The following is a 48509-nucleotide window of genomic DNA, read 5'->3' on the forward strand; positions in this document are numbered from 1 at the left end:
ATTGGCCGCACCGAGATCGACATGGCCATCGATGCCATTGGCCGGGCACTGGCCGAAACCGGTCTTGCCGTCTGACTTTCCTTTTCCTCCATGGACACGATCATGCCGCACACCCCCGACGCCTATCGCTATACCCGCCAGTATCACGGTCCGCTCCAGGCCGTCATCTTTGACTGGGCCGGTACCCTGGTCGACTTTGGTTCCTTTGCGCCGACCCAGGTGCTGATCGACGCTTTTGCCGGCTTCGGCATCGACATCACGCTGGCCGAGGCGCGGGTGCCGATGGGGCTGGCCAAGTGGGACCATATCCATGCACTGGGCCGGCTGACTGCCGTCGAGGCGCGCTGGCGGACACGCTTCGGTCGCGGCATGAGCCGGGAAGACGTCGATGCGCTGTACGCGGCGTTCATGCCGCTGCAGATCGAGCGGGTCGGTGAGTACTCGGACCCGATTCCCGGTGCCCAGGCGGTGCTGGACGGATTGCGCGAACGCCACATCCGCATCGGTTCCTGCTCCGGCTACCCGCGCGTGGTGATGGACCGGCTGCTGCCGCACGCCGCCGCACAGGGCGTGCACGTCGATCATGCCGTGGCAGCCGACGACCTGCGGCCGGGCGGGCGTCCCGGCCCGTGGATGGCGCTGGCCAATGTGATCGAACTCGGCGTGACCGAGCTGGCTGCCTGCGTCAAGGTCGACGACACCGTGCCCGGCATTGCCGAAGGCCTGTCTGCCGGCATGTGGACGGTGGGGCTGTCGCTGTCAGGCAACGAAGTCGGCCTGACCCGGGCCGAACTGGCCGCACTGGATACCGATGACCGGGAGCGCCGCCGCCTGTTCGCCGTCGACCGGCTGTCGCGCGCCGGCGCCCACTATGTGATCGACAGCATTGCCGACCTGCCGGTGATTCTGGATGCGATCGAAGTGCGGCTGGCCCGGGGTGAACGGCCATGAGTGGCACGCCGGTGCTGGCCAAACGGGCCAGCACTGCCCAAGATGCCGTTGTTTCCCTTCTGACCGGTGACCCGATGACCGATGCTCCCGTGACCCGCCGCACCGGCACACCAGTCTGGCGCCAGATCGAAGCCACGCTGGCGGCCGAGATTCTGGCCGGCCGGCTGACCGGCCGACTGGCCAATGAAACCGGACTGGCCGAGCGCTTCGGCGTGAACCGGCATACCGTTCGCCAGGCGACCAGGGCACTGGCCGAGCGCGGGCTGGTCGAGGTGCTGCATGGCCGTGGCACCTTCGTGCGCGAAGACATGATCGATTACGAGGTTGGCCGTCGCACCCGCTTTGCCCACAGCGTGGCCAAGGCGCGCCGGGTCGGCCGCAGCCGGATCACCGGTTATTGCGACATGGCACCCGATGCCACCGTGGTCGAGATGCTGTCGCTGGCCGACGGGACCCGTGTGGTCCGGGTCGACTCGCTGGACGTGGTCGACGACAAGGTCATCGGTGTCTGCGTCCAGTATTTTCCGCTGCCGCGCTTCCATGGCATTGCGGAAATCTATTGCGAGACCGGCAAGACGCATCTGGCGCTGGCCCGCTTCGGGGTCGACGAGTTTCATCGCCGTGTCAGCCGGGTGACGGCCCGTTTGCCGGACAAGGACGTGGCACGGCAACTGAACCAGTCGGTCTCGATGCCGATCCTGTGTGTCGAGACCGTTTATGAAGACGCGTCGGGCTGCCCGATCGAATACGGCATTTCCCACTTCGGCAGCACGACGGTCCAGGTCGTGATCGAGCCGTAGCACGGACCACCGGCACCGGCGCCACGGCTGCCGTCGGTGCCGTCTTGCCGGGGCTCAGGGTCGGGCTGCGTGCCAGACGCCGTACATGCCGTCGCCGAGCGTGTCGCCGGGCTTCTTGTCCATCGACCAGCGATACAGCGGCCGTCCCTTGTACGCCCACTGCTTCTGGCCCGCATCACGGGTCAGGGTGCTCCATGGGGAGCTGGCCTTGTCGTACGAATCCACCATGGCGGCCGGCCATTTGCTGGCACAGGCGTCCATGCAGGCGCTTTTTCCCGGCGAGTCCTTGTCGAACACGTACAGCGTCATGCCGTGCTCGTCGACCACCCGGTCATTCATGATTTTCGGCGGCTCGGCCTGCACGCCTGCGGACAGGCTGCCGGCTACGGCCAGCCAGATCAGTGCAAATCTCATCGATCGACTCCTTCTGCTGTTGCTTGACGATCACGGTCATGGACAGACGGGACCAGACAGCAGAACCGGCACCCCCACCGGTTGAATCGACGGCCCAGTCTCGTTATAGCGAGACGGGGCGAAACAAGGGGGGCAATCCCTTGTTTCTGCGAGAGAACGTGACCGGTTTGCTGACCAGTGGCGAGCCGGCTTTCCCTGACGCCCTGCCGGCCTGTTGCCTCATCGACGAGATGCAGCTTGCTGCGTGCGTACCGCATGCCCATTTTCACTCCCTGCCAGATGTCAGGTCAGTGTGCTGGGGGACACTTCCCTGAACTGACAGGTTTGGGCTGCGGTCTGCCCGATGGCCCCGGTGCGTGGAGGGCGCTCGCCTGCGGCTCAACAATCAGCCAGGCGAGCGGGTCTGCTGGCCGGCATGGTCGTGCAGGAAGCGGGCAATCTGCGCCTTGAGCTCGGCGGCATCGCTGGCCTGGTCGCGGACCGCATACTGGAACAGTGCGCGCTGCACGGCGGTCGGCAGTTCGCGCCATAGGCCGACCACGGCGACACCAAGGCATTCAAGAAGACGGCGTTCGTTTTGTGCCAGCCCCTCGGCGTCGTAGCCCGCGGTCTGTGCCAGGAACTGTGCGCCGCCCTCGTCGTTCCAGCAGTCAAGGGCTTCGTTCATCTCTTGTCTTGCCATGGGGCTCTCCCGGGCAGGGTTGGGCTTTCAGCCTAGCCCATCGCCGGCGCCGGGGCAGGGCGCACCCTCACCCGGTTTGCATAAGCGCGCCGGCGCACCGACACCTGCTTCCGGGATGTTCATATTCGTCCATACCGGCAGTTCGCAATTTCGCGGGTGACGGAATTCACGCAGAGGCCATCATGGAAAAGTCCAGCAATCAAAGCACGAACAACGGTATCGACAAAACCGCAGCCCCGGCCCACAAGCCGGGCACCCAGCCCTTCACCAAGCCGGGCCAGAGCGCCAGCCCGCAAACCGGAAACGGTCATGCCCCGACCCCGGTGACGCCGGTCAGCCCGACGCCGGCACCGGCTCCGGTCAAGGAAGCCGGCTCCCCGCCGCACGCTGCAGCCAAGGACGGTAATGTTGCCGCAACGCCGGAGCGCAAATCCACATGAGCCAACCCTATGCCGGCGATATCAAGAGCAAGTGGGAGCAACATGTCGGCACCGCCCGGACGACCTGGGACAAGCTGACCGAAGACGAGTTGCGGAAGTCCGACGGCCACGAGCAGAAGCTGGTGGGCCTGGTGCAGGAACGTTACGCGATCTCGCGTGACGAGGCAGACAAGCAGGTCAAGGGTTTTCTGGAAAAGTGCAAGGCCTGATCAGGCTTGATAACCCCCGACATTTCTGAGTTCTGACAAATGGCGGGCGACCCGGGCATAACCCGGGTCAAATTTTGCCTGCGAAGTCAGTTCGCGGGACGTACCGGCACGTACGGCAGCAGGCGATCGGTTTCCTTCTTGACCACGGCATAGCATTCACAGCACAGCTGTTCGATGCCGGGCCGGTCCAGTACCGTGATCCGCCCGCGGCTGTATTCGATCAGGCCGAGCTTCTGCAGCTTGCCGGCCGCCTCGGTCACGCCTTCGCGGCGGACGCCAAGCATGTTGGCGATCAGCTCCTGGGTCATGACCAGCTCATTGCCCTGCAGCCGGTCAAGTGACAGCAGCAGCCAGCGGCACAATTGCTGGTCGATCGAATGATGGCGGTTGCACACGGCCGTCTGCGCCATCTGCGTGATCAGCGACTGGGTATAGCGCAGCATCAGCAGCAGCATTTCACCATGACGGTTGAACTCGTCCTTGAGTCGCTGCCCCGGCAGCCGGAACGCATGGCCGGCGCTCTGCACGATGGCGCGGCTCGGCGTGCTCTCGCCGCCCATGAATACGGCCACGCCGATCAGCCCTTCGTTGCCGACTACCGAGATTTCGGCCGACGCGCCACTTTCCATTACATACAGCAGCGACACGATGGCATTGGTCGGAAAATACACATGGCGCAGGGTATCTCCGGATTCGTACAGCACCTTGCCCAGCGGCATCGGCATCGGCTCGAGATAGGGGAACAGGCGCTCGCGGACTTCGGCTGGCAGGGCAGCCAGCAGGTGATTCTGCAGGGGTGATGGCGTATCGGGCATGCCAGACGCCTTTCCTTTGATGGCTGAGCCCCGGAACGGGGCGGAAACCGCGCGCATACTATGACACAGTGCCGGCACGGCGGGGGCAGGGCACGCTTACGGCTTGTCGCCCTTGCGCATGAACTCGGCATGCATCTCGACCGTCAGTGTCTCTATGCGTTCTGTCAGCTGCTTGGTCAGAGTGGTCAACCGGGTGTTCTGCTCCAGCAGGGCCATCAGCTGCGCTGCATTCTGTGCGGCGATCGCCAGGCGCTGTTCATTGGCCACCGCCAGCGCCTCGCGGTGCTGGGCATCGGCTTCGGCATGCGCCTTGTCCCGTGCCGCCTGCCGGGTCTGCGCCAGCAGGATCAGCGGCGCGGCATAGGCGGCCTGCAGGCTGAATGCCAGGTTCAGCAGAATGAACGGGTAGACGTCGAAACGGGTCAGACCGGCGGCATTGATGCCGATCCAGATTGCAACCACCAGGGTCTGTCCGAACAGAAAGGCTGGCGTACCGAAGAAGCGGGCGAAGGCTTCCGCCCGGAGGGCGAAACGGTCGTTGCCGAAGGTCGGAGCGAGATGCGCGTGGGGGCGATGGAAACGCAGGTGGTCGACCGGTGGGTGATCGGCGGTTGCCGGTGGCGGGGTGGTGCTGGCGGGGGGCATCATGCCATTCCTGAAGGGGCTGTCATGCGTCAGCCTAGACCATGGCAGCGACAGGATGCCCGCCGACGGGTAGCATGTCGGCCCCCGACGGCACTGGCCCGGCGGTCGTCACACAAAGGAGGCTGGACATGGTTGCCCTGATCGAACCCGAAACAGCGCGGCTGAAGCTGCGTCAGTGGCGAGCGACCGACCGTGGGCCATTCGCCGCGCTGAATGCGGACCCCCGGGTGATGGAATGTTTCCCCGCACCGCTGGTGCGTGCGGCCAGCGATGCGATGGCCGATCGCTGCCAGACACTGATCGCCGAACGTGGATGGGGGTTCTGGGCCGTGGAGGAACGGGCCGGCGGGCGCTTTATCGGCTTTGTCGGCCTGAATATCCCGTCTGCCGACCTGCCGTTTTCGCCCTGCGTGGAAATTGGCTGGCGGCTGGCCCGGCCATTCTGGGGCCAGGGCCTGGCCACCGAGGCCGCCACCGCCGCGCTGCATGTCGGCTTCGAACATCTGGACCTGACCGGGATCGTGGCGTTTACCGCCATTGGCAACACCCGCTCGCGTGCGGTCATGACGCGTCTTGGCATGGAACCGTCGGCCGACACCTTCCTCCACCCGGCCGTGCCTGCCGACAGCCCGCTGCGCGAGCATTGCCTGTACCGGCTGTCGCGCGAGTCATGGCGCGCCGCCCCCCCCGTTACCCGTTAGGAGTTTTCATGCGCGCCAAGCCGCATCCTGCCGCGCCGGCCAGCCCGGTCGCCCGCCTGCACCCGCGCAACCGGCACCAGGGCCGTTATGACTTCCCGGCGCTGGTGGCGTCCAGTCCCGAACTGGCGGCTTTTGTCTCGCGCAATGCCCATGGCGACGAGTCGATCGACTTTGCCGATCCGGTTGCGGTCAAGGCACTGAATCGCGCCTTGCTGAAGCAGGTTTACGGGATCGGCAACTGGGATATCCCGCCCGGCTACCTGTGTCCGCCCATCCCCGGCCGCGCCGACTACCTGCACTGTCTGGCTGATCTGCTGGCGACCGACAACGGGGGGGAGATTCCGCGCGGACCGGCGGTGCGTGCGCTGGATATCGGCGTGGGAGCGAATTGCGTCTACCCGCTGATCGGCCATGCCGAGTATGGCTGGCGTTTTGTCGGCACGGATGTCGACCGGAGGGCGCTGACCTGTGCCCAGGCGATCATCGATGCCAATCCCGGGCTGGCGCAGGCGATCACACTGCGCCGCCAGCCGGCGGACGATGCCATGTTCGAGCATGTCGTGCAGGCCGGCGAGCGATTCGGACTGACGCTGTGCAATCCGCCATTCCATGCCTCCGAAGCCGACGCCAGCGCCGGTTCGCGGCGGAAATGGCAGAACCTCGGCAAGGCCGCACGGGGCGGGCGGGCGCCGACGCTGAATTTCGGCGGGCAGCAGGCCGAGTTGTGGTATCCCGGCGGCGAGGAAGCCTTTGTCGGCCGCATGATCGCCGAGAGTGCGCATATCCCCGGGCACTGCCTGTGGTTCAGCAGTCTGATTTCCCGCTCGGCCAGCCTGCCCGCGGTGTATCGCGCTCTCAGGCAGGCCGGCGTGTACGACAGCCGCACCATCACCATGGCACAGGGGCAGAAGCAGAGCCGGCTGGTGGCGTGGACCTATCTCGACCCGGCGCAGCGGGCCGCGTGGTGGCGACGCGGGTAAGCATCCGTCAGCGCACCACCAGCAACTCATCCCAGCGTGTCGTATAGCGTGGCGAGCGCCACTGCTGGCGCATGTGCCACTGCTCGCTGGCCTGTTCGGCGGCCAGCCGCAGCGTGTCGCGGCCGAACTGGCGGTTGACGGCATCCAGTGCCGCCATCAGCCGGGCGCGGCGCGGGTCCGGCGGGGCGAGCAGCAGGTCCTGCTGCTGTACCGTGCGCGGGCCGAGGTCCATCAGGACCACCCCGGCTTTCTGGTAGAGCGGTCCATCGCGCCAGATGGTGCGCAGCGCGCGCGCCGCCGCATCGGCCAGGGTCAGGGTGTCGTCACTCGGATAGATCAGCGGCATGACGCGCCAGCCATGACAGGGCGCGTCACGAAACGGGCTGCTCCGGATCGACACGCCGATCGACCCGGCCACCGAGCCCTGCCGGCGCAATTTCTCGGCGGCGCGGGCCACGTGGTGGGACACGCTGGCGTGAACGGCGGTGTAGTCGTTGAGCGGACGGGCGAACGAGCGGCTGCTGATGATCTGCTGCCGGGGCGGCGCCACGTCTTCCATGTCCAGACAGGACACGCCGCCAAGTTCGGCGACAATGCGTTCGACCACGACATTGAACGCGCGCTTGATCCGGTGCGGGTCGGCGCGGGCCAGATCGAGCGCGGAGTGGATGCCCATGTCGGCCAGTCGCGTGCCGAGATGGCGGCCGACGCCCCAGATCCGGCGTGCTTCGATACCGGCCAGCAGTCGTTCGCGCTCGGCGGTGCCGGCCCAGTCCCAATCGAATACGCCGTCCCATTCGGGCCGGCTCTTGGCAATATGGTTGGCCAGCTTGGCCAGGGTCTTGCTGGCACCGACACCGACGCAGGCCGGAATGCCGATGCGGCGCCAGACATCGCTGCGCAGGCGGCGGGTCAGCACATCCCGGTCCGGGAGGCCGCTCAGGTCGAGAAAGCATTCGTCGATCGAGTACACGTCCTGCGCCGGCACGTGTTCGGCGAGGATGGCCATCATGCGCCGGCTCATGTCGCCATAGAGTGCATAGTTGCTGGAGAACACTTCGACGCCATGCCGGCGGCACAGTCCTGCCACCTCGAAATACGGCACGAAGCCCTTGATGCCCAGCGCGCGGGCCTCGGCCGAGCGGGCGACCACGCAGCCATCGTTGTTCGACAGCACCACGATCGGTCGTCCGGCCAGGTCGGGCCGGAACACACGCTCGCAGCTGGCGTAGAAGGTGTTGCCGTCGACCAGCGCAAAAGTGGCCATGCTCAGAACTTGCGCAGCGACCCGGTCACGACGCCCCAGATCACCATTTCCTGGTCATAGGTCGGGACGATGTCGGGGTAGGCGGGATTTTCAGCACGGAGGACCGGACGGCCCCGGTCCATCTGCAGGCGCTTGACGGTGAATTCGCCCTCGACCGACGCGACAACAATGTCGCCGCTGGAGGGCGAGCGGCCCTTGTCGACCACCAGTACGTCGTTGTTGAAGATATGGGCACCGGTCATCGAGTCGCCATTGGCGCGGACCATGAAGGTCGACGGGGCGTCGTCGACCATGTAACTGTTCAGGTCGAGCACGACATCGACGTAATCATCGGCCGGAGACGGAAAACCGGCGCGCACGCCGGAGCCGAACAGCGGTACGCCGATGCGCGGGGCATCGGCGGCCGGCAGCATGACCGTGCCGGGATAGCGCCGGGCCAGTTCGGCCGGCGAAGGCGTTCTGGCCAGACGCCGTGCCTGGCGCTGGATGACGAAGTCGATGACCGCTTCCTTGTCCGCCACCGGTATGCGGGTCTGCGTCAGCGGTTCGGACGTATCGATGCGGCCGCTGCCGGCCGGGCGGCCGGCACCGTCGCGCTTGCCGCCGTGCGTGGGGTGTGTCATGTGGGACTCCTGATCGTTGCGTTGATTATTGCATCAATAATCAAATCGTGGAGCAGGAAATGACTGCCGGCGTCGGTGCGCGAGCCGTTACCCGTTTAACCGCGCTGTCACAAGCGCTGGCTATGATGCCCCCATCCACTGAACGGATGACTTACGCGGGGCTGAGTCCGAAATGCCCTGCACCAATTCCCGCCGGCCCCGGACACTGCAGTGTCCGGGGCCGGCCTCGTTGCGGGACAGGAGGTCACACCTGGAACCGGGCGATGGTGCCCAGCATCTTCTGCGCCTGCAGATCCAGACTCTCCGCTGTGGCGGAGTTGCTCTGCGAGCTGGAATGGCTCTGCTCCGCCATCTGCGCCACGCGTTCGATCTGCTGGGCGATGCTGGTGCTGGCGCGCGACTGCTCGCGCATGGCATGCGAGATGTCGGCAATCTGGTCAACGGCTCCACCCGTGCGTTCCAGAATGCGCTGCATGGCCTGCGTGGCCTGACCGGCCGACTGCATGCCGCTTTCGACCTGCTCGACCACGCCCTGCATCGAGACCATGGTCTGGCTGGCGTCCTGCTGCATCGACGAGACGGTGCCGGTGATTTCCTGCGTCGATTGCGCGGTGCGCTCGGCCAGCTTGCGCACCTCGTCGGCGACCACGGCGAAGCCACGGCCGGTTTCGCCGGCCCGCGCCGCCTCGATGGCGGCATTCAGCGCCAGCAGGTTGGTCTGGTCGGCAATATCCTTGATCACGTCGACCACAGCCCCGATCGAGGACGTCTTTTCCTTCAGCTGTTCGACCTGGGTTGCGGCGCGCTTTACGCTGTCCGAGGTCCGGCGAATCATGTCGATGGTGTCGTTGATGACGGCGGCGCCGGCCGTGGCCTCCTCGCCGGCCGCCCGGCCACTCTGGTCGGCCTGCTCGGAACGATCGGCCACGTGGTTGACGCTGACCGTCATCTGTTCGACGGCTGCCGACATATTGGCGGTCGATTCGCTGACCTGCTCGACCGCCAGCGACATCTGCTTCGAGGATTCAGAGACTTCGGTGGCATGACCACCGACGGCTTCGCCGATCTGCTTCAGCTCGACAAAGCTGGATTGCAGCATTTCCAGCAACTGGTTGAAGCGCCGGGCAATCACGGCAATTTCGTCCCGGCCTCCGTCGTCGACCCGCTGCGTCAGGTTCCGGTTGCTGGTGATGCCGCCGATGCCCTGATCCAGCCGCGTCAGCGAGCGGCGCACACTCAGCAGCACCCACAGGCTCGAGCCGCCGACGATGACCAGCAGGGTCAGGTCCAGCCCGACCAGGATCCACTTGGTGCGCTCCGCGGTTTTCAGGGCACTGGAACCGGTTTCGTCGCCGAGCCGGTTATTGAAGGCGACCATCTTGTCCATTTGCTCGATGGCCAGGTTCGACGCCGGCAGATTGACGTCCCTGACGTATTTCTGCGCCTCGGCATTGCCTTCCGGCGTATTGAGATTGGACAGTGCCAGGAAGCCGGGGACCAGCGCCTTCCACTTGTCGACCGCAGCAATGGTGTCCGCGGCAAGGCGGCGGTCTTCATCGTTCGATATCAGCGCGGTCTTGTAATTGGCCAGCCCCTGCCGGGTTTGCTCCAGCGCGTCCTCCATTGCCGTCTGGGTGACACGCTTCTCCTCCGCCGTCGTCGCTGCCGCGTGCATCAGCGTCTGCCGGCGTGCTTCGATGAACAGGGCCTTGACCTTGCCGACCATGATGATCGACGGGATGGTGTTCCCGGTGACGTCGGCGACCTTGTCCTTGATCACGTCGAGCTGGGTGTTCAGCGTAAACAGCATGGCCAGCAGCCCGATCAGGCTGACCAGGGCCATGCCGTACAACTTGGTCGAAATTTTCATGCCTGACACCTTCCACAGAACAAGTTGGGACTGGAATCGATGTGCCGCCCGGGGATCTCCACGGGCCGGGCACGCCTCTGCAGCATAGTACATGGGTTTTTTTCATGCTTTTTCGTATCTGGATGACATGACGGGCGGTCGCCGGAAAGCCTGCCGGGCAGGCTGTTCACCCGGCCCATGACTGGCCCATGACTGCAGCCGCCTGCGTCGCCGGAGTGGAAAACCACTGAAATCCCGCCCATGGCTGCGAGGGACGAGCAATAGCAGACTTCTGTCACGGAACCACTTGTTCACTGACAGGAGAATGACCATGCACCCCCCCATGTCCACGATCGACACCCCGGACGGCCTGTTTCACGACGGTAACCCCGCGACCGGCGAAGCGGGCACCCTCGTGACGGCCACCCACCTGAATGCTGTGCAGTCGAGCATCCTCGACCTGCAGGCCGAAGCGGTTGCCATGCTGGCTGCTGCCGGCCTGCAACCGGAGCCGGCACGGAAGGATCAGTGGCTGCAAGCCCTGACCGCCCTGTTCCTGAGCCGGGATGGCAAGGCGCGTGACAGCGCTGCGCTGGATGGTCACCCGGCATCGTACTTTGCGAAAGCCGGCGAGCAGTCCGGTGGCCTGCCGCTTCTGTTTCCGCTGTGGTGCCCGAACCGCGCCACCATCCCTGCCGGTTATGCGCCGGCGGACGGGCAGTGGCTGTCGCGCGGACTGTACCCGGATGCGTGGACGGCCATCTCGGCCGGCAATGTGCCCATCACCAGTGAAGCCGCATGGCTGTCGGCCGCAAGCGAGCGTGGCAAGTACACGGCCGGGGATGGAGCGAGCACGTTCCGGTTGCCGGATTACAACGGCAAGTCGGCGGGGAGCCCCGGGGCGGTGTTTCTGCGGGGGGATGGAGCCAGTAGTGCCGGCATAGCCGGGGTGATTCAGACCGATGAGATTAGGGCTCATGACCATCCGGTCAATGCTGCGGCTGGCTCTGTTACCACTCGGATCGGGCTGTTGAATCAGGCTGGTGGTGCTGGTGCGCTCGGGGGAGGATCTCGGACATATGAGGCTGGTGGAGCTGAAACCCGCCCTCTCAACGTCACCGGCTGCTGGGTCATCAAACTGTTTGGTGCGGCGGTCAATCCCGGTGCGGCCGATGCCGCACAACTGGCGACCGAGGTTGCGGTGCTGCGTGCGAGCAAGGCCGAGCGCCAGGACGTGCTGGGGGCCGGCTACCTGCTGGTTCGCGATGAAAAGGCGAAAGGCACTGATGGTGGTGCCTCGACCGGCGGCGCCACGGTGACGCGCACCCTGAACACCGTGGTTGCCAACACGATTCCTGGCGCGGGATTGAGCAACAACCAGATCACGCTGCCGGCAGGGATCTATCGCATCAATGCCTGGGCGCAGGCAGGGAATGTCAACTGCCATCGGGCCTCGTTCTACAACGTGACCGACAGCGCGCTGGCCATTCAGGGGATGGGGCTCAATGCAACGGGCAGCAACACGGGCGATGCCATCAGCACCATCAGTCATTTGCTCGGGCGGATCACGCTGCCTGGCCCCCGGAGCTTTGAATTGCGGCATTACACCGAGCAGACACTTGCAGGTACCGGGTTGGGGACGGCCGTGGGCAATGGTGGTTCGGAAATTTATGTGTCGGTTGAAATCATCAAGGAGCTGTAATGCAATACGCATTTTTTGATCTGAATGGCCGGGTGGCAGAAGCCCATAATGACGACACGGTTGGCACGCTGCCGGATGGGGCATTCGAGCTGGATGCGGATCAGTGGCGGCGACGATTCGATCTGCGGCTGGCCGGTGGGCAATTGATCGATGATCCGCTCCGGCCTGTCCTACCGCCGATCGAAGCCTTGCAGGCCCGTGCTTCAGCCCTGCTGTCGGTGTGGGAACAGAGGGGGCGCGATGCGGGCATCGATCATGCCGGGCAGCACTGGCTGACCACGGCCGATGCGCTGCAGGACTTGCGCGATGTGCTGCTGGCCGGGGCTGTGCCTGGCGGGGTATGGGTGACTGCTGCCCGGCAGGCCGTCCCCATGACGCTCGCGGAGCTGCAGATGCTGTGGCAGGCAATCACTGCACGCGTGGCGTTGGTCAGGCAGCAGCGGCTGGCCATGGAAAGGGAAGTCGCAGAGATGGATGCTGAACAGCTGGCGGCATTTTCGCCAGTGCGGGATCACGACCAGTAAGGCGGAGGGAGGTGCGAAGCTCTTGGTTCGTTGCCTCCTAATACCCCCACGCCCGGGCCAGATCGGTAAACCGGTCGTCCCTGGCTCGCAGTTCGGCCACTTCGGCCACCTCGTAGCCGGGTTCCAGGCAGCTGCGTTCGGTAAATGACCCGTCCCGGTCGAGCCAGGCAACGTACGGATGCGAGATATGCTCGCTTCGTCGCACCACGATGGCCAGTTGCCTGTTGGCCAGCCGGACAAACATCCCCGGCGGATAGAACCCCAGCGTCTTGATCAGCGCCGCGTTCAGTCGCGCGTCGTCAGGATCGTCGCACTGGAAGAACAGCTCGCGCAGCACATGGTCGGTGGACATGGCCCGCCGTGCTCCGCGGGGACTGAGCTTTGCCATCACTTCGTCCACCAGTTGCAACTGGTGCGCCAGCGGCTCGACCTCGTTGCCGCGCAGATGGAACGGATAACCGGTGCCATCCGGCCGTTCATGCTGTTGCTGGACCAGCGCATGCCAGTCGTCGTCGTCGACCCCCATTTCCGACAGCCAGGCGCTGGACAGCAGCGGGTGCAGGTGCAGCTCCCGCTGCTGTCCGCTGCTCAGTGGTACTGACTGACTGCCGAGTGCATCCTGAAAGGCCCATATCGCCACATTCATGCTCAGGGCGGCACACAGCAGTGTCTGATGCTGCTGGTCGTCCCGTGGTACCAGCTGGCGCAGCGCCGCCAGTACCGTGGCGGTCTGCAGGGCGCGTGCTGCCGTGTAGGGCTTGAGCGGCAGCTGCATGGCCGCAGCCAGACAGGCATCGGTCGACCGGGTGACCCAGTTGTCCAGTGCCAGCGCGATATTGCGGATCTGGGCCGTGAAATTTTCGGCAAAGGGTGCGCACCGGTACAACCCGGCCAGGCGGTGTGCCGCGCTGTCGAACCAGATGAAGGGGTTTCCCGCATCCAGCCCGGCCAGGCGCGGCATCGGGCCGATCGCTGCCGTGCGCAGTGCCTGCAACTGTGCCTGCGGCAGGGCATAGCGGTTCAAGCCGGATTCGACGATCCGATTCTGGGTAAACAGGTCGCTGGCTAATGTCGAGGGCATCTGCGGTGGGCCCAGTGATCGGTGGATGAGCAAGTGTAGAGGAATGCGTGGCGCCTTTGGTGAAGAATCTGGCCGGCATGACTGCTGTACGGCAAGTCAATTGGTCAATTGAGCAGGATTAAAATGCATATTCATATGCAATACCATGCAAAGCGGATATTAAAAAGTAGAAAATGGAAAAATATTATATTGCTGCCGTTTTCGGCAGCATTTCAATGCTCGTTTCTGGCTGTCAGTCGGCAAACATGCGCCCGGGTGAGCATGTCAAACTGGAAGATCTCTCAGATGCCGGGATTGTGGTGGTGGGGATGAATTCCCCGTTGCCCAGCCGTTGGGGCAAATGGGCTTATTCTGATGGAAAAGTGAATGCGATTGTTGGGAGCGCGTTCTTTTCCACGACCAATGTCAGCCCGCCAAGTAATGGCTTTATTGTAATGAAGGTTGGCAGCACGTCGGCAGGAACGCGATTTGGACCGAGTGTTTTCAGTTATGTGGGCAACAAATATTTCAAGTACTGTTCAGGCATGAGACTGCCTTCGCTGGAAGTGAAGGCAGGGGAAGTAATCTATGGTGGAAATATCAATGCCAACATGAAGGGAGAGTCGCTGTTCCTGAATTACGATTATGACTTTGACGCAGCCAGAAAATTCATCGCGCAATACTATCCTGACTTGTCAAGCAAATTGCAGGAAAAGCGCTTCAGCCTGTGCCGGATTGGCAGCCTGCCAAACTGCTATTGATCTTGATGCCACGGTCGGGATTGTCCTGCTTGCCTCGCCGCCATCCTGGCAACATGAGCACGCAGCCGCTCCAGGATGCGCGGGCTGATATCTTCCCGCAGTGCAATCTGCTGCGAACAGGCCGGGCAGGTGATGCCTTCTTCGAGCAGGCGTTTCATCGTCATTTCCATTTTCGTGCCGCAGGTCGGGCAGGCGAAATTTGGTGTCGATGTCTCGGTTTTCATGACCTTCCCCGTTTATGGATGGCTTTTACCAGAACGGGAGCATAACGGCAGGGCAAGGTCGCGCCCATTCGTAGTTATACGGATGGCGTGAACTGGTTCATACGCTTAATGGTCTTGTCATAAATTAATATGACAAGTGCAAAGCCAGGGCCGGGCAAAAGCGCCACCGCCCATCGGAGGGGCAGATGCCCGGGCTTTCCACCCGCTACCGTGGGATCTCAGCACCGGTAGCGCCGATCTCCTCTCAAATTGCGCTACCGGATTTTTTTGCCGGAATCCGCTCATGGGCCGTTCATCCTCAAAACTCCCGTGCTGCATTCCGGCTGCGACAAAATCCGGCCGTGTTATATCGGGTCGTGACAGACGGCCTCGATATTGTGGCCATCCGGATCAAGAACGAATGCGCCGTAATAGTCCGGGTGGTAGTGGGGGCGCAAGCCGGGTGCCCCGTTGTCACGCCCACCCGCCGCAACGGCTGCCGCGTAAAAGTCATCGACTTCCGCTCGCGAACGGGCACGGAATGCAATGTGAACGGGCGGGGTGTTGGGCGTCCCCTGGCTGATCCAGAAATCGGGCTTCGGCGGTTCACCGAAACCTGCCACGTCAGTGTGACCCGTGACCGCGGCGGGCAGCTCGACAAGCAGTCGATAGCCAATGGTGGCCAGCGCGGCGGTGTAAAACGCCTTGCTGGTCTTGAAATCGCTGGAAACGATACCGGTGTGGTCGATCATGTTTTCTCCATCGGGTCAACGACAAGCGTTCAGGTGGGACGGGATGTCTGCGGCGGAGCATGCCTGATAGCGGCGAGACAGGTCAATGTCATATTGAATTGGTGGGCAGATGAGCTATCGTTAAATGACATTTGAATTCCTGTCTGAGAACCTGGACCAGAAAAATGCCCCAACTGCTTGTCAAACCAGGTCGTTATCTCATGGCGGCCGACCCCGTCTGTGGCACCAACGGACTGGCGCCGTGCATCGGCGTCGCAATCTATCATGGCAAATGGTTTATTGCGCACATCGAAAGCAGGGCAACCGTCAAGACCAGAAAAGACCCTGTGTGGGCACGGGTTGCCACTTGCACCAGGAATCGACTGCAGCAATTGCTTGGCCCCTGTGGGGCACAGAATGTGCATGTCATTGGCAATTTCGGGGACTTCTCTTCAATAGCCATTCGCGATGGCATCGCAGCGTGGGTGAATGGAACTGTCGCCATTACTTGCGATGCCTGGGATGGTTTTGAAATAGGCGCGAACGGCACATTCCGCAGTCTCACCTACGAGGAAAACAATACCGACGGTGACGGCGCGTTCAGCATTCCTGCCAATCTGTAATGACTGAAGCAGAGGCTTGTGTCAGTCACGCAAGGCGACGCAGGCCACATCGCCTGAAAATCGAATGAGAGCGGGGGGCTGGCACGGGTGGCGGATCGAAAGCAGGCATGTGGTGCCCTTGATTCGCATGTCTTTGAAATTCATGCCGTGACAATGCGTCAGCATTGTGCAGGTCCGTTGGCTGCAGACTGCCAGTAGCCGGGGTAGAACACTCTGCCAGCTGGGCCAGGGAGCAAAGGGTTATTGGTCGCATGGGCATCAATTTTTGCTGACATTGGGTACGTGTTTGTCATAATCTGGTGTCTTCACCATTGCGCAGAAGGGCATGCCCCGTGCTCCCCTGGATCATGAAGCTGAAACGTGTGGCGAGCGCCCTTGCCGCTACCCTGCCAGTGCTGTTGGCAGCAGGATGCGCAGCAGATGATGGCATGCGCATCGTGAAGACCGCGAAGATGGGAGGGTTCGCCGGGTATACGGTCAACGAGATCGTGGCCATGCCCGACCAGGGTTTCGTGCTGGCCGGACAGCGCAGTCAGCGAGGCTGGGCCAGCAAGGTGGATGCCGATGGTCGCGAGCTGTGGCGCTATGTCGAGCCTGACTATGGCATCGACCGCCCACATGGCCGGATTTGTGGCGCAGTCGCGGGCGAAAACGGCAGTGTCTGGCTTTGCGGAGCACCTATTTATCCCCCGACCAGGACAGAATTCCGACAACCTGCCGGCTTGACGCATATCGATGCATCCGGAAAGGTGCTTGCGGAGCTTCGCCTGACACCAGAGAGCTTGTCTGCCCCATTCAGATCGTTCTTTGCCCGCTGTGTGGACTGGAATGGTGGCATCGTCGTAGTCGGGGAAGTCAACATGGGGCTGCCGGCATCGAGGACAGGTCCATCATATTACTGGATCCTGTTTATGGACAAGCAGGGCCACAAGCAGTGGGAAGAACTGCAGCCCTATCACTTGGGGAATCTGGATATTTTTTTGCAGGCCGCCGTTGCCAATGACGGTGATCTGATTATCACGGCAACGGATCCGAACAAAGGTGAAACGGAAGTTACACGGATCGGTCCTTCCGGCAAGTTGGTTGCACAACGTACCTGGCCTGGCCTATGGAAATGGATTCATGCTCTGGGAAAGCCAATGGGGCCCCGTTGGATAAAAGAGCCTGGCAGCATATCCGTCAATGCGCTGAGGACAGCCAGCCGGCAGCTTGAGCCAAAAGATTTCAAGCCTATTAACGCCGTTGATGAAGGCTATCGAGCCACCGCTATATATGCCAATGACCGTTCTGTCTGGTTGTTCAACATGCGGCGATCTCTATTTGGTTATCAGGCACATATTTCCCAGTTGAAGAACAGTGAAAATTACCGTGAACTGAAGCTTAGCAAACCTGAGGTAACCTGGATTGACACGGCAGTCCCCACAAAAAATGCGGGAGAATTTTTAGTTGCGGGAGCATTGAATGCAATGGTTCCTGACAATCGGAACCATGCTATTGGCCTGTTCTGGATTCAAACTCAATCTAAAAAATAGGGAATTTCATTACTGGCCACGTTTTGACCTTCCCCCTGCAGGCATGCCAGGCATACGTCATGCATGAACCTCGTCCAGCAGGCTCTAATGGAAGCCAGGCGCAAATGGCAGGCTGCGTGGCATATCAGAAGGTGAGAAAACAAAAAAGCCCTGAAAAATCAGGGCTTTTTCGCTGTGCTCTGGCGGAGGCGGTGAGATTCGAACTCACGGACGGCGCGAACCGTCGCTGGTTTTCAAGACCAGTGCCTTAAACCACTCGGCCACACCTCCGGGGAAGGCGCCGCAGTATACCCGTGGCGGCGCCGGATCGCCAGTGGCGCGGGGGGTTAACGGGCGCTGGCTGGCCAGACAAAGGTCAGGTGGCGGCTGCCTCTGGCCGGAATGGTCACGTTCTGGCTGCGGGCTGCGCCATCCAGCGTGGCCTCGACGCGATAGCTGCCCGGTGGCAGCTTCACCAGCATGAACGGGCCGCTGCTGTTGGCCGCGAACACTTTCTTGCCCTTGGCGGTGCGGATGGCAATGTCTACGTCGGCAACAAACACGCCGCCGGTGCGGGACGCCTGTGCCAGTTCGATGGTCAGGGGATAGTGGCGGGCCGCGGCCTTGATGGCGGCAACTTCGTCACTGCCGATACCGCCGCTGATATAGGCGATATTGTCAGCCTGCTGTACCGGCGGCAGGGCGCCGTCGTCGGCCAGCGCAGTGGCTGACAGCAGGGAGCCGGCCACAAGGGCGGCGAGAAGCGATTTGCTAGTGGATTTCATCATGCGTAGTCCTTTTCATGCGGGGTGATTGGACTCGCCGGCGCGGGGGAAGCCATCGGCTTCGCGACCGGCACAAACTGGCCGGGGGCCGGACCATGCATGCAATGCGGGGAAGCGGTCCGTGACACCCGGGCACGTAGACACTACATGGAGACGGCAGGGGCCGATCTCAAGCCCTGACCGGTATCCGGTCGCGATCGCCGAAGCGCAGGTTCAGCATCAGGGCGGCAAGCATGACGGCAGCACCGGCCAGCAGGCGTGGCAGATTGGCGTCGCTGTGCCAGAGCAGCAGGTTGATCAGCAACCCGGCCGGGATGTGCATATTGTTCATGATGCCGAGCGTGCCGGCATCAACCAGGCAGGCGCCCTTGTTCCACAGATAAAAGCCCAGCGCCGATGCGCCCAGTCCCATGAACACCAGCACGCCCCATTGCGTGGCATCGGTCGGCAGCCGGGCCGGATTGCCGAACGCCAGGTACGACGGCAGGGCAACCAGCAGCGCACCGGCAAAGAAGAAGCCGAAGGTGCGGTGCTGCGGCTGGCCGCTCGGGTAGCGCGCCACCAGGTGCTTGTAGCCGACCTGGCCGGCGGCAAAGGTCAGATTGGCCAGTTGCAGCAGCAGAAAACCGGTGAGGAAGTGGCCGCTGAGATTGTCGTAGCGGATGATCAGCGAGCCGAGCACGGCGGCGATGGCCGAGGCGGTGGCCCATGGTGAAAAGCGGCGGGCGAGGGCATCGTTGATCAGCGTGATGTAGACCGGGGTGAAAATGGTGAACAGCAGCACTTCCGCCACGCTCAGAAAACCGTAAGCACGATACAGCAGCAGATAGGTGATGCCGAACTGCATTGCGCCGGCCAGCACGGTGCCGACAATAAAGGGGCGCGGTACGCCGCGCCAGCGCAGAAAGGGCAGAAAAGCCAGCCCGGCCAGCAGCACGCGGGTCAGCACGGCAAAGTCGCTGTCGACCCGGCCGGCCAGAAACACGCCGATCAGATTGAATGAAACGGCCCAGAGCAGGGTGACGAAAACCAGATAGCGCACAGTGGCATTACTCCGAAAAATCAGCCGGATCAACCGTCTGCCGGCGGTGGCAGGCCGCGCTGCCGGTGGGCATCGGCCAGATGTTCGCGCAGACAGGACGGGCACAGGCAACTGCTGCCGGCATCCGGTGGCAGGACCTGCGGCAGGTCGGCACACCAGCATCCGCCGGCCTGGCCGCCGCTGCCACAGGAGAAGCCGGCACCGCAGCGCGGGCAGAAGCTGTCCGCCGGCAGCGGTTCGGCAATCAGCCGTGCCCAGACCGCCCGTTGCTGTGCCGGCGTGCTGGTCGACCAGGCGGCGATTTCGTCACGGGTGCGCCGGCAACCGAGGCAATAGCGCCCGTCGGCATCGAGCTGGCAGCGCTGTACGCACGGGGACGGCACGGGGTCGGAAAAAGTGTCAGGCATGGCCGGCGGCGTGGAAGGACAAGGCTGCCATTCTACGCCAGCGCCAGCCACAGGCCGAACGGGACGAACACGATGCTGGCCAGGTTGCCGATCAGTACGATGGCGGCCATCCGGTCCGGCTCCTGGCGGTAGTGCTCGGCCATCAGGAAATTCAGCACCGCCGGTGGCAGCGAGCCGAACAGATAGACCTGTGCGCGCATTGCCGGGTCCAGTTGCAGCAACGGCACCAGCACCGCGGCGGCCAGCAAACCGGTCAGCGGGCACAGCACGGCGCCGAGCAGGCCGATACGCCAGCCGGACAGCCTGGCATCGACCATGCGTACTCCGAGCGCGAACAGCATCAGCGGGATGGTCACGTCGCCCATCATCTTGATGCCGATCATCAACGGTTCCGGCAGATGCAGATCGAAAATGCCGAACAGCAGCCCGGCAGCGGTGGCAATCACGATCGGGTTTTTCAGCAGGCCGGTAAAGCGGGTCTGGCGGCAGAAGACAAAGGCGCCCAGGGTGAAGTGCAGCAGGTTCGACACCACGAACAGCATCACCGAGGCATTGAATCCCTCGCGGCCAAAGGCCAGCAGCGCCAGCGGCAGGCCCATATTGCCGCAGTTGTTGAACATGGTCGGCGGCAGCAGTGTGCGCGGGCTGATGCCGGCCAGCCGGCTGACCGGCCACGCCAGCAGACCGGACAGGACGACGATGCCGATGGCGGCCGGAATCAGTTTCCAGTTCGCCGCCAGATCGAAATCGCGTGCGGCCAGCGCGGAGAACACCAGCATCGGCACGCAGATGTCCATATTGATGCGGTTGGTCGCGCTCATGTCCGGGCGGGCACGGCGGCCGTACAGCCAGCCGATCAGGATCATCAGCAGGACGGGAAGGATGATGGTGACGATGCGGACAAGCATTCGGGCAAGCCAGTTGACGGACCCCGGCATTCTATCCGCGCCGATCCGGTTGTTGTTGTCGGTCGACGCGTCCACAATAGCGCGTTTCGAGAACGACCCAAGGATCCCCATGCGCAAGCTTCGTACCCTGGCCACTGCCCTGATGTTCATCCCGCTGTTCGCCTGCGCGGTGGAAGGCGATGGCAATACGGCGGCGGTGAAGAAATCGTTCGAGCAGAAATTCCCGCAGCGGGAAGTGCAGTCGGTCAGTGCGTCGCCGGTCAAGGGCGTGTACGAAGTGGTGCTGGCCGGCCGCCAGATTGTCTACACCGACGCCAAGGTCACCCATCTGTTCGTCGGCGACCTGATCGACGTGCAGAACAAGAAAAGCCTGACCGAAGAGCGCATGGCTGCGCTGAGCAAGGTCAACTGGGCCGATCTGCCGCTGGAACTGGCGATCAAGGACGTGCGCGGCGACGGCAGCCGCAAGCTGGCGGTGTTCTCCGATCCGGACTGCCCGTTCTGCAAGCGGCTGGAACGCGACAGCCTGCCGGGTCTGAACAACGTCACCATCTACACCTTCCTGCTGCCGCTGACCGAGCTGCACCCGGACGCGATGAACAAGTCGAAGAAGATCTGGTGCAGCAAGGACCGGCTGGCGAGCTGGACCGGCGTCATGCGCGACGGCAAGGCGCTGACCGGCGACGGCAACTGCGATACCGCCGCACTGGACCGCATCCAGGCGCTGGGCAAGAAGCTGGGCGTGACCGGTACGCCGGCGCTGGTGTTCGGCAATGGCCAGCTGGTGGCCGGTGCGATCCCGCGCGACGACATCGACAAGCTGCTGTCGAGCAAGTAAGCATCCGCACATCAAGAAACCGTCCGGGGTTGCCCCGGACGGTTTTTTTTACTCCTTGTCCGTCGACCGGCGCATCTTCAGCGCCTGGGTGGCGGCGTGGCGGGCGTCGTCTTCGCTGTGCAGGTATTTGCGCGTGGTCTGGATGCTGGCGTGGCGCAGGTTCTGGCTGACGACCAGCAGCGGCACGCCGGCATCGAGCTGGTGCGAGGCCGAGGTGTGCCGCAACCAGTGGGTCGAGGCCGCTTCCAGCCGGCTGGCCAGATGGCGGTCATGGCTGCGGAACAGTGCGGCAGCGCGCAGGAACACCTGCTTGACGATCAGGTAGATCGCCGTCGGCGTCAGTGTGGTGTACTGGCCGCGCCCGATCACCCGGCACACCAGCGGTGTGGCCTCGCCCGGCAGCGGCAGCGGCGACAGGCCGAGGTGGCCGCGATAGCGTGCGAGCGCAGCGAGCAGGTCCTCGCTGACCGGGATGTCCCCGATCTTGTTGCCCTTGCCGAGCACCCGCCACCACCACAGCCCGTTGCGCTGGAAAATGTCGCCCATGGTGGCGCGCGCGACTTCCGAGCGGCGGACGCCGGACAGGTACAGCAGGTGGAACAGCCAGCGCGCGCGTTCGTAGTGTCGCTGCTCGCGCTCGGTTTCCATCGGCAGTTTCTCCAGGCTGTCGAGAACCGCCTCCCATACCTCGTGCTCGAAATAGCGCTCCAGCGGTGCATCGGCCATGACGCCGCGTGACTTGCGCCGCGACAGCGCCAGCGGATTGGCGTCCAGATAACCGGCGTCGTACAGGTATTTGAACATCGCACCGAGAATGACCAGCGCCTGCTTGATGCTGGACGGCTTCAGCGGACCGGTGAACGGCTTCCAGTCCGGATGGTCCTGCGGCCGGGCCGGGCCGGTCCATTGCGCTGCCGGCTGCGGATTGGCCAGAAAGCGCTGGTAGTCGAGCAGGTCCTCGCGGCGCAGCGTGCGCAGCTCGCGGCCGCGGTCCTGCGCCCACAGCAGCAGACGGCGCGATTCCTTGCGATAGTTGGTCAGGGTATGCGGCGAGTCCTCGAACTCGCGCAGCCAGGTGATGATGGCGGCGACGTCGTCGCGGGCTTCGATCAGCAGCGGCCGCTGGGCGCCTGCACGCGGGTCGTCGGTCACGACGGACCGGCGGCCATCGCCGGGCAGCAGCGATGGCGGGCGGCTCATGCCGGTGTTCCGTCATCGGACGCGTATTCGGTCCGCAGTCGTACCAGTTGCTGCTCCAGTGCCGCTTCGCGTGCGGCCTGTCGCTGCTCGCGCGCAGTGGCATCAAGCAGCCGCGCTTCCAGCTCGGCCTGGCGGGCCAGCTGCGCTTCGGCGCGCGCTTCCAGCAGGGCGCGTTCGCGTTCGCTGCCAAGCAGCCGCTCGTGCCAGTGGGTCTGTGCGCTGGCCAGTTCCTGGCGCAGATCGGCGATCAGGACATCCTGGCGCTTTTTTTCCTGCTCGTGTTCGAGCCGCTCGCGATCGGCCTGCTCGTACAGCATGGCACGCAGCCCTTCCAGCCGTTCATAGGCCAGCGCCTCGCGCTTCTCGCCATCGGTCACCGCCAGCGCCAGACGCTGTTCCGCCTGCCGTTCCTGCTCGGCCAGGGCGTCGGCGTGTCGCTGGGCGGCCGTCTGCAACTGTCCGGACAGGGTGTCGTGGTCGCGGCGGGCACGGTCCAGCGCGGCTTCCAGTTCCGCTACCTGCTGTGCCAGTCGTTCGCCGGCCTGTTGCTGTGCCAGCAGGGCGTCCTGCACGCGGGCCAGTTCTGCCTGCGCCTGCTGCCGGGCCGCGTCGGTATCGAGCAGCGCCGCTTCCTGGCGGGCGAACTCGCCGCGCAGGGCGTCGAGCTCGGCGCTGACTTCCTGTCGCAGTGTGTCGAGCTGGCGTTCCGCCTGCTCGCAGGCAGTCTGCCACAGCGTGTCCATGGCATCGCCGAGCACACCGGGCCAGTCCGGCCGGCGGGTGCTGGACGACACCCGGGCCAGGAACCACTGGCGCCAGGCCCGCAGCTCATTGTTGATGGTGGTGTTGGAGCCGGTGCCGAGGCGCTCGCGCACATTGACCACCGTGGGCCAGGTGCCTTCGGCCACCAGTTGCTGGGCAGTGGCGCGAATGCGCGAGGCAATATCGCTGGAGGGCATGGCGGGCAGGGTCATGGCGGGGCGGAAGACGGAATCGGGATGAACGAATTGTACGTTATTTAATGAGCGACATGATTTTCGTTACCCGGGCCGGCGGTGCCCGTCTGACCTGGCGCAGGCATTGCGCAGCCCGTTGCTGCCAAGGTCGCTGTTTGCGGCGACAATGCGCGGATGACAACACTCTGCATCCTGTACGCCGGTGGCACCATCGGCATGGTGCCGGGCAAGCAGGGCCTCGAGCCCCGTCCCGGCGTGATGAATGCGGCGCTGGCACCGCTGATTCCGGCCGGCATCGACTGGGAACTGGTCGAATATGCGCCGCTGATCGATTCGTCGAACGCGGCGCCGGCCGACTGGGGGCGGCTGGCGGCTGACCTGGCTGCACGCCGTGAGCGCTACGACGGCTTTGTCGTGCTGCATGGCACCGACACGCTGGCGCACACTGCCTCCGCGCTGGCCTTTCTGCTGCCGGGCTTCGGCAAGCCGGTGGCGGTGACCGGCTCGATGCGGCCGCTGTTCGAGCCCGGCTCGGACGCGCCGGCCAATGTGGCGCTGGCGATCGCTGCCGCCAGCCACGACCGGCTGGCCGAAGTGGTGGTGCCGTTTGCCGGGCGGGTATGGCGCGGCTGCCGGGTCCGCAAGGCCGACAGCGCCAGTGATGACGCCTTTGTCGCCCCGAATGATGCCCCGCTGTACGCCGACGGACGGTGGTTTCCCGAACGCCTGCTCGCGGTGGACGCCGCCGGTTTCCGGCCGCGCGCGACCCGGCTCGACCGGGATGTGGCGCTGATCTGGCTGGCGCCCGGCGCCACCGTGACCGCCGCCGCGCAAACGCTGGCGCTGCCCGGGCTGGCCGGCGCGGTGCTGGTCGGCTATGGCGCCGGCAACGTGCCGGACCGGCTGGCGCCAGCACTGGCACAGGCTGCCGCCCGCGGTGTGGTGCTGGCCAGCGTGACCCAGGCCTGGCGGGGCGGGGTTGCCCCCGGCTGCTACGCGGCCAGTGCCGCGCTGGCCGCTGCGGGTGCGGTGCCATGCGGCGACATGACGCCGGAAGCGGCCCTGGCCAAACTGACCGTGCTGCTGTCCGACCTGGACGATGCGGGCGCGGTGCGGGCGGCAATGGCTGCCGTGGCCTGCGGCGAACGCCGGGCCGATGCCTGAAGCAGGCGACCCCCGTCGGCCGTTTCCCTTTAAAATTCGCATCCGGGCCGCCATCTACCGTTGCGGTGGCCCATGATGATCAGACAGGACCGTAATGAATCAGACTTTTACCCTTTCCGGCGAATACATCGCCTTGTGCGACCTGCTGAAAGTATGTGGCGTGGTCGATTCCGGTGGCGCAGGCAAGCTGCTGGTGGCGCAGGGTGACGTTCGCGTCGACGGACAGGTCGAACTGCGCAAGACCTGCAAGATCCGCGCCGGTCAGCGGGTCAGCGGTGACGGCTTCTCGATCCGGGTCGAGGGCGCCACGGCGTGAATCCCGTGGTCGACGATCCGGAACCCTTGCCGCCGGAACCGCCTGGCGACAATGAATGCTGCGAGTCCGGCTGTGAGCGCTGCGTGTGGACCGTCCATGCCGAGGCGATGGATGCATGGCGGGCCGCGCATGCGGAATGGAAGCTGCGCGAACTGGAGCGTGAACTGCAGGCCGGCGAGTGACGGCGCTTTCGTCGTCATGCCCGGCGCTGTTAACATGTTGATCTTTACGCCCTTCACCCTGGCCGCATGATTCCCCTCGACCTGCATTGCCACTCCACCGCCTCGGACGGCGCCCTGAGCCCGACCGATCTGGTGACGCGCGTCGCCGGTCGTGGCGGACGCGTGCTGGCGCTGACCGATCACGACTGCACCGCAGGCCTGGCCGAGGCGCGCGCGACGGCCGCCGCGCACGGCATCCGCTTTATCAATGGCGCGGAAGTCTCGGTGACCTGGCGCAAGCGGACGCTGCATATCGTCGGTCTTGGCATCGATCCTGATTGCCAGGTTCTGGCCGACGGCCTGTACTCGATCCGCCATGGTCGCGTCGACCGCGCCCGTGAAATGGCGGCTGACCTGATCCGGGTCGGCATCGACGATGCCTTTGCCGGTGCAATGCGTTTTTGCAGCAATCCGGAAATGATCGGCCGTACCCATTTCGCCCGCTATCTGGTGGAAAGCGGCAAGGCCAAGGACACCCAGCAGGTGTTCAAGCGCTATCTGGTCGAAGGCAAGCCGGGCTTCGTGCCGTTCGAATGGGCGGCGCTTGGCGATGTGGTCGGCTGGATTCGCGCGGCAGGCGGCATTGCCGTCATTGCCCACCCGGGTCGCTACAAGATCGGCAAGCGGCTGATGCTCGAACTGGTCGAGGAATTCAAGGCTGCCGGCGGCGAGGGCATCGAGGTGGTCAGCGGCAGCCATTCGGCCAGCGAGATTCCCCAGTTCGCCCATCTGGCCCGTTCGCAGGAACTGCTGGCGTCCAGCGGCAGCGATTTCCATGCGCCGGGCGAAGGCGGGCGCGATGTCGGCTATACGCTGCCGTTGCCGGCGGGTTGCGTGCCGGTCTGGGAACGGCTTGGCATCGTTGCCGGCGACTATGAAAAATAGTCCTGCGGCGGCGCATTCGCACCGTCGTCCCTACTGAATACATACCGAAGAAAATGGCACAGTTCTTTTCCATTCATCCCGAAACGCCGCAAGGACGCCTGATCCGCGATGCGGTGAAGATCCTGCGCGAAGGCGGGGTGGTCGCCTATCCGACCGATTCCTGTTATGCGCTGGGCTGCCGGCTGTCCGACAAGCAGGCGATGGAACGCATCATCGCCATCCGCCAGCTCGACCTGCGCCACCATTTCACCCTGGTCTGTCGCGACCTGTCCGAACTCGGCACCTATGCCAAGGTCGACAACGCCACCTACCGGCTGCTGAAGGCGGTCACGCCGGGGCCCTATACCTTCATTCTGCAGGCGACAAAGGAAGTACCGCGCCGCACGCTGCACCCGAAGCGGCAGACCATCGGCCTGCGCGTGCCCGACCATCCGGTCGCGCTGGCGATGCTGGAGGAAATGGGCGAGCCGATCCTGTCCTGCACGCTGATGCTGCCGGGCGACGACCTGCCACCGACCGATCCGTACGAAATCCGTGACGTGCTGGACAAGCAGCTCGACGCCATCATCGACGGCGGCTACTGCGGCGTGGAGCCGACCTCGGTCATCGACCTGACTTCCGGCGCGCCGGAACTGATCCGCGCCGGTGCCGGCAAGCTTGCTGCCTTCGGCCTCAGCGCCGCCTGACCCTGTTGCCCGGCCGGAGCCCGCTCCGGCCGACCCTTGCCAGAACTGACCGTTCGCCGGGAACTCCATGACCGACTACGCCGACCTGATCCAGAAAATCGCCATCTATGCGCTGCCGGTGCTGTTTGCCATCACCGTGCACGAGGCCGCGCACGCCTATGCGGCCAAACGCTACGGCGACAATACGGCCTTCATGCTCGGGCGCATGACGCTGAATCCGCTTAAACACATCGACCCGATCGGCACCGTGCTGCTGCCGATGCTGTCGCTGGCGCTCGGTGGCTTCCTGTTTGGCTGGGCCAAGCCGGTGCCGGTCAATTTCTCCGCGCTGCGCAACCCGAAGCGGGACATGCGCTATGTGGCGCTGGCCGGTCCGCTGGCCAATCTGCTGATGGCCATCGTCTGGGCGCTGATGTACAAACTGGCGCTTTATACCGACGGCTATTTCACCGACCCGCTGATGCTGATGGCCTCGGGTGGCGTGGCGATCAACGTCACACTGATGGTGCTGAACCTGATTCCGATCCCGCCGCTCGATGGCGGGCGCATCCTGGTCAGCCTGCTGCCGCCGCGCCAGGCCTATACCGTGTCGCGCATCGAGCCGTACGGCATGTGGATCCTGATTGCGCTGCTGTTTACCGGCGCCCTGTCGGTGATCATGCGACCGTTCCAGGCACTGCTCTATAGTTTCCTCAACCTGTTCATCTGACCCGCAAAGAGAGTCTCCTCCCTTCATGTACCCCGAACGCGTTCTATCGGGCATGCGCCCGACCGGCAGCCTGCACCTTGGCCATTATCATGGCGCCCTGAAAAACTGGGTGCGGCTGCAGTCCGAGTACGAGTGCCTGTTTTTCGTTGCCGACTGGCATGCGCTGACCACCAGCTACGAGGATCCGTCGATCATCGGCCGCAGCACCTGGGACATGGTCATCGACTGGCTTGCCGCCGGCGTGGACCCGTCGCGGGCCACGCTGTTCATCCAGTCGCGGGTACCGGAACACGCCGAGCTGCATTTGCTGCTGTCGATGATCACGCCGCTGTCGTGGCTGGAACGGGTGCCGACCTACAAGGACCAGATCGAAAAACTGTCGCACAAGGATCTCGGCACCTACGGCTTCCTCGGCTATCCGCTGATGCAGTCGGCCGACATCCTGATCTATCGCGCGACCTTCGTGCCGGTCGGCGAGGACCAGATCCCGCATATCGAGATTACCCGCGAAGTCGCCCGCCGCTACAACCATATCTACGGGCGCGAAGCCGGCTTCGAAGAGAAGGCCGAGGCCGCCATCCGCAAGATGGGGCCGAAGCGCGGCAAGCTGTACGAGGAACTGCGCACCCGCTACCTGCAGGACGGTGACGAGGAAGCGCTGGAATCGGCGCGCGCGCTGCTGGCCGATACGCAGAACCTGAGTCATGGCGACCGCGAACGGCTGTTCGGCTTCCTGGAAAACAAGGGCAAGGTGATCCTGGTCGAGCCGCAGACGCTGCTGACCGAGGCTAGCCGGCTGCCGGGCCTGGACGGACAGAAAATGTCGAAGAGCTACGGCAACGGCATCTTCCTGCGCGAAGAACCGGACAGCGTCGGCCGCAAGATCCGCTCGATGCCGACCGATCCGGCCCGCGTGCGCCGCACCGACCCGGGTACGCCGGAGAAATGCCCGGTCTGGCAATTGCACCAGGTCTACTCGACCGACACGACCCGTACCTGGGTCCGCGAAGGCTGTACCAGCGCGGGGATCGGCTGTCTGGACTGCAAGCAGCCGGTGATCGATGCCGTGCTGGCCGAGCAGCAGCCGATGTTCGAGCGCGCGCAGCCGTATCTGGATGACCCGTCGCTGGTGCGCAGCATTGTCGCCGACGGCTGCGAACGGGCACGCAAGCTGGCGCAGGACACCATGCGCGACGTGCGCGAGGCCATGGGTCTGGGCTACCAGTAATCACGGGGGCCGGCGTGCACGCCGGCCGGGAGGAGAAGTCTTGAGCGCACCGCTGCAACTGCCGCTGGCCCTGGTGTTCGGCGAGCCGGTCACCGAGGCGCCGCAGGACCTGTTCATCCCGCCGGATGCGCTGCGCGTCATCCTCGAAAGTTTCGAGGGGCCGCTCGACCTGCTGCTGTACCTGATCCGCAAGCAGAACCTGAACGTGGTCGACATTCCGATGGCGCGCATCACCGCGCAGTACATGGAATACATCGAGACCATGCTGACGGCGCGGCTGGAACTGGCCGCCGAGTACCTGCTGATGGCGGCGCTGCTGATCGAAATCAAGTCGCGCATGCTGCTGCCGAAGCCGCCGTCCGAACTGGAAAATGAAGTCGAGGACCCGCGCGCCGAACTGGTGCGCCGGCTGCTTGAGTACGAGCAGATGAAGCTGGCGGCACTGGAACTCGACCGGTTGCCGCAGGCCGAGCGCGACTTTGCCTGGCTGGCGATCCTGGTCGAGCAGAGCGCGGAAAAACGCCTGCCGGAGATCGGCGTCGCCGACCTGAAGCAGGCGTGGATGGCCATTCTCGCCCGTGCCCGCCATCACAAGCATCACCAGATCCAGCAGGACGAGCTGTCGGTGCGTGAACAGATGAGCGCCATGCTGCGCATCCTGGCGCTGAAACCGTTTGTCGAATTCGGCGAACTGTTCGTGCCGGAGCTCGGCGTCAGCCATGTGGTGGTCAACTTCATCGCCATGCTGGAACTGGCGAAGGAGGGCATGGTGGTCATCAGCCAGGACCAGGCCTATGCCCCGATCTACGTGCGACTGTCGGTGCAGCCGGTGGCGCGCGCGGCCGGCTGAGCCCGGCCGGTCGCTGACGGGCTGTCCGGGCCGGCATCGTCCGGCCAGTCCATGTCCCGCGTGTCGCCCATCATGAACGGCCGGTTCGCGTCCATGGCCGCACGCAGGTAGTCCCACAGCGCGGCGACACGGGCCAGGTGGCGGCGCTCCTGCGGTGCCACGATCCAGAACTGGCGCACTACCTGGACGTCGTGCGCCAGCACCGGCAGCAGGCTGTCGCTGTGGCTGGCGAGAAAACACGGCAAGACCGCCAGCCCGAAGCCGCGCTGGGCCGCGGTGAACTGGGCGATCACGCTGCTGCTGCGCACATTCAGCCGCGCGCCGGGCGCGATATCGCCGAGATAGCGCAATTCCTCACTGAACAGCAGGTCGTCGGCGTAACCGATGAGCGCGTGCGCTGCCAGATCGTCGCGCTGGCGGATCGGCGCATGGCGTTCCAGATAGCCGGCAGTGGCATACAGGCCGAGCCGGTAGTCGGTCAGCTTGCTGACGATATACGGGCCACTCTGCGGCCGCTCGATCGAGATCGCCACATCGGCCTCGTGCTTGGACAGATTGACGAAGCGCGGCACCGGCAGGACATCGGCGGCGATCTGCGGATGGCGATGGCAGAAGTGCGCCAGCAGCGGCGCCAGTACATAACTGCCGAAGCCCTCGGTCGCCCCGACCCTGACCCGACCGAACAGCTGCCGGTCATGGCCGGCGACATGTTCCGTCGCCTGCTGCAGGGTGCTTTCCATCTGCCGCGCGTATTCCAGCAACTGGTAGCCCTGCGGCGTCAGCGCCGCGCCCTGGTTGTTGCGCTCGAACAACTGGCTGCCCAGCTGCTGCTCGAAACGGCGCAGCCGCCGCGACACCGTCGAGTGGTCCATGCCCAGCCGCCGCGCCGCCTGTACCAGCGTCTCGCTGCGGGCAATCTCCAGAAAGACACGCAGATTGTCCCAGTCCATCTTCTGTCTCCCTTTATGCGGCGCTGCAATATGAGGCCCGCTGTGCATTTTTGCACAGTTGCATTGGCTGTGTGCCTATTGTCCAACAATCCGGCAACCCCTAGTATCGACCTGCCTGCCCAAGGCGGCGACGCCACGCCATTCCGCTCCGGCAGAGAGCAAGCCGGCGTCGCCAGGAGACAGCGCACTGCTGATGCAGCGCGCCCACAGGAGGAGATCACATGAATGGTATCCCGCACGCGGTGGCCCTGTGCCGCCGGTCCCTCGTCGCCAGTGCGCTGGCCTGCGCCTTTGTCGCCGCGCCGGCCCTGGCACAGATTCCCGGCAACACCGTCCGCCTCGGCGTGCTGACCGACATGTCCGGCAACTATGCCGGCATGGGCGGCAAGGGCTCGGTCATTGCCGCCAATATGGCGATCGAAGACTGCCTGAAGGCCGAATGCAAGGGGCTGAAGATCGAGCTGCTGTCGGCCGATCACCAGAACAAGGCCGATGTCGCCGCAGCCAAGGCGCGCGAGTGGATCGACCGCAACAAGGTCAATGCGCTGGCCGACCTGACCAACTCGGCGGCCGCGCTGGCCATCCAGAAGCTGGCGCTGGACAAGGGGGTCATCGCGCTGTACAGCGGCCCGGCCACTACCCGGCTGACCAATGAGGACTGCTCGCCATACGGCTTCCACTGGATGTTCGACACCTATTCGCAGGCGGTCGGCACGGCGGCGGCGCTGACCCGGCTCGGGCAGAAGTCATGGTATTTCGTCACCGTTGACTACGCATTCGGCCAGTCGCTGGAGCAGGACGCCGGCGACGTGGTGAAAAAGCTCGGCGGCACGGTGGTCGGACGCATCCGCCATCCGCTGAATACCAATGATTTTTCGTCGTACCTGATGCAGGCGCAGGCGTCGAAAGCCCAGGTGATCGGTCTGGCCAGCGGCGGCCAGGACACGGTCAACGCGATCAAGCAGGCGCGCGAATTCGGTGTCGGCAACAGCCAGAACCAGCGGCTGGCCGCCTTGCTGCTGTTTCTGTCCGACGTGCATGCGCTCGGTCTGAAGACCGCGCAGGGGCTGACCTTTGCCGACGGCTTCTACTGGGATTTCGATGAGCGCACGCGTGCGTTCTCGAAGCGCTTCGAGGCCCGTTTCAGCGGCAACAAGCCGACCATGGTCCAGGCCGGCGTGTACTCCAGTGTCTATCATTACCTGAAGGCGGTCGCCGCCAGCCAGAGCGTGGATGCGGCCACTGTGGCGAAGAAAATGCGCGAAATTCCAATCAGCGACCCGGTGATGCGCAATGCGTCCATCCGGCCCGACGGGCGGGTGATCCACGATATGTACCTGTTCCAGGTCAAGACGCCGGCCGAGTCGAAGGCGCCGTGGGACTACCTGAAGCTGGTGACCCCCATTCCGGCCCGGCAGGCATTCAAGCCGCTCGATCCCGGCGCCTGCAAGCTGCTGAAACCTGTCTGATCCGGCCGTTCCCCGGCGGAGAAGGCGGGGAACGTGCGACCCTTCATCAAGGAGAGCCCCAATGAGTTCGTCCAGCATTCCGAACATCCCGCTGTTTATCGGCGGCCTGCCGGTCCAGTCGAAAACCACCGAGTGGCGCGATGTCGTCGACCCGGCCACCCAGGAGGTGGTCGCCCGCGTGCCGTTCGCGACCGGGGACGAAGTCCGGCTGGCCATCAGCAATGCCCGCGATGCGTACGCCAGCTGGCGGCAGACCTCGCTCGGCCAGCGCATGCGCATCATGCTGCGGCTGCAGCAACTGATTCGCGACAATGTCGGGCCGCTGTCCAGCCTGATCACCCGCGAGCACGGCAAGACCCTGCCGGATGCCGAGGGCGAAGTCATGCGCGGACTGGAGGCAGTCGAGCATGCGTGCGCGATCACCACCCTGCAGCAGGGCGAGTTGGCCGGCAATGCCGCCGGGGGCGTCGATGTGTACACCCGGCTGCAGCCGCTCGGCGTGGGCGCCGGCATCACCGCGTTCAATTTCCCGGTCATGCTGCCGTGCTTCATGTTCCCGATGGCCATTGCCTGCGGCAACACCTTTGTGCTGAAGCCGTCCGAACAGGACCCGTCCTCGACCATGCTGCTGGTCGAGCTGGCGCACGAAGCCGGGCTGCCGCCGGGAGTGCTGAATGTGGTTCATGGCGGACCGGAAGTGGCCGGCATGCTGTGCGACCATACCGATATCAAGGCGCTGTCGTTTATCGGCTCGACCGCGGTCGGCACCCAGATCTACCGCCGTGCCAGCGATGCCGGCAAGCGGGTGCAGGCGATGATGGGCGCCAAGAACCACTGCGTGGTGATGCCGGACGCCAACGCGTCGCAGGCGATCAACCACCTGCTCGGTTCGGCGTTCGGCGCCGCCGGCCAGCGCTGCATGGCCAACTCGGTCGCGGTGCTGGTGGGGACCGCGCGCGACTGGCTGCCGGAAATCGCCGACCGCACCCGCGCCATGCGGGTCGGCCCCGGTACCGACCGCGAAGCCGACCTCGGCCCGCTGGTGTCGCCGGCGGCAAAGCGCCGGGTCGAGCAACTGATCGACAGCGGGGTGGAGCAGGGCGCGACGCTGCTGGTCGATGGTCGTGACTGCAAGGTCGACGGCTATCCGGACGGCAACTTCGTCGGGCCGACGCTGTTCGCCGGCGTCAGTGCCGATATGGACATCTATCACCAGGAAATTTTCGGCCCGGTGCTGTGCGTGGTCGAGGTCGACACGCTGGAGGAAGCGATCCGCTTCATCAACGCCAATCCGAACGGCAATGGTACGTCGATCTTCACCTCGTCCGGCTGGGCGGCGCGGACGTTCGAGCAGGATATTGATGTCGGCCAGGTCGGCATCAATGTGCCGATCCCGGTACCGGTCGCCTATTTCAGCTTTACCGGTTCGCGGGCATCGAAACTGGGCGACCTGGGGCCGAACGGCAAGCAGGCGGTGCAATTCTGGACCCAGACCAAGACCGTGACCGCGCGCTGGTTCGAGCCGGACGCCGATGCGGCGGGCCGCATCAACACCACCATTTCCATGCACTGAGCCGGAGTCTCGTCATGTCACACACCATCGCTTTTATCGGTCTGGGCAATATGGGTCTGCCGATGGCCAGAAACCTGCTGGCGGCCGGGCATGCCGTGCGCGGCTTCGACCTGGTCGCCGCCGCGCTGGAGCAACTGGCCGCGGCCGGCGGACAGATCGCGGCATCGGTCGCCGATGCCGTGGCCGGCGCGGATGTGGTCATCACCATGCTGCCGGCCAGCAAGCATGTCGAACAGTGTTATCTGCCGGCGGGCGGCATCCTCGACACCGCCGCACCCGGCACGCTGCTGGTCGACTGCTCGACCATTGCCCCGGACAGCGCGCGCCGGGTGGCGGAACAGGCGGCCGAACGCGGCTTCGACATGATCGATGCGCCGGTGTCCGGCGGGACGGCCGGGGCCCGCGACGGCAAGCTGACCTTCATGGTCGGCGGTGACGCTGCCGCACTGGAGCGGGCGCGGCCACTGCTGGAGATCATGGGGCGGGCGGTGTTCCATGCCGGTGGCCATGGCGCCGGCCAGGCGGTGAAAGTCTGCAACAACATGCTGCTCGGCATCCAGATGATCGGCACCTGCGAGGCCATCCGGCTTGGCATCGCCAACGGGCTCGACCCGAAGGTGGTGTCGGAGGTGATGCGCCAGAGCAGCGGCCACAACTGGGTGCTGGACGTCTATAACCCGTGTCCTGGCGTGATGGAGGGCGTGCCGGCGTCGCGCGACTACGGTGGCGGGTTCGGTGTCGATCTGATGCTGAAGGACTTGGGTCTGGCCGAACAGAGCGCGCTGGCCAGCCAGGCCTCGACGCCGATGGGCGCGCTGGCGCGCAATCTGTTCGATCTGCACAGCAAGAACGGGGCCGGCGGACTCGATTTTTCCAGCATTTTTCGTATGCTGGGCCGACAGGATCCGTCCTGACCCCGGTCGTCTCACCGTTCGTCGCAGAAAAAACTGTTCCTGCAGGTCTTTTCCTGCAGGGCAGTTTTTTTGCTTTTACAATCAGCTTGTTGACCTTTTTTTGCCACAAACTTGCCAAATTGCAATCTGTCGTCTACGCCGCGCGGCAAAATGATAAAATCGGCTATGTAATTTGCATCTGCATTGAAAAATGACGGATCGCAACAAAAAAACCACTTTGCTTGCGGAGCAGCAAAAATTTCCGGCAGCAACTATGGTGAACTTCGCTTGACTAAGACAAATCCTACGCGCGAGTATCCAAATTCGGGCCGGGACCGGATCCGCTTGAGCCCAGGGCAGGGCGTCCGGTCGCTGAACAGACGGACGGCCTCCGACTGTATGCCGCTTCGCAACCGCCAGAATGCTGAAATATGAAAACAATTGATGAGTCGATTTCCTCGCTGGACTTTCCTGCCCTGGAAAAGGTCGAACCCCGGCACCCCGCCCGGAAAGCGAAGGAAGTGTTCTCCACCGACCACTGTCGTTATTTCACCGAGCGTGATTTCGAACGCATTCTGGAAAATCTGGACGGTCTGCGCGCCCAGGTGTTCCCGCCGGAAGTGCCCGGCGAGCTGATCGAGCAGCCGAGCAGCCAGCAGTTCCCGTCGGTGTGCCTGATCGGGCTCGGGCGTTGCGGCTCGAACATCGCGGTCGACGTGGCCTCGCTGGTCTACAACGCGCGCAAGTTCTACCTGAACGAATTCAATGCCGAGGAAAAGCAGCCGGTCGAGAAGGAATACCGCCCGGTCAGCTGGATCCGCCGCAATCTGCTGATGTCGCCGAACCGGGCTGCCAAGCCGGTGTTCCTGATCGAACCGATGGTGATGCTCGGTGACCTGGACAAGGACATCAAGGGCCGCATCCACCTGTCGCGCAAGGGCGAGCAGAGCGGTTTCCTCGAAGACTACAACAAGATGAAAATCATGGACCTGTCCGAGGTCCATGCCGGCGGCGCCGGCAACGCGCCGATTCTCGGCCAGTACCTGGCCAAGATCATCCTGAACAAGGATACCCAGCACTTCTCGAACGCCGACTGGAAATTCATCCACTCGTACCTGATCGACTCGTGCGGGATAAAGGCCAACCAGTCGCGACTGTATTTCTACATTTTCAGTGCAGGCGGCGGCACCGGTTCCGGCATGGCGTCCGAATTCGGCCTGGCGCAGCAGTATGCGTACATGAGCAAGACTTTCGACACCCGGACCGAGTCCGAGGACGAAGGCAACCGCGGCTACTCGTTCGTGTTCGAGCCGATCTTCACCAGCAGCATCTGCATCCTGCCGAACATCTCCGACAGCCGGGTCGAAGTGTCCGAGGCGCTGCATATCAATGCCGGTCGTCTGCTGTGCAAGTATCTGTCCGAAGAGTGGGACTTCTCGTACAACTTCGACACGGAAGAGTCGAACGCCGAAAGCGTGATGCGCCGCATGCGGCCGTGGAACGCCATGATGCTGATCTCCAACGACATCATGCGTTACGCCGAGGAAAGCGACGACGGCAACATCCAGAACATCGACGTGAACGCCATGGAGCGTCACGCCAACCAGTACATCTCGCAGCAGATCTTCAACATCCTGACTGCGCAGGCGGTGACGACCGACTACGACCAGAACTATTTCCGTCGTGCCGGCATCGACATCGGCGAAACCATCCGCCTGGATGCCAACGACCTGTTCATGAGCCTGGCCGGCCCGGTCGCCGTGGCCTATGCCGAATCGGTGGTGCCGGAACTGCCGGCCACCGCGCTGGACGGCGAGCCGCTGCGACTGGATATCGACGACCTGTTCTTCCGCTCGATCGACCTGCCGCACTTCAACCGCGCGACCCAGGCGATCGAAGGCATCAGCCTGCTGCCGATCGAATCGGACCGCTATCGTGCCGCGCTGGACGAGTACAAGCGCTCCGGCTACGACGCGACCAAGCTCAGCGACCTGTTCTTCTTCAAGAACTGCTCGTCGGTGGTGTCGATCGTGTCGCTGCCGAAGGGCTACAAGCTGTCGTACATGGACCTGAACCGGCTGAAATCGCACCTGAACAGCCTGTTCCCGAACACCACGCTGAAGCGCTATGCGCTGGTGATCGGGGCGTCGGCCAATCTGTCGCTGACCACGCTGGTGGTCAAGAGCGCCTGCCTGAGCGACGACTTCCTGACCCTGTTCGTGGCCTTTATCAAGCGCTGCTTCGCTCACGACCAGTATCGCTACGACGAGAGCCTGGACAATGCGATCCTCGACTTCATCAAGGCCGAGGAATTCGACGAGTCGGCGGTCGATTCGATGCTGCACGAGTACGAGAACCCGGCCAAGATCCTCGATACCAACTGGTATGCGATCAAGCCGATGTACGAAAAGAAATATCGCGAACTGATCCGCGACCAGAGCAAGTTCGTGTCGATCAACGATATCCGTCTGACGCGCGAGAACGTGAAGAAGGCGATCAAGTACCTGCGCGAGATCTACCGCCACCGCATCGGCAAGACGCGGGTCGTGTCGCTGAACGACTACGGCCTGCCGATCCCGTCGTCCTCCGGCCACTGAGTCTCCGCTTCCCGCCACCCGGACAACGGCTGTGCCCTGGCACAGCCGTCAGACTGCTGATAAAGGTGGGCGCCAACGTTCACAGTGGCGTTGGTACATGCCCGACTGACAGAATCTGCCGTGAGCACGGCAGTCTGCCTGATCGAATCCTGCCTCTTCCGTCCCCGCCGCCGCGGGGAAACCTCGCTTCGCTCGTCCGTTCTTTGCGGGCAAGGTTTATGGACAGTCTGACGGCAGTGCCCTGGCACCGCCGTTTTCTTCCATCATTCCTGCGGAATGGCGATTTTGCCCGTGATATCATCCGCGCATGATCCGATTGCCGATTTCCCGACTCCTGATTCACGCACCGTCATACCGCTGTCTGCTGCTTGCTGCCGGGCTTGGTGCGACCGCGGCATGCAGCAAGACGCCGGAGGCCAGCCCGCCGGCCGACGCGTTTGCCGTCAGTGCCGAACGCACCTGTCGCAACGCGATAGAAGCCAATACCCTGACTGCCGGCGGTCTGGGCGAGAACCTGCTGCATTCGCCATTCCGCGTTCGCAGTCTGGGCCGGGACCGCTACGCGGTCGAGGCCAGCTACTCGATGGCGCTGCCGAACAGCGAGCTGCGCAAGATGAGCGTCGTCTGTGAAGTCAGTGACAAGGGGCGCACGCTGGATCGTTTTTCCTCGACCTCGGCATCCTGACCCGCAGCCCCGGTCGGGGCTGGACTCCTATTCTTCCGGCACGGCGACCGGCGGCGCGATGCCGTCGTAGGCATCGCCCACCCGCAGGCAGGCTTCGATCTCGACGCCCAGCAGCTTGCTGTAGCTGCGGATGATGCCGACCACATAGACCCACTCCGGCAGGCGCGTCTCGTCGCCGGCCTCCAGCGCGGCGATCTGCGACTGCGAACGGTGCATCGCCGCGGCGACCTGGGCAAGGGTGTAGCGCTGCTGCTCGCGTGCCTCCCTGAGCTGGTTGCCGATACGTGCCACGAGTTCGCTTTGTGTCTGCATGGGAGAGGGGTCCGCGGTCAAATGGGGGAAGCCGGCTGCACTGCCGGGGAGTGGCAGTGCGCAGGCGGGACGAATTATCAGCTATGCATACGGTCTGGAATTTGCGCCAGATTCAATGTCACCCACATTATGAACGAGCCGGACGCTTCAGGCCCGTTTCGCGTGCCGGCAGCAACTGTCGGCACGCGGCGGGTCAGCGGATGGTGCCGTCCAGCGTGGTCAGCGCGCGATAGTATTCCGGCCGCCGATCGCGGAATACTCCCCAGGCGCGGCGCTTGGCGGCAATGGCGTCGAGGTCGAAAGTGTGGACCAGCACCTCGCGACGGTCAGCGGAGGCTTCCGCCACCAGTTCGCCTTCCGGCCCGGCAATGAACGAACGGCCATGGAAGGTGTCGCTGCCACCGTCCATGGTTTCGGTACCGATGCGGTTGCTGGCCAGCAGCGGCATCACATTGGCCGCGGCATGGCCCTGCTGGACCCGGATCCAGTGGTCGGCCGACTGGATGCCCGCATCGTGCGGCTCACTGCCGATGGCAGTCGGATACAGCAGGATTTCCGCCCCCATCAGCGCCATGGCGCGGGCGCATTCCGGAAACCACTGGTCCCAGCAGATGCCGACGCCAATCCGGCCGACCCGGGTATCCCAGACCTTGAAGCCGAGATCGCCGGGGCTGAAGTAGTACTTTTCCTGGTAGCCGGGGCCGTCGGGAATGTGCATTTTCCGGTAGCGGCCGAGCAGTGTGCCGTCGGCGTCGATCATGGCCACGCTGTTGAAATGGCTCTGGCCGGCCCGCTCGAAAAAGCTGACCGGCAGCACCACGCCAAGCTCGCGCGCCAGCGCCTGGAAGCGCGGCAGCCAGCTGTGGGTTTCCAGCGGCTGCGCCAGCTCGAACAGCGGCGCATGCTGGTCGATGCAGAAATACGGTGTCTCGAACAGTTCCTGCAGCAGGATCAGTCCGGCGCCGCGGCTGGCGGCTTCGCGCACCAGTCCGATGGCGTTGTCGATATTGCGTTCACGGTCCCAGTCGCAGGCCATCTGCGTTGCGGCGACGGTAACAGGTCTCATCTTGATCCTCGGTCGGCGCGGCCGGGCGCGTTCCGGCCGGCTAGCGCGGCTTGCGCGGCAGCCAGTCCGGTCGTTCCGTCCGCGGGTGATCGATGCCCGACGGGGCATCGCTGACCAGATTATCGCGCACGGTCGGACCGGGCGCTTCCGGTCTGTGGGTCGTCAGTCGATCCAGCTCAAAGAAACCGCGTCGGGTCCTGCTGCTCGGGGTATGCATGGTTCCGTCTCCTGGTGGTGGGCCATCGTGCCGGTTGATGGTGCCGTGGTGTCCGGGTGGACGTTTCCTGTTTTGCAATTGGCATGCCAGTTAATGCCGGGTGCTCAATTTATTGCACGGCCAAGGTGTCTGGTTTGGCTTCTTTCGTCAAGAATAATAAACGCCAGATGATGCGGTTAGTGGTTATTCGTGCCTGAAAGGGCTGATGCATGACCTGTTTCATGCACTGATTTCGCGCGGAAATGCTCTGCGGCAGTGCAATATGGCTTATTGCACTGCAAAACAAGATATTCATTTGGCATTGCGATAAGCGCTGCGTGTTTGTTGTCAATTTTATTAAACGTCTCTATTCTGGCCTGGGTGTCGAAGGTGTTAAACAATCCGGCATTATCCGGCGCAGACCGGACACAGAATCCCGCACGGAAACCGGGAATGCGGCGCAACGATGCAGTTCGCCACGCTTTTCCGGGCTGGCCCGACTTTTGCAATCCACGGGTCAGGCATCCAGGCGGATGTCGACGAACGGTCTTCCGGGCCGTCGTCTGGGAACTAGAGGAAGAGAAACGACATGAAGCATATTTTCCGCATTGGGGCGGCGGCGGTTGCTGTCGGGTGGGCCGTTCACGCCATGGCTGCCGGCGGCGAACTCCATATCTACAACTGGTCCGACTACATCGCCAAGGACACCGTTGCCAGGTTCGAGAAGGAAACCGGCATCAAGGTCCGCTACGATGTCTATGACTCGGACGAGACCCTGCAGGCCAAGCTGCTGACCGGCAAGTCCGGCTACGATCTGGTCAACCCGTCCAACGACTTCCTCAGCAAGCAGATCCAGTCCGGCGTGTACCAGAAACTCGACCGCTCGAAACTGCCGAACTGGAAAAACCTCGATCCGGCACTGCTGGCCAAGTTCGCCGCCAGCGATCCGGGCAATGCGTATTCGGTACCGTACATGTGGGGCACGACCACGATCGGCATCAATGTCGACAAGGTCAAGGCGGCACTGGGCGACGATTACCCGGCCAATGAATGGGAGCTGCTGTACAACCCGAAATACGTCAGCAAGCTCAAGCGCTGCGGCGTGTCGGTGCTGAACTCCGGCAATGATGTGTTCCCGTCGGTACTGCGCTATATCGGCAAGAGCCCGGTCAGTACCAGTCTCAATGACTACAAGGAAGCGGCGAAGACACTGGAAGCAGTGCGCCCGTATATCACCCGCTTCAACTCGTCTTCCTATATCAACGAGATGGCCAATGGCGAGCTGTGTCTGGCGCTCGGTTATTCCGGCGACCTGCTGATCGCCAACCAGCGGGCGAAGGAAGCGAAGAACGGTGTCAGGATCAAGGTCATCATCCCGAAAACCGGCGCCACGCTGTGGGCGAACATGATGGCGATTCCGAAGGACGCAAAGAACGTCGAGGCGGCGCACAAGTTCCTCGATTTCATCATGCGGCCCGATGTCGTGGCTGACATTTCCAACCAGGTGTTCTATGCCAATGCAAACAAGGCGGCGACACCCCTGGTCAACAAGGCGATTTCGGGCGACCCCAACGTCTACCCGAACGACGCGATCAAGCAGGTGCTGTGGACGCGGAACGTGCAGCCCGCCGATGTGCAGCGCGGCGTGACCCGGCTGTGGACCACGGTCAAGACCGGCCGCTAATTCCCCTGAACGCCCAGACCACCGTCCCGGCACTGCCGTATCGGGACGGCGGGGAGAAATCGCCATGAATGACCACACCGAAAAGAAACCGTATCTGCAGATCGTCAATGTCGTGAAGAAATTCGGCGACACGCTGGCGGTCGACCATGTCAGCCTCGATGTCGAGCGGCAGGAGATCTTCGCGCTGCTCGGTTCGTCCGGCTCCGGCAAGTCGACGCTGCTGCGCATGCTGGCCGGCATGGACCGCCCGACCAGTGGCCGCATCATCCTCGACGGGCAGGACATCACTGCACTGCCGCCGTACGAGCGGCCGATCAACATGATGTTCCAGAGCTATGCGCTGTTCCCGCACATGACGGTCGGCGAAAACATTGCCTTCGGCCTGAAGCAGGACCGGATGGCGAAAAAGGACATTGACGACCGGGTCAAGGAAATGCTCGCGCTGGTGCAGATGAGCAAGTACGCGAACCGCAAGCCGTACCAGTTGTCCGGTGGCCAGCAGCAGCGTGTCGCCCTGGCGCGCAGCCTGGCCAAGCGACCGAAGCTGTTGCTGCTCGACGAACCGCTCGGCGCACTGGACAAGAAGCTGCGCCAGCAGACCCAGCTCGAACTGGTCAATACGCTGGAGAAAGTCGGCGTGACCTGCATGCTGGTCACCCATGACCAGGAGGAGGCGATGACCATGGCCGGCCGCATCGGCATCATGAGCGAGGGCTGCCTGCTGCAGGTCGGCTCGCCCAGCCAGGTCTATGACTTCCCCAACTGCCGCTTTACCGCCGAATTCATCGGCGAGACCAATATGTTCCACGGCAAGGTGGTGGTGGACGAACCGGATCACATCGAGATCGACTCGGACGTCTTCGGCGGACGCATCTGCATCGACCATGGCATTTCCGGCCCGAAGGGCATGGAAGTCTGGGCGAGCGTCCGGCCCGAGGACGTCCATGTGGATCGGCATGCGCCGGCCCATGCCGCCAACGCGGTGAAAGGCGAGGTCAAGGAGATCGCCTACCTCGGCAGCTACTCGGTGTACCACATCAGGCTGGCGACCGGGAAAGTGGTCAAATCGATGGTGCCGTCCACCCGCTGGTATGAAGCGGGCGAGGAAGCGCCGACCTGGGGTGATCCGGTGTTCATCAGCTGGCGCGCCGACATGCCCGTGGTGCTGACCCAGTAAGGAGGCAGCCATGAATCTCAAGCGCACTCTCGACGCCTGGCTCAGGCCGGGCAGGGGAACCGTGATCGGCATCCCGTATTTCTGGTTGCTGCTGTTTTTCCTCGCCCCGTTCTTCATCGTGCTGAAAATCAGCTTTTCCGAGGTCGACATCGCCGTCCCGCCGTTCACGGCGCTGATGTCCAGCGAAGGCAGCCGGGTCACGTTTGCCTTCAACCTGGAGAACTACGCGTTCCTGTTCAGCGACGAGCTGTACATCGACACCTACCTGAGCTCGCTGAAAGTGGCGGCAGTCACCACCATCGCCTGCCTGCTGATCGGCTATCCGATCGCCTATGCGATCGCCCGTGCCAGCCCGGCGGCGCGCAATACCTTGCTGCTGCTGGTGATGCTGCCGTTCTGGACCTCGTTCCTGATCCGCGTGTATGCCTGGATGGGCATCCTCAAGGACAACGGGCTGATCAACAACCTGCTGCTCGGTCTGGGCGTGATCAGCGAGCCGCTGCGGATGATGCATACCGACTTCTCGCTGTATGTGGTGATGGTCTATGCCTACCTGCCGTTCATGATCCTGCCGCTGTATGCCCACCTGGTGAAAATGGACCCGCGACTGCTGGAAGCGGCCGGGGATCTCGGTGCCCGGCCATGGAAAGCCTTCCTGGCCATCACGCTGCCCCTGTCCAAGGGCGGCATCATTGCCGGCTCGATGATGGTGTTCATTCCGGCGGTTGGCGAGTTCGTCATCCCGGAACTGGTCGGCGGCACCGAGACGCTGATGATCGGCAAGGTGCTGTGGAACGAGTTCTTCGACAACAACAACTGGCCGATGGCCTCCAGCGTGGCAATCGTCATGGTCTGCCTGTTGATCCTGCCGATCGTGTTCTTCCACCGCTATGAGACCCGGCAACTGGAGGGCGATCGTGGATAATCAGAAACTGCCCGGCTTCCTGAAGCTGTGCCTGATACTGGGCTACCTGTTCCTGTACGTGCCGATCATCAGCCTGATCGTCTACTCGTTCAACGACTCCAAGCTGGTGACGGTATGGGGCGGCTTCTCGGTCAAGTGGTACGGGGAGCTGCTGGAGGACGACGAACTGCTGTCGGCGCTGTGGCTGTCGGTCAAGGTGGCACTGAGTTCGGCCTTTGCGGCGATCATCCTCGGCACCATTGCCGGCTTCGTCATGGCGCGCTTCAAGCGTTTTCGCGGCAGCACGCTGTTTGCCGGCATGCTGACGGCGCCGATGGTGATGCCGGAAGTGATCACCGGTCTGTCGATGCTGTTGCTGTTCATCTCGATGCAGCAGGTGATCGGCGTTCCGGGCGAACGCGGGATGTTCACCATCTGGGTCGGCCATACCACGCTGTGCATGGCCTATGTGTCGGTGGTGGTCCGTTCGCGGCTGGTCGAGATGGACCGCAATATCGAGGATGCCGCCATGGACCTCGGCGCCCGGCCGTTGAAGATCTTCTTCGTCATCACGCTGCCGCTGATCTCGCAGGCGATCGCGTCCGGCTTCCTGCTGTCGCTGACACTGTCGCTGGACGATCTGGTGACCACCGCCTTCCTGTCCGGCCCCGGCTCGACCACGCTGCCGCAGGTGATTTTCTCGCGCGTCCGTCTCGGTCTGAACCCCGAAATCAACGCACTGGGCGCCATTACCGTGCTGGTGGTCGGTACACTGGTCATCGTGTCCAACTACTTGATGCTCAGTTCGCAGCGCAAGAAGGAAAAGGCCATTGCCGACGCGTTCCGCCAGGCCGGCGATGAGGAAAAGAGCAAGCTGGTCGGCGGGCTGCCTGCCGCCGGGCAAGCCTGAGTCTCCGGCCACCCGGCGCACAGCCGGGTGGCCGGACGTTTTCAAAGAGAATCCCATGTCATCCCTGTTCGCTTGTGCCCATCAGGACCATGTCGGGTCCTTCTATGCTGCCAGTTGCGGCGACATTCCCGTCTGGCCCGCGCTGACGGCGGAAACCCGTGCCGATGTCTGCGTGATCGGCGGTGGGCTGGCCGGTTTGTCCACGGCGCTGGAACTGGCCCGGCGCGGGTACGAGGTGGTTCTGCTGGAAGGCTCGCGCGCCGGCTGGGCCGCCAGTGGCCGCAACGGCGGACAGATCATCAATGGCTATGCGTGCGGACTGGACCTGTTCGAGTCCGCCGTCGGTCAGGCCGACAGCGAGCGGCTGTGGCAATGGTCGCTGGAGGCGATGGACATCGTCCGCGAACGCTGCGAGCAGCACGCCATCGACTGCGACCTGCATTTCGGTTATGTGCATGCGGCCAACAAGCCGCGCCATCTCGACGCGCTGGCGACCTGGGTGCGCGACATGGACACCCGCTACGGCTATCGCGCACTGGAATGGCTGGATCGCCCGGCCCTGCGGCGCCGGGTCGATACCGGACGCTACGTCGGCGGCGTGTTCGATCCGCACTCCGGCCATCTGCACCCGCTGAAATACACGCTCGGCCTGGCCCGCGCCGCCGTCGCAGCCGGCGTCCGGCTGTACGAGAACAGCGCCGCGACCCGGGTCGACAGCAGCGGGGAGCGGATCGTCATCCATACTGCCGCTGGCCAGGTGTCGGCCGAGCGGGCGGTGTTTGCCTGCAATGCGCTGGTCGGTGGGCTGGAACCGTCACTCAAGCGCAAGATCATGCCGGTCGGCACCTATGTCATTGCCACCGCGCCACTGGGCGAGGCGAGGGCGCGCTCGCTGCTGCCGGGCAATGACGCGGTGTGCGACAGCAACTTCGTCCTTGACTACTACCGGCTGTCTGCCGACCAGCGACTGCTGTTCGGCGGGAAAGTCAGCTATTCCGGCCACCCGCCGCGCGATCTGGCCGGCAGCATGCGCGCCGACATGCTGAAGGTGTTTCCGGGCCTGGCCGATGTCGGTATCGACTATGCATGGGGTGGTTTCTGCGACATCACGCTGAACCGGGCCCCGCACTTCGGCCGCCTGCATGGTGGCCGGGCCTTTTTCATGCAGGGCTTCTCCGGCCATGGCGTGGCGCTGACCGGGCTGGCCGGGCGGGTGGTGGCCGAAGCCATCGATGGTGACGACCAGCGACTGAAAGTGTTCGAGCGCCTTCCCCATCGCGATTTTCCCGGCGGCAGCCTGCTGCGCGCACCGGCACTGGTGGCGGCCATGAGCTATTTCCGCCTGCGTGACCTGATGCCCTGAGCCGGCATCACCCAGCTGCCGTTGCGTACCGAGTGCGTCGTAATGGTAGCGGCTGGTGCAGACGGTGGTTTCCAGCGTCTTGCCGAACGCGAACACTGGTAACGGAAGTTGGCAGGCTGACCGCTGTCGGCCTGTCGCGCATCACTGCTGTCGAGCGGGAGGCCGATGGATGAGAAGGCATAGTATTCGATGCGCTTGTCAGCGCGGTTGTGGCGAACGATGCGGACAGCACACTGCTGGTGGTCGGCGTGCCGGCGCAGCGGAGGGCTGAAAGAGCGTCTGTGACTGTGGGCATGCATGGGGGGCGCTAGTTAACGACGAATGAATGTCGCGCCTCCAGCCGTCGATGGCGTGGCACAACTGAAAACGACTTTCTGGCTACGTGCCAAAATGCCATGTATTCCTCCGATTTTTCGCGTATGGTGGGCCTCGGGATCGTCCAGGAAGCCATAGCGTTCCCCTGCTCCGTGGTAGCCAACCACCTGCACCCGCCGATAATCCAGCTTCCTCAGCTCGTCCCGCAAGGATTGCGCTGCAGCCAATGCGGCAGGGCCACCGATTTTTACTTCCGGCTGCGCGTTACTGATATTGACGGGATCCGCCGTATGACAACTTTTAAGTAAAATCCGTAGCGGAAGATCCGGCATGTCATGTTTGTAAAGACTGAAGGCCAGGTCCTGCATTGACATGAAGTTATTAAGCTCATCAAGGACAAATGGCTTGCCGGCAGCACCATGAGCTAATATATGAAGCTTGTCATTCTCCTTGAGTTGACTGAGAATTTGGGAGGTGGTTATATCTTTTGTGCTCATCTGACTTGTTGCTAATCTTATATATTTTGGGGCGGAAGTAAATCTTTTAATTGCGGCACCTTTCCCCATTTTTCTATTTAATTCCACATCTGTGTTGTATTGGTTGAATCCCATTTCGCGAACTATCTGCTGCTCAAAAGCAGAATCAGATGCACCTTTTCTGAAGTCGCCTAACAGACTGTGAAGCTTACGGCGATTATCGCGATCGTAGAGTAAAACATCAAAAGGTGCTTTGTTGACCAATAACCTCTGCGTATTTTCTGCAATGGCCATATCCATAATATCCGGGCTCACTATCGGCATAAAAAGATAGCCTTTTCCTCCCTTCAGCCCATCCGGGTCACGCAACGTCAGCGGATTATTGCTGACCATGCGGAACAGATTCAGGCCATCAATGGTGCCCCCCGGATCGGGATTGATCCAGCGCCCGAGCCATGGCGCGTAATAGCGCAAACCATACGCATACAGGCCGCTGGCATCGCGCTCCTTGCCCGAATACCGCACGAATTTATAGCTGACCTCGCTGTCGCTGCGTGCGGCCCAGGCGGCAGTGCCGCCATACGGGTAATACGCTTCCCAGCTGACAACCGCGGCGGCGTCGTCCAGCTCCAGCAGAGATGAACCGACCGGATCGGCCAGGCTGTAGCGCAGTCCGTCATTGGCGATATCGGCCGGTTGACCGAGCGTCCAGTGCAGCGCGCGAACCGACAGCCGGCCACTGCCGTCGAGTTGCAGCAGTTGCAGGGTTTCGACCGTACTGGCGCTGCCGCCATCCGGGGTCTGCGTGGTATCGCGCAGCTCCAGCCCGGGCAGGTAGCGCACGCGCTGACTGCGGGTGGTGCCGCTGGTGCGGGTCGTCAGGGTTTTTTGCGAGCGCTGGCCGTGGCCGTCGTAGCGGTAGTTTTCCTGATCGCTGCTGCCGTCGTCATGCCGGGCCAGGGTGACGGTCTGCAACTGGCCGCGTGTGTCCCAGCCCAGCGGCTGGCCGGCCGCCAGCGCCAGCAACTGGCCGGCGGCATCGAAGCCGGCGTCGACATCGGCCGGGGTCAGGCCGTCGCTTTGCTGCAGCGTGCGGTTGCTGGTGCTGGATACCACCATGGCCAGCGTATACGGCTGGCTGCCCTGATGATGGATGGCGCTCAGATTGCCGCCGCGGTCATAGTCGTAGGTCCGGGTATAGGCACTCAGGTCGGTGTCATCGATGGGGAGCGGCGCAGGCAGTGCCTCGGTCTGCTGCCCGGCCTGTTCCCGGCCGGTGGCCTGCACCAGCTGGTACAGCGCGTCATACTGGTAGCTCCGATTGCCATCGACGGCCTGATTGCGTCGGAAACGGCGGCTGACCGTGCCGTCGCTGCAGCCGAGCAGATTGCCGACCGGGTCGTACTGATAGCTGAGCGCCTGCAATGGCTTGCCGGGGCGGGTGGTGTTCAGGGTGCCCAGACGGCGGGTCTGCGGTTCGTAGTCGTAGTCGCTGACCACGCCGTTGCCGGCGACTTCGTGCCGCACCTGGCCGGCGGCGTCGTAGTCGATGCTCTGCAGCAAGGGCAGCCAGTCGTTGCTGCCCGCCCACTGCAGGTCGCGTGCCGCCAGCTGGCCGGCGACGTTCAGGGTCTGCCGGCGGCGGTTGCCGACGGCATCGGTCAACTGCCGCAGCGTACCGAGTGCGTCGTAATGGTAGCGGGAGGTGTAAACGGTAGTTTCCAGCGTCTTGCCATCGTCGCCGAGGAACTGGCGCTGTTCGGTCAGCAGCAGGCCGGTCAGCGCGTAGGCGGGCGTGGAGACGCGTCCGGCCGGGTCGTCATGCTGCAGCAACTGGCCGCGGCGATTGGCACCGGCGACGACGGCCGTTTCGCCGTAGACCAGCTGTTCGCTGCTGACGCCGTTGTCGCTGACGCTGCTGAGGCGGTGCAGCGGGTCGTGGGCAAAGCGTTGCGAATTGCCGAGGGCATCGCGGTTCCAGACCGAAGCGCCCTCGATATCGAACAGGACCTGGCTGGCGCCGGCATCCTGGCTGGCGGTGGCCAGCGCGCGGCCGGACAGCGAACACAGGTAACGGAAGTTGGCCGACTGGCCGCTGTCGGCCAGTCGGGCATCACTGCTGTCGAGCGGGAAGCCGGTGTGCGAGAAGGTGTGGCGCTCGATACGCTCGTCGGCGGCTTCGTCGTCAGTGCGGTGGTAGCGAATGACGCGAACGGCAAGGAGACGATTGTCGTGGACGGTGACGGTCGGGGT

General features: G+C 63.6%; 53 protein-coding genes, 1 tRNA gene and 1 pseudogene (1 of these 55 cut by a window edge). 32 read left to right on the plus strand and 23 right to left on the minus strand.

All coding sequences use genetic code 11. From position 1 onward, the window contains the following. From Q352_RS0109620 to phnF, 3 genes are all read left to right on the plus strand, one after another. Positions 1-75 carry the final stretch of a 2-aminoethylphosphonate--pyruvate transaminase gene (locus Q352_RS0109620; protein ID WP_028499162.1) on the plus strand. The gene continues 1026 nt to the left of window position 1, outside the view, so 75 of the gene's 1101 nt are visible here — the last part of the coding sequence; its start codon lies off the left edge, out of view; it ends in the stop codon at positions 73-75. A gap of 27 nt (positions 76-102) precedes the next feature. Continuing rightward, positions 103-951, plus strand: coding sequence for a phosphonoacetaldehyde hydrolase (gene phnX / locus Q352_RS0109625; RefSeq protein ID WP_051528839.1), 849 nt, complete (start codon positions 103-105; stop codon positions 949-951). A 74-nt stretch (positions 952-1025) separates the two neighbouring features. Continuing rightward, complete coding sequence (phnF, locus tag Q352_RS0109630; protein WP_028499164.1) at positions 1026-1751, plus strand: phosphonate metabolism transcriptional regulator PhnF; 726 nt, start codon at positions 1026-1028, stop codon at positions 1749-1751. Positions 1752-1805: 54 nt separating this feature from the next. Here the strand turns inward: phnF and Q352_RS0109635 are convergent, their stop codons facing one another. Both Q352_RS0109635 and Q352_RS20530 read right to left on the minus strand, forming a co-directional pair. After that, positions 1806-2165 carry a COG4315 family predicted lipoprotein gene (locus tag Q352_RS0109635; RefSeq protein ID WP_028499165.1) on the minus strand — a complete coding sequence of 120 codons (360 nt, stop codon included), beginning with the start codon at positions 2163-2165 and terminating at the stop codon, positions 1806-1808. 385 nt (positions 2166-2550) lie between these two features. Then, positions 2551-2847 carry a hypothetical protein gene (locus Q352_RS20530; protein WP_156952517.1) on the minus strand — a complete coding sequence of 99 codons (297 nt, stop codon included), beginning with the start codon at positions 2845-2847 and terminating at the stop codon, positions 2551-2553. Positions 2848-3029: 182 nt separating this feature from the next. Between Q352_RS20530 and Q352_RS0109645 the strand changes: the two genes are divergently transcribed. Together Q352_RS0109645 and Q352_RS0109650 are read left to right on the plus strand one after the other, a co-directional pair. Then, on the plus strand, positions 3030-3287 hold the full coding sequence (locus Q352_RS0109645; protein ID WP_028499166.1) for a hypothetical protein: 258 nt from the start codon (positions 3030-3032) through the stop codon (positions 3285-3287). Next, positions 3284-3496 (plus strand): CsbD family protein, encoded by a 213-nt coding sequence (locus Q352_RS0109650; protein WP_028499167.1) that lies wholly within the window; start codon positions 3284-3286, stop codon positions 3494-3496. The genes Q352_RS0109645 and Q352_RS0109650 overlap by 4 nt, the downstream gene beginning before the upstream one ends. A gap of 86 nt (positions 3497-3582) precedes the next feature. Here Q352_RS0109650 and Q352_RS0109655 read toward each other — a convergent pair whose 3' ends face one another. Continuing rightward, positions 3583-4311, minus strand: a complete 729-nt coding sequence (locus tag Q352_RS0109655; protein WP_028499168.1) for a Crp/Fnr family transcriptional regulator — start codon at positions 4309-4311, stop codon at positions 3583-3585. 96 nt (positions 4312-4407) lie between these two features. Then, entirely contained in the window at positions 4408-4959 is a 552-nt protein-coding gene (locus Q352_RS0109660) for a DUF1003 domain-containing protein (protein WP_211249614.1), read from the minus strand. Positions 4960-5084: 125 nt separating this feature from the next. On the opposite strand from Q352_RS0109660, the gene Q352_RS0109665 reads away from it, so the two are divergent. Further along, positions 5085-5657: a GNAT family N-acetyltransferase gene (locus Q352_RS0109665; RefSeq protein WP_028499170.1), complete on the plus strand. Its 573-nt coding sequence runs from the start codon at positions 5085-5087 to the stop codon at positions 5655-5657. Between the two features lie 8 nt (positions 5658-5665). Beyond that, on the plus strand, positions 5666-6637 hold the full coding sequence (gene rlmF / locus Q352_RS0109670) for a 23S rRNA (adenine(1618)-N(6))-methyltransferase RlmF (RefSeq protein ID WP_028499171.1): 972 nt from the start codon (positions 5666-5668) through the stop codon (positions 6635-6637). Between the two features lie 7 nt (positions 6638-6644). Here the strand turns inward: rlmF and Q352_RS0109675 are convergent, their stop codons facing one another. From Q352_RS0109675 to Q352_RS20535, 3 genes and pseudogenes are all read right to left on the minus strand, one after another. Continuing rightward, positions 6645-7904 (minus strand): Y-family DNA polymerase, encoded by a 1260-nt coding sequence (locus tag Q352_RS0109675; RefSeq protein WP_028499172.1) that lies wholly within the window; start codon positions 7902-7904, stop codon positions 6645-6647. Positions 7905-7906: 2 nt separating this feature from the next. Then, the gene (locus Q352_RS0109680; RefSeq protein ID WP_028499173.1) at positions 7907-8527 is read right to left on the minus strand and encodes a LexA family protein; all 621 of its coding nucleotides are present in this window, start codon (positions 8525-8527) and stop codon (positions 7907-7909) included. A 244-nt stretch (positions 8528-8771) separates the two neighbouring features. Further along, a pseudogene (locus Q352_RS20535) lies at positions 8772-10385 on the minus strand (methyl-accepting chemotaxis protein); the annotation flags it as partial. A 334-nt stretch (positions 10386-10719) separates the two neighbouring features. Between Q352_RS20535 and Q352_RS22280 the strand changes: the two are divergent. Together Q352_RS22280 and Q352_RS22285 are read left to right on the plus strand one after the other, a co-directional pair. Beyond that, positions 10720-12078: a phage tail protein gene (locus Q352_RS22280; RefSeq protein ID WP_051528828.1), complete on the plus strand. Its 1359-nt coding sequence runs from the start codon at positions 10720-10722 to the stop codon at positions 12076-12078. Next, positions 12078-12602 (plus strand): DUF4376 domain-containing protein, encoded by a 525-nt coding sequence (locus Q352_RS22285; protein WP_051528829.1) that lies wholly within the window; start codon positions 12078-12080, stop codon positions 12600-12602. Before Q352_RS22280 ends, Q352_RS22285 begins: the two co-directional genes overlap by 1 nt. Positions 12603-12639: 37 nt before the next feature. On the opposite strand, the gene Q352_RS20555 is transcribed toward Q352_RS22285, so the two are convergent. Beyond that, positions 12640-13683, minus strand: a complete 1044-nt coding sequence (locus tag Q352_RS20555) for an HD-GYP domain-containing protein (RefSeq protein ID WP_084300031.1) — start codon at positions 13681-13683, stop codon at positions 12640-12642. Positions 13684-13856: 173 nt separating this feature from the next. Here Q352_RS20555 and Q352_RS23350 point away from each other — a divergent pair, with 173 nt between their 5' ends. After that, positions 13857-14423, plus strand: a complete 567-nt coding sequence (locus tag Q352_RS23350) for a hypothetical protein (protein WP_156952518.1) — start codon at positions 13857-13859, stop codon at positions 14421-14423. Here Q352_RS23350 and Q352_RS23355 read toward each other — a convergent pair. Continuing rightward, positions 14417-14647 carry a hypothetical protein gene (locus Q352_RS23355; protein ID WP_146745059.1) on the minus strand — a complete coding sequence of 77 codons (231 nt, stop codon included), beginning with the start codon at positions 14645-14647 and terminating at the stop codon, positions 14417-14419. The genes Q352_RS23350 and Q352_RS23355 overlap by 7 nt on opposite strands. A gap of 344 nt (positions 14648-14991) precedes the next feature. Next, positions 14992-15378 carry a VOC family protein gene (locus tag Q352_RS0109710; protein ID WP_028499175.1) on the minus strand — a complete coding sequence of 129 codons (387 nt, stop codon included), beginning with the start codon at positions 15376-15378 and terminating at the stop codon, positions 14992-14994. 164 nt (positions 15379-15542) lie between these two features. Between Q352_RS0109710 and Q352_RS0109715 the strand changes: the two genes are divergently transcribed. Together Q352_RS0109715 and Q352_RS0109720 are read left to right on the plus strand one after the other, a co-directional pair. Continuing rightward, complete coding sequence (locus Q352_RS0109715) at positions 15543-15980, plus strand: hypothetical protein (RefSeq protein WP_028499176.1); 438 nt, start codon at positions 15543-15545, stop codon at positions 15978-15980. A 347-nt stretch (positions 15981-16327) separates the two neighbouring features. Next, positions 16328-17512, plus strand: coding sequence for a hypothetical protein (locus tag Q352_RS0109720; protein WP_156952519.1), 1185 nt, complete (start codon positions 16328-16330; stop codon positions 17510-17512). 180 nt (positions 17513-17692) lie between these two features. Here the strand turns inward: Q352_RS0109720 and Q352_RS0109725 are convergent. The 5 genes from Q352_RS0109725 to Q352_RS0109745 all read right to left on the minus strand — a co-directional run bounded on the left by Q352_RS0109725 (position 17693) and on the right by Q352_RS0109745 (position 20744). Then, positions 17693-17782 (minus strand) — tRNA-Ser (locus tag Q352_RS0109725). 56 nt (positions 17783-17838) lie between these two features. After that, a complete protein-coding gene (locus tag Q352_RS0109730; RefSeq protein WP_028499178.1) occupies positions 17839-18279 on the minus strand; it encodes a peptidase associated/transthyretin-like domain-containing protein in 441 nt (146 codons plus the stop codon). 166 nt (positions 18280-18445) lie between these two features. Beyond that, positions 18446-19318: a DMT family transporter gene (locus tag Q352_RS0109735; RefSeq protein WP_028499179.1), complete on the minus strand. Its 873-nt coding sequence runs from the start codon at positions 19316-19318 to the stop codon at positions 18446-18448. Between the two features lie 29 nt (positions 19319-19347). Beyond that, positions 19348-19725, minus strand: a complete 378-nt coding sequence (locus Q352_RS0109740) for a cysteine-rich CWC family protein (RefSeq protein ID WP_036385857.1) — start codon at positions 19723-19725, stop codon at positions 19348-19350. Positions 19726-19757: 32 nt separating this feature from the next. Further along, positions 19758-20744: an AEC family transporter gene (locus Q352_RS0109745; protein ID WP_244879572.1), complete on the minus strand. Its 987-nt coding sequence runs from the start codon at positions 20742-20744 to the stop codon at positions 19758-19760. Here Q352_RS0109745 and Q352_RS0109750 point away from each other — a divergent pair. After that, positions 20743-21471: a DsbC family protein gene (locus Q352_RS0109750; RefSeq protein ID WP_028499182.1), complete on the plus strand. Its 729-nt coding sequence runs from the start codon at positions 20743-20745 to the stop codon at positions 21469-21471. The two genes, Q352_RS0109745 and Q352_RS0109750, sit on opposite strands and share 2 nt — an antisense overlap. Before the next feature lie 48 nt (positions 21472-21519). Here Q352_RS0109750 and Q352_RS20560 read toward each other — a convergent pair whose 3' ends face one another. Together Q352_RS20560 and Q352_RS20565 are read right to left on the minus strand one after the other, a co-directional pair. Further along, entirely contained in the window at positions 21520-22671 is a 1152-nt protein-coding gene (locus tag Q352_RS20560) for a tyrosine-type recombinase/integrase (RefSeq protein WP_084300033.1), read from the minus strand. After that, positions 22668-23630 carry a DNA-binding protein gene (locus Q352_RS20565; RefSeq protein ID WP_051528832.1) on the minus strand — a complete coding sequence of 321 codons (963 nt, stop codon included), beginning with the start codon at positions 23628-23630 and terminating at the stop codon, positions 22668-22670. The genes Q352_RS20560 and Q352_RS20565 overlap by 4 nt, the downstream gene beginning before the upstream one ends. A 171-nt stretch (positions 23631-23801) precedes the next feature. Here Q352_RS20565 and Q352_RS0109765 point away from each other — a divergent pair, with 171 nt between their 5' ends. The 8 genes from Q352_RS0109765 (at position 23802) to Q352_RS20570 (ending at position 29686) form a co-directional block, all read left to right on the plus strand. Continuing rightward, positions 23802-24791 (plus strand): asparaginase, encoded by a 990-nt coding sequence (locus Q352_RS0109765; protein ID WP_028499183.1) that lies wholly within the window; start codon positions 23802-23804, stop codon positions 24789-24791. 94 nt (positions 24792-24885) lie between these two features. Continuing rightward, positions 24886-25107, plus strand: a complete 222-nt coding sequence (locus Q352_RS0109770; protein WP_028499184.1) for an RNA-binding S4 domain-containing protein — start codon at positions 24886-24888, stop codon at positions 25105-25107. Beyond that, positions 25104-25289, plus strand: coding sequence for an oxidoreductase-like domain-containing protein (locus Q352_RS0109775; protein ID WP_028499185.1), 186 nt, complete (start codon positions 25104-25106; stop codon positions 25287-25289). The genes Q352_RS0109770 and Q352_RS0109775 overlap by 4 nt, the downstream gene beginning before the upstream one ends. 66 nt (positions 25290-25355) lie before the next feature. Continuing rightward, entirely contained in the window at positions 25356-26213 is an 858-nt protein-coding gene (locus tag Q352_RS0109780; RefSeq protein ID WP_028499186.1) for a 3',5'-nucleoside bisphosphate phosphatase, read from the plus strand. Positions 26214-26266: 53 nt separating this feature from the next. Next, positions 26267-26899, plus strand: a complete 633-nt coding sequence (locus Q352_RS0109785; protein WP_028499187.1) for an L-threonylcarbamoyladenylate synthase — start codon at positions 26267-26269, stop codon at positions 26897-26899. 67 nt (positions 26900-26966) lie between these two features. Then, on the plus strand, positions 26967-27608 hold the full coding sequence (locus tag Q352_RS0109790; protein ID WP_028499188.1) for a site-2 protease family protein: 642 nt from the start codon (positions 26967-26969) through the stop codon (positions 27606-27608). A 25-nt stretch (positions 27609-27633) separates the two neighbouring features. Beyond that, a complete protein-coding gene (locus Q352_RS0109795; protein WP_028499189.1) occupies positions 27634-28836 on the plus strand; it encodes a tryptophan--tRNA ligase in 1203 nt (400 codons plus the stop codon). 40 nt (positions 28837-28876) lie between these two features. Next, complete coding sequence (locus tag Q352_RS20570; protein WP_036385859.1) at positions 28877-29686, plus strand: segregation and condensation protein A; 810 nt, start codon at positions 28877-28879, stop codon at positions 29684-29686. On the opposite strand, the gene Q352_RS20575 is transcribed toward Q352_RS20570, so the two are convergent. Beyond that, positions 29641-30636: a LysR family transcriptional regulator gene (locus tag Q352_RS20575; RefSeq protein ID WP_084300039.1), complete on the minus strand. Its 996-nt coding sequence runs from the start codon at positions 30634-30636 to the stop codon at positions 29641-29643. The genes Q352_RS20570 and Q352_RS20575 overlap by 46 nt on opposite strands. A 221-nt stretch (positions 30637-30857) precedes the next feature. Here Q352_RS20575 and Q352_RS0109810 point away from each other — a divergent pair, with 221 nt between their 5' ends. The 3 genes from Q352_RS0109810 (at position 30858) to mmsB (ending at position 34592) form a co-directional block, all read left to right on the plus strand. Then, positions 30858-32105 carry an ABC transporter substrate-binding protein gene (locus Q352_RS0109810; RefSeq protein ID WP_036385861.1) on the plus strand — a complete coding sequence of 416 codons (1248 nt, stop codon included), beginning with the start codon at positions 30858-30860 and terminating at the stop codon, positions 32103-32105. Positions 32106-32166: 61 nt separating this feature from the next. Continuing rightward, positions 32167-33678 (plus strand): CoA-acylating methylmalonate-semialdehyde dehydrogenase, encoded by a 1512-nt coding sequence (locus tag Q352_RS0109815; RefSeq protein WP_028499191.1) that lies wholly within the window; start codon positions 32167-32169, stop codon positions 33676-33678. Between the two features lie 14 nt (positions 33679-33692). After that, positions 33693-34592: a 3-hydroxyisobutyrate dehydrogenase gene (mmsB, locus tag Q352_RS0109820; protein ID WP_028499192.1), complete on the plus strand. Its 900-nt coding sequence runs from the start codon at positions 33693-33695 to the stop codon at positions 34590-34592. 11 nt (positions 34593-34603) lie between these two features. Here mmsB and Q352_RS23360 read toward each other — a convergent pair whose 3' ends face one another. Beyond that, the gene (locus Q352_RS23360) at positions 34604-34843 is read right to left on the minus strand and encodes a hypothetical protein (protein ID WP_146745055.1); all 240 of its coding nucleotides are present in this window, start codon (positions 34841-34843) and stop codon (positions 34604-34606) included. Between the two features lie 159 nt (positions 34844-35002). On the opposite strand from Q352_RS23360, the gene Q352_RS20580 reads away from it, so the two are divergent. Then, complete coding sequence (locus tag Q352_RS20580) at positions 35003-37168, plus strand: hypothetical protein (RefSeq protein WP_084300041.1); 2166 nt, start codon at positions 35003-35005, stop codon at positions 37166-37168. Between the two features lie 307 nt (positions 37169-37475). Then, on the plus strand, positions 37476-37853 hold the full coding sequence (locus Q352_RS0109830) for a hypothetical protein (RefSeq protein WP_036385863.1): 378 nt from the start codon (positions 37476-37478) through the stop codon (positions 37851-37853). Positions 37854-37880: 27 nt separating this feature from the next. On the opposite strand, the gene Q352_RS0109835 is transcribed toward Q352_RS0109830, so the two are convergent. From Q352_RS0109835 to Q352_RS23365, 3 genes are all read right to left on the minus strand, one after another. After that, positions 37881-38165: a helix-turn-helix domain-containing protein gene (locus tag Q352_RS0109835; protein ID WP_028499194.1), complete on the minus strand. Its 285-nt coding sequence runs from the start codon at positions 38163-38165 to the stop codon at positions 37881-37883. 193 nt (positions 38166-38358) lie between these two features. Next, the gene (gene aguB, locus Q352_RS0109840) at positions 38359-39231 is read right to left on the minus strand and encodes an N-carbamoylputrescine amidase (protein WP_028499195.1); all 873 of its coding nucleotides are present in this window, start codon (positions 39229-39231) and stop codon (positions 38359-38361) included. A gap of 40 nt (positions 39232-39271) precedes the next feature. After that, positions 39272-39448, minus strand: a complete 177-nt coding sequence (locus tag Q352_RS23365) for a hypothetical protein (RefSeq protein WP_156952520.1) — start codon at positions 39446-39448, stop codon at positions 39272-39274. Between the two features lie 568 nt (positions 39449-40016). Between Q352_RS23365 and Q352_RS0109850 the strand changes: the two genes are divergently transcribed. The 5 genes from Q352_RS0109850 to Q352_RS0109870 all read left to right on the plus strand — a co-directional run bounded on the left by Q352_RS0109850 (position 40017) and on the right by Q352_RS0109870 (position 45465). After that, positions 40017-41111, plus strand: coding sequence for a polyamine ABC transporter substrate-binding protein (locus Q352_RS0109850; RefSeq protein WP_028499196.1), 1095 nt, complete (start codon positions 40017-40019; stop codon positions 41109-41111). A 64-nt stretch (positions 41112-41175) separates the two neighbouring features. Beyond that, a complete protein-coding gene (locus Q352_RS0109855; RefSeq protein ID WP_028499197.1) occupies positions 41176-42288 on the plus strand; it encodes an ABC transporter ATP-binding protein in 1113 nt (370 codons plus the stop codon). A 10-nt stretch (positions 42289-42298) separates the two neighbouring features. Further along, a complete protein-coding gene (locus Q352_RS0109860) occupies positions 42299-43213 on the plus strand; it encodes an ABC transporter permease subunit (protein ID WP_028499198.1) in 915 nt (304 codons plus the stop codon). After that, positions 43206-44102: an ABC transporter permease subunit gene (locus Q352_RS20585; protein ID WP_169735645.1), complete on the plus strand. Its 897-nt coding sequence runs from the start codon at positions 43206-43208 to the stop codon at positions 44100-44102. Before Q352_RS0109860 ends, Q352_RS20585 begins: the two co-directional genes overlap by 8 nt. 55 nt (positions 44103-44157) lie before the next feature. Then, a complete protein-coding gene (locus Q352_RS0109870; protein WP_036385866.1) occupies positions 44158-45465 on the plus strand; it encodes an NAD(P)/FAD-dependent oxidoreductase in 1308 nt (435 codons plus the stop codon). Positions 45466-45776: 311 nt separating this feature from the next. Here Q352_RS0109870 and Q352_RS20590 read toward each other — a convergent pair whose 3' ends face one another. Then, positions 45777-48089 (minus strand): RHS repeat-associated core domain-containing protein, encoded by a 2313-nt coding sequence (locus Q352_RS20590; RefSeq protein WP_156952521.1) that lies wholly within the window; start codon positions 48087-48089, stop codon positions 45777-45779. Here Q352_RS20590 and Q352_RS23370 point away from each other — a divergent pair. Continuing rightward, the coding region (locus tag Q352_RS23370) for a hypothetical protein (RefSeq protein WP_156952522.1) at positions 48078-48509 on the plus strand (432 nt) is incomplete at its 3' end. The two genes, Q352_RS20590 and Q352_RS23370, sit on opposite strands and share 12 nt — an antisense overlap.

The organism is Microvirgula aerodenitrificans DSM 15089 (assembly GCF_000620105.1).
In the GTDB taxonomy this organism is placed as follows: Bacteria; Pseudomonadota; Gammaproteobacteria; order Burkholderiales; family Aquaspirillaceae; genus Microvirgula; species Microvirgula aerodenitrificans.

Coding starts and splice junctions, on each gene's coding strand:
- phnX (WP_051528839.1), top strand. CDS start 103: ATGCCGCACACCCCCGACGCCTATCGCTATACCCGCCAGTATCACGGT.
- phnF (WP_028499164.1), top strand. CDS start 1,026: ATGACCGATGCTCCCGTGACCCGCCGCACCGGCACACCAGTCTGGCGC.
- Q352_RS0109635 (WP_028499165.1), bottom strand. CDS start 2,165: ATGAGATTTGCACTGATCTGGCTGGCCGTAGCCGGCAGCCTGTCCGCA.
- Q352_RS20530 (WP_156952517.1), bottom strand. CDS start 2,847: ATGGCAAGACAAGAGATGAACGAAGCCCTTGACTGCTGGAACGACGAG.
- Q352_RS0109645 (WP_028499166.1), top strand. CDS start 3,030: ATGGAAAAGTCCAGCAATCAAAGCACGAACAACGGTATCGACAAAACC.
- Q352_RS0109650 (WP_028499167.1), top strand. CDS start 3,284: ATGAGCCAACCCTATGCCGGCGATATCAAGAGCAAGTGGGAGCAACAT.
- Q352_RS0109655 (WP_028499168.1), bottom strand. CDS start 4,311: ATGCCCGATACGCCATCACCCCTGCAGAATCACCTGCTGGCTGCCCTG.
- Q352_RS0109660 (WP_211249614.1), bottom strand. CDS start 4,959: ATGATGCCCCCCGCCAGCACCACCCCGCCACCGGCAACCGCCGATCAC.
- Q352_RS0109665 (WP_028499170.1), top strand. CDS start 5,085: ATGGTTGCCCTGATCGAACCCGAAACAGCGCGGCTGAAGCTGCGTCAG.
- rlmF (WP_028499171.1), top strand. CDS start 5,666: ATGCGCGCCAAGCCGCATCCTGCCGCGCCGGCCAGCCCGGTCGCCCGC.
- Q352_RS0109675 (WP_028499172.1), bottom strand. CDS start 7,904: ATGGCCACTTTTGCGCTGGTCGACGGCAACACCTTCTACGCCAGCTGC.
- Q352_RS0109680 (WP_028499173.1), bottom strand. CDS start 8,527: ATGACACACCCCACGCACGGCGGCAAGCGCGACGGTGCCGGCCGCCCG.
- Q352_RS22280 (WP_051528828.1), top strand. CDS start 10,720: ATGTCCACGATCGACACCCCGGACGGCCTGTTTCACGACGGTAACCCC.
- Q352_RS22285 (WP_051528829.1), top strand. CDS start 12,078: ATGCAATACGCATTTTTTGATCTGAATGGCCGGGTGGCAGAAGCCCAT.
- Q352_RS20555 (WP_084300031.1), bottom strand. CDS start 13,683: ATGCCCTCGACATTAGCCAGCGACCTGTTTACCCAGAATCGGATCGTC.
- Q352_RS23350 (WP_156952518.1), top strand. CDS start 13,857: ATGGAAAAATATTATATTGCTGCCGTTTTCGGCAGCATTTCAATGCTC.
- Q352_RS23355 (WP_146745059.1), bottom strand. CDS start 14,647: ATGAAAACCGAGACATCGACACCAAATTTCGCCTGCCCGACCTGCGGC.
- Q352_RS0109710 (WP_028499175.1), bottom strand. CDS start 15,378: ATGATCGACCACACCGGTATCGTTTCCAGCGATTTCAAGACCAGCAAG.
- Q352_RS0109715 (WP_028499176.1), top strand. CDS start 15,543: ATGCCCCAACTGCTTGTCAAACCAGGTCGTTATCTCATGGCGGCCGAC.
- Q352_RS0109720 (WP_156952519.1), top strand. CDS start 16,328: ATGAAGCTGAAACGTGTGGCGAGCGCCCTTGCCGCTACCCTGCCAGTG.
- Q352_RS0109730 (WP_028499178.1), bottom strand. CDS start 18,279: ATGATGAAATCCACTAGCAAATCGCTTCTCGCCGCCCTTGTGGCCGGC.
- Q352_RS0109740 (WP_036385857.1), bottom strand. CDS start 19,725: ATGCCTGACACTTTTTCCGACCCCGTGCCGTCCCCGTGCGTACAGCGC.
- Q352_RS0109750 (WP_028499182.1), top strand. CDS start 20,743: ATGCGCAAGCTTCGTACCCTGGCCACTGCCCTGATGTTCATCCCGCTG.
- Q352_RS0109745 (WP_244879572.1), bottom strand. CDS start 20,744: ATGGGGATCCTTGGGTCGTTCTCGAAACGCGCTATTGTGGACGCGTCG.
- Q352_RS20560 (WP_084300033.1), bottom strand. CDS start 22,671: ATGAGCCGCCCGCCATCGCTGCTGCCCGGCGATGGCCGCCGGTCCGTC.
- Q352_RS20565 (WP_051528832.1), bottom strand. CDS start 23,630: ATGCCCTCCAGCGATATTGCCTCGCGCATTCGCGCCACTGCCCAGCAA.
- Q352_RS0109765 (WP_028499183.1), top strand. CDS start 23,802: ATGACAACACTCTGCATCCTGTACGCCGGTGGCACCATCGGCATGGTG.
- Q352_RS0109770 (WP_028499184.1), top strand. CDS start 24,886: ATGAATCAGACTTTTACCCTTTCCGGCGAATACATCGCCTTGTGCGAC.
- Q352_RS0109780 (WP_028499186.1), top strand. CDS start 25,356: ATGATTCCCCTCGACCTGCATTGCCACTCCACCGCCTCGGACGGCGCC.
- Q352_RS0109785 (WP_028499187.1), top strand. CDS start 26,267: ATGGCACAGTTCTTTTCCATTCATCCCGAAACGCCGCAAGGACGCCTG.
- Q352_RS0109790 (WP_028499188.1), top strand. CDS start 26,967: ATGACCGACTACGCCGACCTGATCCAGAAAATCGCCATCTATGCGCTG.
- Q352_RS0109795 (WP_028499189.1), top strand. CDS start 27,634: ATGTACCCCGAACGCGTTCTATCGGGCATGCGCCCGACCGGCAGCCTG.
- Q352_RS20575 (WP_084300039.1), bottom strand. CDS start 30,636: ATGGACTGGGACAATCTGCGTGTCTTTCTGGAGATTGCCCGCAGCGAG.
- Q352_RS0109810 (WP_036385861.1), top strand. CDS start 30,858: ATGAATGGTATCCCGCACGCGGTGGCCCTGTGCCGCCGGTCCCTCGTC.
- Q352_RS0109815 (WP_028499191.1), top strand. CDS start 32,167: ATGAGTTCGTCCAGCATTCCGAACATCCCGCTGTTTATCGGCGGCCTG.
- mmsB (WP_028499192.1), top strand. CDS start 33,693: ATGTCACACACCATCGCTTTTATCGGTCTGGGCAATATGGGTCTGCCG.
- Q352_RS20580 (WP_084300041.1), top strand. CDS start 35,003: ATGAAAACAATTGATGAGTCGATTTCCTCGCTGGACTTTCCTGCCCTG.
- Q352_RS0109830 (WP_036385863.1), top strand. CDS start 37,476: ATGATCCGATTGCCGATTTCCCGACTCCTGATTCACGCACCGTCATAC.
- Q352_RS0109835 (WP_028499194.1), bottom strand. CDS start 38,165: ATGCAGACACAAAGCGAACTCGTGGCACGTATCGGCAACCAGCTCAGG.
- aguB (WP_028499195.1), bottom strand. CDS start 39,231: ATGAGACCTGTTACCGTCGCCGCAACGCAGATGGCCTGCGACTGGGAC.
- Q352_RS23365 (WP_156952520.1), bottom strand. CDS start 39,448: ATGCATACCCCGAGCAGCAGGACCCGACGCGGTTTCTTTGAGCTGGAT.
- Q352_RS0109850 (WP_028499196.1), top strand. CDS start 40,017: ATGAAGCATATTTTCCGCATTGGGGCGGCGGCGGTTGCTGTCGGGTGG.
- Q352_RS0109855 (WP_028499197.1), top strand. CDS start 41,176: ATGAATGACCACACCGAAAAGAAACCGTATCTGCAGATCGTCAATGTC.
- Q352_RS0109860 (WP_028499198.1), top strand. CDS start 42,299: ATGAATCTCAAGCGCACTCTCGACGCCTGGCTCAGGCCGGGCAGGGGA.
- Q352_RS0109870 (WP_036385866.1), top strand. CDS start 44,158: ATGTCATCCCTGTTCGCTTGTGCCCATCAGGACCATGTCGGGTCCTTC.